At 65.6% G+C, this 54,708-nt stretch carries 59 protein-coding genes and 1 tRNA gene (1 of these 60 only partly in view); 27 read left to right on the top strand and 33 right to left on the bottom strand.

Annotated features, from left to right (window positions below; genetic code table 11):
* Nucleotides 1-107, bottom strand: the 5' portion of a protein-coding gene (locus RN01_RS06775) for an NYN domain-containing protein (RefSeq protein WP_017512168.1). Its footprint begins 1,198 nt before the window's first position; the window shows 107 of its 1,305 coding nt (coding positions 1-107); the start codon lies at nt 105-107; the stop codon falls past the left edge of the window.
* Between the two features lie 307 nt (nt 108-414).
* Here RN01_RS06775 and RN01_RS06770 point away from each other — a divergent pair, with 307 nt between their 5' ends.
* The 5 genes from RN01_RS06770 (at nt 415) to RN01_RS06750 (ending at nt 7,653) form a co-directional block, all read left to right on the top strand.
* The gene (locus RN01_RS06770; RefSeq protein WP_017512167.1) at nt 415-4,008 is read left to right on the top strand and encodes an indolepyruvate ferredoxin oxidoreductase family protein; all 3,594 of its coding nucleotides are present in this window, start codon (nt 415-417) and stop codon (nt 4,006-4,008) included.
* A gap of 125 nt (nt 4,009-4,133) precedes the next feature.
* A complete protein-coding gene (locus tag RN01_RS06765; protein WP_017512166.1) occupies nt 4,134-4,553 on the top strand; it encodes a GNAT family acetyltransferase in 420 nt (139 codons plus the stop codon).
* Nucleotides 4,554-4,586: 33 nt separating this feature from the next.
* A complete protein-coding gene (locus RN01_RS06760; RefSeq protein WP_017512165.1) occupies nt 4,587-4,997 on the top strand; it encodes a VOC family protein in 411 nt (136 codons plus the stop codon).
* Between the two features lie 111 nt (nt 4,998-5,108).
* Nucleotides 5,109-6,362, top strand: a complete 1,254-nt coding sequence (locus RN01_RS06755; RefSeq protein WP_011517834.1) for an MFS transporter — start codon at nt 5,109-5,111, stop codon at nt 6,360-6,362.
* Between the two features lie 76 nt (nt 6,363-6,438).
* Nucleotides 6,439-7,653 carry an MFS transporter gene (locus tag RN01_RS06750; protein ID WP_369799828.1) on the top strand — a complete coding sequence of 405 codons (1,215 nt, stop codon included), beginning with the start codon at nt 6,439-6,441 and terminating at the stop codon, nt 7,651-7,653.
* A 17-nt stretch (nt 7,654-7,670) separates the two neighbouring features.
* On the opposite strand, the gene RN01_RS06745 is transcribed toward RN01_RS06750, so the two are convergent.
* On the bottom strand, nt 7,671-8,552 hold the full coding sequence (locus tag RN01_RS06745; RefSeq protein ID WP_024569534.1) for a class III extradiol ring-cleavage dioxygenase: 882 nt from the start codon (nt 8,550-8,552) through the stop codon (nt 7,671-7,673).
* A 322-nt stretch (nt 8,553-8,874) separates the two neighbouring features.
* On the opposite strand from RN01_RS06745, the gene RN01_RS06740 reads away from it, so the two are divergent.
* The 4 genes from RN01_RS06740 to RN01_RS06725 all read left to right on the top strand — a co-directional run bounded on the left by RN01_RS06740 (nt 8,875) and on the right by RN01_RS06725 (nt 12,393).
* Entirely contained in the window at nt 8,875-9,162 is a 288-nt protein-coding gene (locus RN01_RS06740) for a hypothetical protein (RefSeq protein WP_369799829.1), read from the top strand.
* Nucleotides 9,163-9,267: 105 nt separating this feature from the next.
* Nucleotides 9,268-10,578, top strand: a complete 1,311-nt coding sequence (locus RN01_RS06735; RefSeq protein ID WP_024569536.1) for an MFS transporter — start codon at nt 9,268-9,270, stop codon at nt 10,576-10,578.
* 195 nt (nt 10,579-10,773) lie between these two features.
* Complete coding sequence (locus RN01_RS06730; RefSeq protein ID WP_024569537.1) at nt 10,774-11,400, top strand: DNA-3-methyladenine glycosylase I; 627 nt, start codon at nt 10,774-10,776, stop codon at nt 11,398-11,400.
* 363 nt (nt 11,401-11,763) lie between these two features.
* Nucleotides 11,764-12,393 carry a LysE family translocator gene (locus RN01_RS06725; RefSeq protein WP_017516035.1) on the top strand — a complete coding sequence of 210 codons (630 nt, stop codon included), beginning with the start codon at nt 11,764-11,766 and terminating at the stop codon, nt 12,391-12,393.
* Here RN01_RS06725 and RN01_RS06720 read toward each other — a convergent pair.
* On the bottom strand, nt 12,385-13,350 hold the full coding sequence (locus tag RN01_RS06720) for a cation diffusion facilitator family transporter (RefSeq protein WP_024569538.1): 966 nt from the start codon (nt 13,348-13,350) through the stop codon (nt 12,385-12,387). The genes RN01_RS06725 and RN01_RS06720 overlap by 9 nt on opposite strands.
* A 302-nt stretch (nt 13,351-13,652) precedes the next feature.
* On the opposite strand from RN01_RS06720, the gene hpnI reads away from it, so the two are divergent.
* The 4 genes from hpnI to RN01_RS06700 are packed head-to-tail and all read left to right on the top strand — an operon-like array spanning nt 13,653 to nt 18,068.
* Nucleotides 13,653-14,831, top strand: a complete 1,179-nt coding sequence (gene hpnI / locus RN01_RS06715) for a bacteriohopanetetrol glucosamine biosynthesis glycosyltransferase HpnI (RefSeq protein WP_017513198.1) — start codon at nt 13,653-13,655, stop codon at nt 14,829-14,831.
* The gene (hpnJ, locus tag RN01_RS06710; protein WP_017513197.1) at nt 14,828-16,249 is read left to right on the top strand and encodes a hopanoid biosynthesis associated radical SAM protein HpnJ; all 1,422 of its coding nucleotides are present in this window, start codon (nt 14,828-14,830) and stop codon (nt 16,247-16,249) included. The genes hpnI and hpnJ overlap by 4 nt, the downstream gene beginning before the upstream one ends.
* Nucleotides 16,250-16,254: 5 nt before the next feature.
* Nucleotides 16,255-17,082 carry a hopanoid biosynthesis-associated protein HpnK gene (gene hpnK, locus RN01_RS06705; protein WP_017513196.1) on the top strand — a complete coding sequence of 276 codons (828 nt, stop codon included), beginning with the start codon at nt 16,255-16,257 and terminating at the stop codon, nt 17,080-17,082.
* Nucleotides 17,079-18,068: a lysylphosphatidylglycerol synthase domain-containing protein gene (locus RN01_RS06700; protein ID WP_017513195.1), complete on the top strand. Its 990-nt coding sequence runs from the start codon at nt 17,079-17,081 to the stop codon at nt 18,066-18,068. Before hpnK ends, RN01_RS06700 begins: the two co-directional genes overlap by 4 nt.
* A 174-nt stretch (nt 18,069-18,242) precedes the next feature.
* On the opposite strand, the gene RN01_RS06695 is transcribed toward RN01_RS06700, so the two are convergent.
* From RN01_RS06695 to RN01_RS06625, 15 genes are all read right to left on the bottom strand, one after another.
* A tRNA-Ala gene (locus RN01_RS06695) sits at nt 18,243-18,318 on the bottom strand.
* Nucleotides 18,319-18,385: 67 nt separating this feature from the next.
* Nucleotides 18,386-20,110 (bottom strand): thiosulfohydrolase SoxB, encoded by a 1,725-nt coding sequence (soxB, locus tag RN01_RS06690; RefSeq protein ID WP_017513194.1) that lies wholly within the window; start codon nt 20,108-20,110, stop codon nt 18,386-18,388.
* A gap of 27 nt (nt 20,111-20,137) precedes the next feature.
* The gene (locus RN01_RS06685) at nt 20,138-20,638 is read right to left on the bottom strand and encodes a TlpA disulfide reductase family protein (protein ID WP_024569540.1); all 501 of its coding nucleotides are present in this window, start codon (nt 20,636-20,638) and stop codon (nt 20,138-20,140) included.
* A gap of 10 nt (nt 20,639-20,648) precedes the next feature.
* The gene (gene soxX, locus RN01_RS06680; protein ID WP_008646446.1) at nt 20,649-21,311 is read right to left on the bottom strand and encodes a sulfur oxidation c-type cytochrome SoxX; all 663 of its coding nucleotides are present in this window, start codon (nt 21,309-21,311) and stop codon (nt 20,649-20,651) included.
* 11 nt (nt 21,312-21,322) lie between these two features.
* Entirely contained in the window at nt 21,323-22,147 is an 825-nt protein-coding gene (gene soxA / locus RN01_RS06675; protein ID WP_029700064.1) for a sulfur oxidation c-type cytochrome SoxA, read from the bottom strand.
* A gap of 193 nt (nt 22,148-22,340) precedes the next feature.
* Complete coding sequence (locus tag RN01_RS06670; protein WP_017510800.1) at nt 22,341-22,799, bottom strand: DsrE family protein; 459 nt, start codon at nt 22,797-22,799, stop codon at nt 22,341-22,343.
* Nucleotides 22,800-22,822: 23 nt separating this feature from the next.
* The gene (soxZ, locus tag RN01_RS06665) at nt 22,823-23,134 is read right to left on the bottom strand and encodes a thiosulfate oxidation carrier complex protein SoxZ (protein ID WP_008646443.1); all 312 of its coding nucleotides are present in this window, start codon (nt 23,132-23,134) and stop codon (nt 22,823-22,825) included.
* Between the two features lie 63 nt (nt 23,135-23,197).
* Complete coding sequence (soxY, locus tag RN01_RS06660; RefSeq protein WP_011517858.1) at nt 23,198-23,653, bottom strand: thiosulfate oxidation carrier protein SoxY; 456 nt, start codon at nt 23,651-23,653, stop codon at nt 23,198-23,200.
* 254 nt (nt 23,654-23,907) lie between these two features.
* Nucleotides 23,908-24,234, bottom strand: coding sequence for a c-type cytochrome (locus RN01_RS06655; protein WP_008646439.1), 327 nt, complete (start codon nt 24,232-24,234; stop codon nt 23,908-23,910).
* Nucleotides 24,235-24,511: 277 nt separating this feature from the next.
* Nucleotides 24,512-25,405 (bottom strand): EamA family transporter, encoded by an 894-nt coding sequence (locus RN01_RS06650; RefSeq protein WP_017510799.1) that lies wholly within the window; start codon nt 25,403-25,405, stop codon nt 24,512-24,514.
* A gap of 150 nt (nt 25,406-25,555) precedes the next feature.
* Complete coding sequence (locus tag RN01_RS06645) at nt 25,556-26,836, bottom strand: NAD(P)/FAD-dependent oxidoreductase (protein ID WP_017510798.1); 1,281 nt, start codon at nt 26,834-26,836, stop codon at nt 25,556-25,558.
* A gap of 3 nt (nt 26,837-26,839) precedes the next feature.
* The gene (locus RN01_RS06640; protein ID WP_024569542.1) at nt 26,840-27,217 is read right to left on the bottom strand and encodes a c-type cytochrome; all 378 of its coding nucleotides are present in this window, start codon (nt 27,215-27,217) and stop codon (nt 26,840-26,842) included.
* 5 nt (nt 27,218-27,222) lie between these two features.
* Complete coding sequence (locus RN01_RS06635; RefSeq protein WP_024569543.1) at nt 27,223-28,077, bottom strand: BON domain-containing protein; 855 nt, start codon at nt 28,075-28,077, stop codon at nt 27,223-27,225.
* Between the two features lie 154 nt (nt 28,078-28,231).
* Nucleotides 28,232-28,819 carry a phosphoheptose isomerase gene (locus tag RN01_RS06630; RefSeq protein WP_008646124.1) on the bottom strand — a complete coding sequence of 196 codons (588 nt, stop codon included), beginning with the start codon at nt 28,817-28,819 and terminating at the stop codon, nt 28,232-28,234.
* Between the two features lie 30 nt (nt 28,820-28,849).
* A complete protein-coding gene (locus RN01_RS06625) occupies nt 28,850-29,290 on the bottom strand; it encodes a YraN family protein (RefSeq protein ID WP_017510797.1) in 441 nt (146 codons plus the stop codon).
* 16 nt (nt 29,291-29,306) lie between these two features.
* Between RN01_RS06625 and rsmI the strand changes: the two genes are divergently transcribed.
* On the top strand, nt 29,307-30,206 hold the full coding sequence (gene rsmI, locus RN01_RS06620; RefSeq protein WP_017510796.1) for a 16S rRNA (cytidine(1402)-2'-O)-methyltransferase: 900 nt from the start codon (nt 29,307-29,309) through the stop codon (nt 30,204-30,206).
* An 84-nt stretch (nt 30,207-30,290) separates the two neighbouring features.
* Here the strand turns inward: rsmI and RN01_RS06615 are convergent, their stop codons facing one another.
* Nucleotides 30,291-31,046: a septal ring lytic transglycosylase RlpA family protein gene (locus tag RN01_RS06615; protein WP_197067572.1), complete on the bottom strand. Its 756-nt coding sequence runs from the start codon at nt 31,044-31,046 to the stop codon at nt 30,291-30,293.
* A gap of 296 nt (nt 31,047-31,342) precedes the next feature.
* Here RN01_RS06615 and RN01_RS06610 point away from each other — a divergent pair, with 296 nt between their 5' ends.
* The 3 genes from RN01_RS06610 (at nt 31,343) to RN01_RS06600 (ending at nt 33,082) form a co-directional block, all read left to right on the top strand.
* Nucleotides 31,343-31,993, top strand: coding sequence for an MBL fold metallo-hydrolase (locus tag RN01_RS06610; protein ID WP_017510795.1), 651 nt, complete (start codon nt 31,343-31,345; stop codon nt 31,991-31,993).
* Between the two features lie 3 nt (nt 31,994-31,996).
* Complete coding sequence (locus tag RN01_RS06605; RefSeq protein WP_017510794.1) at nt 31,997-32,644, top strand: exonuclease; 648 nt, start codon at nt 31,997-31,999, stop codon at nt 32,642-32,644.
* 207 nt (nt 32,645-32,851) lie between these two features.
* Nucleotides 32,852-33,082, top strand: a complete 231-nt coding sequence (locus RN01_RS06600; protein ID WP_008646132.1) for a hypothetical protein — start codon at nt 32,852-32,854, stop codon at nt 33,080-33,082.
* Nucleotides 33,083-33,173: 91 nt separating this feature from the next.
* Here RN01_RS06600 and arsC read toward each other — a convergent pair whose 3' ends face one another.
* Nucleotides 33,174-33,533 (bottom strand): arsenate reductase (glutaredoxin), encoded by a 360-nt coding sequence (arsC, locus tag RN01_RS06595; RefSeq protein ID WP_017510793.1) that lies wholly within the window; start codon nt 33,531-33,533, stop codon nt 33,174-33,176.
* 142 nt (nt 33,534-33,675) lie between these two features.
* Between arsC and RN01_RS06590 the strand changes: the two genes are divergently transcribed.
* A complete protein-coding gene (locus RN01_RS06590) occupies nt 33,676-34,296 on the top strand; it encodes a GNAT family N-acetyltransferase (RefSeq protein ID WP_017510792.1) in 621 nt (206 codons plus the stop codon).
* A 36-nt stretch (nt 34,297-34,332) separates the two neighbouring features.
* Here the strand turns inward: RN01_RS06590 and RN01_RS06585 are convergent, their stop codons facing one another.
* The 3 genes from RN01_RS06585 to RN01_RS06575 form a co-directional block, all read right to left on the bottom strand.
* Nucleotides 34,333-34,953: an FMN-dependent NADH-azoreductase gene (locus tag RN01_RS06585; RefSeq protein ID WP_024569545.1), complete on the bottom strand. Its 621-nt coding sequence runs from the start codon at nt 34,951-34,953 to the stop codon at nt 34,333-34,335.
* Between the two features lie 72 nt (nt 34,954-35,025).
* On the bottom strand, nt 35,026-35,475 hold the full coding sequence (locus RN01_RS06580) for a GNAT family N-acetyltransferase (protein WP_024569546.1): 450 nt from the start codon (nt 35,473-35,475) through the stop codon (nt 35,026-35,028).
* The gene (locus RN01_RS06575) at nt 35,472-35,930 is read right to left on the bottom strand and encodes a carboxymuconolactone decarboxylase family protein (protein WP_024569547.1); all 459 of its coding nucleotides are present in this window, start codon (nt 35,928-35,930) and stop codon (nt 35,472-35,474) included. The genes RN01_RS06580 and RN01_RS06575 overlap by 4 nt, the downstream gene beginning before the upstream one ends.
* A gap of 59 nt (nt 35,931-35,989) precedes the next feature.
* Between RN01_RS06575 and RN01_RS06570 the strand changes: the two genes are divergently transcribed.
* Complete coding sequence (locus RN01_RS06570; protein ID WP_017510788.1) at nt 35,990-36,514, top strand: MarR family winged helix-turn-helix transcriptional regulator; 525 nt, start codon at nt 35,990-35,992, stop codon at nt 36,512-36,514.
* 78 nt (nt 36,515-36,592) lie between these two features.
* On the opposite strand, the gene RN01_RS06565 is transcribed toward RN01_RS06570, so the two are convergent.
* Together RN01_RS06565 and RN01_RS06560 are read right to left on the bottom strand one after the other, a co-directional pair.
* Nucleotides 36,593-37,843, bottom strand: a complete 1,251-nt coding sequence (locus tag RN01_RS06565) for a M20/M25/M40 family metallo-hydrolase (RefSeq protein ID WP_017510787.1) — start codon at nt 37,841-37,843, stop codon at nt 36,593-36,595.
* 62 nt (nt 37,844-37,905) lie between these two features.
* The gene (locus RN01_RS06560; RefSeq protein WP_008646144.1) at nt 37,906-39,162 is read right to left on the bottom strand and encodes an allantoate amidohydrolase; all 1,257 of its coding nucleotides are present in this window, start codon (nt 39,160-39,162) and stop codon (nt 37,906-37,908) included.
* A gap of 406 nt (nt 39,163-39,568) precedes the next feature.
* Between RN01_RS06560 and RN01_RS06555 the strand changes: the two genes are divergently transcribed.
* A complete protein-coding gene (locus tag RN01_RS06555) occupies nt 39,569-40,972 on the top strand; it encodes a C4-dicarboxylate transporter DctA (protein ID WP_017510786.1) in 1,404 nt (467 codons plus the stop codon).
* A gap of 52 nt (nt 40,973-41,024) precedes the next feature.
* Nucleotides 41,025-41,717, top strand: coding sequence for a GntR family transcriptional regulator (locus tag RN01_RS06550; protein ID WP_008646146.1), 693 nt, complete (start codon nt 41,025-41,027; stop codon nt 41,715-41,717).
* Nucleotides 41,718-41,956: 239 nt separating this feature from the next.
* Here RN01_RS06550 and RN01_RS06545 read toward each other — a convergent pair whose 3' ends face one another.
* Both RN01_RS06545 and RN01_RS06540 read right to left on the bottom strand, forming a co-directional pair.
* Complete coding sequence (locus RN01_RS06545) at nt 41,957-42,868, bottom strand: LysR family transcriptional regulator (RefSeq protein WP_008646147.1); 912 nt, start codon at nt 42,866-42,868, stop codon at nt 41,957-41,959.
* Nucleotides 42,869-42,999: 131 nt separating this feature from the next.
* Nucleotides 43,000-43,683, bottom strand: a complete 684-nt coding sequence (locus RN01_RS06540; RefSeq protein ID WP_017510785.1) for a hypothetical protein — start codon at nt 43,681-43,683, stop codon at nt 43,000-43,002.
* 284 nt (nt 43,684-43,967) lie between these two features.
* Here RN01_RS06540 and gcl point away from each other — a divergent pair, with 284 nt between their 5' ends.
* The 6 genes from gcl to RN01_RS06510 all read left to right on the top strand — a co-directional run bounded on the left by gcl (nt 43,968) and on the right by RN01_RS06510 (nt 51,725).
* The gene (gene gcl / locus RN01_RS06535) at nt 43,968-45,758 is read left to right on the top strand and encodes a glyoxylate carboligase (protein WP_008646149.1); all 1,791 of its coding nucleotides are present in this window, start codon (nt 43,968-43,970) and stop codon (nt 45,756-45,758) included.
* Between the two features lie 93 nt (nt 45,759-45,851).
* Nucleotides 45,852-46,631, top strand: a complete 780-nt coding sequence (gene hyi / locus RN01_RS06530) for a hydroxypyruvate isomerase (RefSeq protein WP_008646150.1) — start codon at nt 45,852-45,854, stop codon at nt 46,629-46,631.
* Between the two features lie 54 nt (nt 46,632-46,685).
* Complete coding sequence (gene glxR, locus RN01_RS06525; RefSeq protein WP_011517881.1) at nt 46,686-47,609, top strand: 2-hydroxy-3-oxopropionate reductase; 924 nt, start codon at nt 46,686-46,688, stop codon at nt 47,607-47,609.
* 88 nt (nt 47,610-47,697) lie between these two features.
* Nucleotides 47,698-49,029 carry a glycerate kinase gene (locus RN01_RS06520; protein WP_017510784.1) on the top strand — a complete coding sequence of 444 codons (1,332 nt, stop codon included), beginning with the start codon at nt 47,698-47,700 and terminating at the stop codon, nt 49,027-49,029.
* 38 nt (nt 49,030-49,067) lie between these two features.
* Nucleotides 49,068-50,534, top strand: a complete 1,467-nt coding sequence (pyk, locus tag RN01_RS06515) for a pyruvate kinase (RefSeq protein ID WP_008646154.1) — start codon at nt 49,068-49,070, stop codon at nt 50,532-50,534.
* A 297-nt stretch (nt 50,535-50,831) separates the two neighbouring features.
* Nucleotides 50,832-51,725: a neutral zinc metallopeptidase gene (locus tag RN01_RS06510; protein ID WP_024569550.1), complete on the top strand. Its 894-nt coding sequence runs from the start codon at nt 50,832-50,834 to the stop codon at nt 51,723-51,725.
* Nucleotides 51,726-51,877: 152 nt separating this feature from the next.
* Here the strand turns inward: RN01_RS06510 and RN01_RS06505 are convergent, their stop codons facing one another.
* The 6 genes from RN01_RS06505 to RN01_RS34260 form a co-directional block, all read right to left on the bottom strand.
* Nucleotides 51,878-52,225 carry a hypothetical protein gene (locus RN01_RS06505; protein ID WP_017513171.1) on the bottom strand — a complete coding sequence of 116 codons (348 nt, stop codon included), beginning with the start codon at nt 52,223-52,225 and terminating at the stop codon, nt 51,878-51,880.
* A 288-nt stretch (nt 52,226-52,513) separates the two neighbouring features.
* A complete protein-coding gene (gene rnk, locus RN01_RS06500; protein WP_011517885.1) occupies nt 52,514-52,951 on the bottom strand; it encodes a nucleoside diphosphate kinase regulator in 438 nt (145 codons plus the stop codon).
* A 222-nt stretch (nt 52,952-53,173) separates the two neighbouring features.
* Complete coding sequence (locus RN01_RS34265) at nt 53,174-53,311, bottom strand: hypothetical protein (RefSeq protein WP_008646160.1); 138 nt, start codon at nt 53,309-53,311, stop codon at nt 53,174-53,176.
* 178 nt (nt 53,312-53,489) lie between these two features.
* Nucleotides 53,490-53,924, bottom strand: a complete 435-nt coding sequence (locus RN01_RS06495; RefSeq protein ID WP_008646161.1) for a Cd(II)/Pb(II)-responsive transcriptional regulator — start codon at nt 53,922-53,924, stop codon at nt 53,490-53,492.
* 66 nt (nt 53,925-53,990) lie between these two features.
* Entirely contained in the window at nt 53,991-54,377 is a 387-nt protein-coding gene (gene speD, locus RN01_RS06490; RefSeq protein ID WP_011517887.1) for an adenosylmethionine decarboxylase, read from the bottom strand.
* Between the two features lie 18 nt (nt 54,378-54,395).
* On the bottom strand, nt 54,396-54,569 hold the full coding sequence (locus tag RN01_RS34260; protein ID WP_017513169.1) for a hypothetical protein: 174 nt from the start codon (nt 54,567-54,569) through the stop codon (nt 54,396-54,398).
* Between the last annotated feature and the right edge of the window lie 139 nt (nt 54,570-54,708).

Raw genomic sequence — 54,708 nt, 5'->3', positions numbered from 1 at the left:
CCGTACTTGGCCACTTCGGCCAGCAGGCCTTCGACGATGGCAGGCGCCGCGTTGTCGGCATCGATCAGCACGGCCAGGGTCGCGCCCTGGCGAGGAGTATTGGTCATGGTCGGAGTTGGATGGGGCGGGTTGCACCACGACAGGATACGCCGTGGTGGCGCGCGGTCTACATCGTGGCTCGCGCGTGCGCCGTTTGGATGCACCGCAGTGTACACGTGTGGCGTATGCGTATACGGGAAATCACGGGGGTCCCGGGCGCGATTTATGCTGCATCGCACGGTACCGCGGCCTGCACGCCGGTGCTACCATGCCGCGCAGAGACACGGCCGTCCAATGGCTCCAAAAGAGACTGCGAACGGCTGCCCACAACTGATGTGTCGGTGATCCCGACAGCATGCCCCTAGAGGAGCACAAATGAATGCCCCACTGACCCCTCCGGTCAGCGACGCCATCCGTCGCGCGCTCGAAAACGTTTCCCTCGAAGACAAGTACACGCTGGAACGCGGCCGCATCTACATCAGCGGCACGCAGGCACTAGTACGTCTTCCGATGCTGCAGCAGGAACGCGACCGCGCCTCCGGCCTGAATACCGCAGGCTTCATCTCCGGCTACCGCGGCTCCCCGCTCGGCGCGCTCGACCAGTCGCTCTGGAAAGCCAAGAAGCACCTTGCGGCGCACAACGTCGTGTTCCAGGCCGGCCTGAACGAAGACCTTGCCGCCACCTCCGTCTGGGGATCGCAGCAGGTCAACATGTATCCGGACGCCAAGTTCGATGGCGTGTTCGGCATGTGGTACGGCAAGGGTCCGGGTGTCGACCGCACCGGCGACGTCTTCAAGCACGCCAACTCGGCCGGCTCCAGCCGGCATGGCGGCGTGCTGGTGCTGGCCGGTGACGATCACTCGGCCAAGTCCTCCACGCTGGCGCACCAGTCCGAACACATCTTCAAGGCCTGCGGCCTGCCCGTGCTCTACCCGTCGAATGTGCAGGAGTACCTGGATTACGGCCTGCATGGCTGGGCGATGAGCCGCTACTCGGGTCTGTGGGTGGCCATGAAGTGCGTGACCGATGTGGTGGAATCTTCGGCATCGGTTGAACTCGACCCGCACCGCGTGCGGATCGTTCTGCCCGATGACTTCGCGCTGCCCCAGGGCGGCCTGAATATCCGCTGGCCAGACCCGCCGCTGGAACAGGAAGCCCGCCTGCTCGACTACAAGTGGTACGCGGGGCTGGCCTATGTGCGCGCCAACAAGATCGACCGCATCGAGATCGATTCGCCGCACGCGCGCTTCGGCATCATGACCGCTGGCAAGGCCTATCTCGACACGCGCCAGGCACTGTCCGACCTGGGGCTGGACGACGAGACCTGCGCCCGCATCGGCATCCGGCTCTACAAGGTGGGCTGCGTGTGGCCGCTCGAAGCGCATGGCGCGCGTGCGTTCGCCGAGGGCCTGCATGAAATCCTGGTCGTCGAAGAAAAGCGCCAGATCATGGAGTACGCGCTCAAGGAAGAGCTGTACAACTGGCGCGACGACGTGCGTCCCAAGGTCTACGGCAAGTTCGACGAAAAGGACAACGCGGGCGGCGAATGGTCGATCCCGCAGAACAACTGGCTGCTGCCGGCGCACTACGAGTTGTCCCCGGCGATCATCGCCAAGGCCATCGCCACGCGACTCGAGAAGTTCGACCTGCCCAGCGACATCCGTGCGCGCATCGAGGCGCGGCTGGCCCTGATCCAGGCGAAGGAAAAAGCGCTGGCCACGCCGCGCGTCACCGCCGAGCGCAAGCCGTGGTTCTGCTCGGGCTGTCCGCACAACACGTCGACCAACGTGCCCGAGGGTTCGCGCGCGCTGGCCGGCATCGGCTGCCACTACATGACGGTCTGGATGGACCGCAATACCAGCACGTTCAGCCAGATGGGCGGCGAAGGCGTGGCGTGGATCGGCCAGGCGCCGTTTGCCGGCGATAACCACGTGTTCGCCAATCTGGGCGACGGCACGTACTTCCACTCCGGCCTGCTGGCGATCCGCGCGTCGATCTCGGCCGGCGTGAACATCACCTACAAGATCCTCTACAACGACGCGGTGGCGATGACCGGCGGCCAACCCGTCGACGGTCAGCTTTCGGTGCAGGACATCGCTTTCCAGGTGGCCGCCGAGGGCGCGAAGAAGATCGTCATCGTCACGGACCAGCCCGAGAAGTACAACAGCGCGATCAAGCTGCCCGAGGGGCTGACCGTGCATCCACGCGAGGAACTCGACAACATCCAGCGCGAACTGCGCGAGGTGCCTGGCTGCACGATCCTGATCTACGACCAGACCTGCGCCACGGAGAAGCGTCGCCGCCGCAAGCGCGGCACGTTCCCTGATCCGGCACGCCGCGCGTTCATCAACGACGCCGTGTGCGAAGGCTGCGGCGACTGCTCGGTCAAGTCGAACTGCCTCTCGGTGGAACCGCTGGAGACCGAACTCGGCACCAAGCGCCAGATCAACCAGTCGTCGTGCAACAAGGACTTCTCGTGCGTGAACGGCTTCTGCCCGAGCTTTGTCACGGCCGAAGGCGCGCAGGTGCGCAAGCCTCAGGCCACTGGCATGTCGATGGGAGGACTGCCCGCGCTGCCCGAACCCGTGCTGCCGACGATGCGCCGTTCGTACGGCATCCTCGTGACCGGCGTGGGCGGTACCGGCGTGGTGACGATCGGCGGCCTGCTCGGCATGGCGGCGCACCTGGAGAACAAGGGAGTGACGGTGCTCGACATGGCCGGCCTGGCGCAGAAAGGTGGCGCCGTGCTGTCGCATGTGCAGATCGCGGCCAAGCCGGATGACCTGCACGCCACGCGCATCGCGATGGGCGAGGCCGATCTCGTGATCGGTTGCGACGCCATCGTGTCGGCCACCGACGAGGTCATCTCGAAGACGCAGACGGGCCGCACGCGTGCCGTGGTCAACACGGCGCAAACCCCGACCGCCGCGTTCATCAAGGACCCGAAGTGGCAGTTCCCGGGCCTGTCCGCCGAGCAGGACATCCGCAATGCGGTCGGCGAGGCCTGCGACTTCATCAATGCCAGCGCGCTGGCCGTGGCGCTGCTTGGTGACGCGATCTACACGAACCCGCTGGTGCTGGGCTACGCGTGGCAGAAGGGCTGGATTCCGCTGTCGCTCGAAGCGCTGGTGCGTGCGATCGAACTGAACGGTGTCTCGATCGACAAGAACAAGGCCGCATTCGACTGGGGCCGCCACATGGCGCACGACCCCGATCACGTGCTGTCGCTTACCGGCAAGCTCAAGACGCAGACGGAAGGCGCGGATGTGGTGAAGCTGCCGACGTCGTCGGGCGCGCTGCTGGAGAAGCTGATCGCCAATCGCGTCGACCTGCTGACGAAGTACCAGAACGCGGCCTACGCCGAGCAGTATCGCGACGCGGTGAATCGCGTGCGCGCGGCGGAAAGCGCGCTGGTGGGCGCAGGCAAGCCGCTGCCGCTGACGGAAGCCGCGGCACGCAACCTGGCCAAGCTGATGGCGTACAAGGACGAGTATGAAGTGGCGCGCCTGTACACCGACCCCATCTTCCTGGACAAGCTGCGCGCGCAGTTCGAAGGCGAGCCGGGCCGTGACTATCAGCTGAACTTCTGGCTCGCGCCGCCGACCACGGCCAAGCGCGATGACAAGGGTCATCTGGTCAAGCGCCGCTTCGGCCCGTCGACCATGACGCTGTTCCGTATGTTGGCCAAGCTCAAGGGCCTGCGCGGCGGACCGCTCGACATCTTCGGCAAGACCGAGGAGCGTCGCACGGAACGCGCGCTGATCGGCGAGTATCGTTCGCTGCTCGACGAGCTGTCGAAGGGTCTGAGCGCGGCCAACCACGATACGGCGGTGGCGCTGGCGAACGTGCCCGACGATATTCGCGGGTTCGGTCATGTGAAGGAAAACAACCTCAAGGCGGCGCGCGGCCGGTGGGAAAAGCTGCTCGCCCAGTTCCGCAATCCGCAGGCGGGGCAGCAGGCAGCCTGATCGCGGCGAAGCAGAACGGCGGCGCGGGAGTGAATCCCGCGCCGTTTTTACTTCTGGGGCGTGTCTTGGCGTGTCATAGCGTGGCCGGCGCTACACTGGCAGGCCGACACACGCCCGACGTTCCCATGCAAATCCGCCCCTACAACCCGACCGACGAAGCCGATGTCATCGCCCTGTGGAAAGCCTGCGGGCTGACACGCCCGTGGAACGATCCGCATCGCGACATCGCCCGCAAGATGACCGAGCAGCCGGAGATGTTCCTGATCGGCGATGTGGACGGACATGTGCGTGCGTCGGCCATGGTTGGGTTCGACGGGCATCGCGGTTGGGTCTACTACCTGGCCGTGGACCCCGCCCATCAGGGCCGTGGCTATGGGCGTATGCTGATGGCACACGCCGAGGCGCTGCTGGTCGAGCGCGGCTGCCCGAAGATCAACCTGCTGGTGCGCGAAGGCAACGACGCCGTGCTGGCGTTCTACAACGAGCTTGGCTACACCCGTGACGCCGCGGTCAGCTTGGGCAAGCGGCTGATCCCCGATCAATGATTCCCGGTGACCCTCCGGTCAGCGCAACCCGCCATGCTGAAGATCCGCGGTATCGACCATCTGGTGCTGCGCACCGCCGACGTCCCCCGCCTCGTGCGCTTCTACGTTGACGTGCTTGGCTGCACCATCGAGCGCGAGCAGCCCGCCTTCGGCCTGACCCAGTTGCGCGCCGGCGGCGGACTGATCGATCTGATTTCGCTCGATGGCCCGCTCGGGCAGGCTGGCGGGGCCGGACCCGGCCCGGAGGGCCGCAACCTCGATCACTTCTGCCTTCGCATCGATCCGTTCGATGAACAGGCCATTTTTATGCATCTGAATATTCATCATATTGATGCCAGCCCGGTCGAACAGCGGTTTGGCGCAGAGGGCCGCGGGCCGTCGATCTACGTGAAGGACCCGGACGGCAATACCGTCGAGCTGAAAGGTCCGGCGACGCCGGACTAAGGGATCCCCACGGAAAGTGGCTTCCCGCTGGCACGGGCGGACCGATACAATCTTCGCTTCATCGATCAAGCTTCGCCACCGGCGCGCCCCCAAATCTGCGTCGGGCGCGCCATGAACGCTCCTTCCGTCCCCCATCCTGCCGGTGGCCCGGCACTGCCACCCCGCCAGATCGTCTGGACGCTCGGCATCACCGAGATCATCAGTTGGGGGACGCTGTATTTCGCGTTCACCGTGTTCATCGAACCGATGCGCCAGTCCCTCGGGTACGGCAAACCGTTCCTTGCGGGCGGATTCTCGCTGGGGCTGCTGGTCTGGGCGATGTGCTCGTTCGCAGTGGGCCGGCTGCTGGACCGCGTGCCGGCACGCAAGGTCATGGGCACGGGCTCGGTGCTGGCCGCCATCGGACTGCTGCTCTGGGCGTGGTGCCCGTCGCCGGCGGTATTCCTGCTGATGTGGATTCCGCTCGGGCTGGCCATGGCATCGACGCTGTATGAGCCGGCTTTCGTGGTCCTGCGTCAGGCCTGGGGGGACGGCTACCAGAAGCCGATCGTCCATGTGACGCTGCTTGCGGGCTTCGCCAGCACGATCTTCATCCCGCTGGCGCAGTGGCTGGTGCTCCATCTGGGCTGGCGCGAGACGCTGGTCGTCTTTGCCGCGCTGAACCTGTTCGTCTGCGCACCCTTGCACGCGCGGCTGCGCTACGCCGTGCATCCCAGCTACGCCCATGCCGCCACCCACAGCGGCACCCCGCTGGCTGGCGCGGCGTCCTCCGGCATCGCCCGCGCAACGCTGCGCCAGCCGGTATTCTGGTGTGTTGTGCTGGCATTCACAGCCACGGCGGTGATCGCCTCGCTACTCGGCGCCCACCTGATTCCGATGCTGACGGAGAAGGGGATGCCCGTCGCGCAGCAATTGATCGTGGCCGCGCTGATCGGGCCCGCGCAGGTGGCCGGACGGCTCGCCATGGCGCGGCTGCCGATCGATCACCCGGTGCGGCTGTCGATGCCGGTCTACATCGTGATGACCATCGGGCTGGCCTGTCTGGCGCTGGGCAACGGCTACTGGCTGATGTTCGCGGCGATCTGCTATGGCTGCGCCAACGGCGTCAACACGATGCTGCGCGCGATGGCCATGCCCGAACTGATCTCGCGTCATCACTATGCAACGCTGAATGGGTTAATGATGACCCCTGTGTTGCTGATGCAGGCCGCCGCGCCGTGGTTCGGCGCCCTGCTCTGGCGTGCCGCCGGCGGCTACTGGCTGATGCTGTGGGTCATGGTGGCGCTATCCATCGGCGCGCTGGCCGCCTTTGCGTTCGCGCTGCATCAGCGTGGCCTGCTGCGTGCCGGCGCGGCCCCCGCGTAGCGACGTCGCAGCGTTATTGCCTCATGTCATGGCTTTGTTGTCGCTTTGTTGTCTCCTTGCTGTCTGGTAGTACCTGATGTCCGACCTGATGTCCGAATACTCGATCGAATCACCCGCCCGTACCGAAACCGCTCCGCCCCCGTCGCCCTCGGCAGTCTCCCGTGCCACACGCGGCACCATGGCGCTGTTCTTTGCCAACGGCGCCACATTTGCCACCTGGGGCGTCCACATCCCTACGATCAAGGCACGCTTCGGCCTGTCCGATGCCATGCTGTCGTTCGCCATGCTGGCCGTGGCCGCTGGCGCCATCGTCGCCATGGGCCCGGTGGGCCGCTGGGTGGCCCGGCTCGGCAGCGCGCGCGCCTCGATGATCGGCGGCGTCGCCTTCGCGCTGCTCACGCTGGCGATCATCGCCATGCCGAGCTTTGCCCTGCTGCTGCCCACGTTGCTGATATTCGGCATGGCCAACGCCGCGTTTGACGTCGGTATGAACGCGCAGGCCGCGATTGTGGAGGCCAGCCGCACACGTCCGGTGATGTCCGCGCTGCACGGCATGTTCAGCCTGGGTGGGATGATCGGCGCGGCGTTCGGCGGGCTCATGCTGTCGCTTGGCGTGCCACCGCTGGTGCACGCGGCGCTGATCGCCTCACTGACGGCGGGCGTGGCAATCGGCATGACGCCGGGGCTGCTGGCCGATCATCCGGTGCTGCCCACCGCCGACCATCACCGCGAACACGCGTCGCGCGCGTTATGGCTGCTGGGCCTGATGGCGTTCCTGGGGCTGGTAGGCGAAGGGGCGATGTACGACTGGACCAGCGTCTACATGCGCGACGTGGTCGTGGCACCGCTGGGCTGGATCAGCTTCGGGTATGCGGCGTTCTCGGGAGGCATGGCCTGCGGCCGCTTCGGCGGTGACCGCCTGCGTGCCCGTTTCGGCGACGCGCGGACGCTGACCGGCAGCGCCTGGCTTGGCTTTGCCGGCATCGTGCTGGCCATCGCCGTGCCGTTGCCGCTGGCCGCGTTGATCGGCTTCGGGCTGATGGGGCTCGGCGCCGCGAACATGGTGCCGATCTTCTTCGCCGCCGCGTCGCGCCTGCCCGGCGTGGCCGCGGCGGAGGCAATCGCGCGCGTAGCGCGCTTCGCCTATGTGGGCCTGCTGCTCGGGCCCGTGCTGATCGGCGGCGTCGCGCACCTCTCGGACCTGCGTATCGGCATCACCGTGGTGGCGCTAACGATGGGCTACATCGCCCTGTTCGGCGCGAAGGCGGCACGCCGCTATCTCATCACCTGATTCGACACCCGGCAGGCTCAGGCCGCCTTCGACAACGGCGCATGACCTGTGCCGATGCCATCGAAGACGAACGTGTCCATCGCCAGCACGCCATAGGTGACCTCATCGGCCACGCGGTCCACCCGCGCCGGCCCTGCGGCCACGGAGGCTGGACCGATCGCGGCGCCCAGCGCCACGTAGAACGGCAACAGGTGCTCGTCCGTCGGATGCGCGCGACGGGCGAACGGTGCCTGGGCACGATAGTCCGCGATGCGGCTGACGTCGCCGGTGGCCAGCGCCTCGTCCAGCGCGCCGCTCATCCAGTCGCGGAAGGCATCGACGTACGGCTCGGTCTCCGGGCCGTGCTGCGCCTTGCGTTCGCCCGCCCCAAACACTTCGCGCAGGTTGTGCGTGAAGCTGCCCGAACCGATCACGAGCACGCCTTCCTCGCGCAGCGGCGCCAGCGCGCGGCCGATCTCGATCTGTGTGGCCGGCGGCAGGTACGGGTTGAACGCGAGCTGGACCACGGGGACGTCGGCATCCGGGAAGAAGTGACGCAGCGGCATCCAGGCGCCGTGATCGAGCGGACGCTCTTCATCCTCGCAGACAAACCCGGCACCCGGGATCTGAGCCGCTTCGACCAGCGCCTTCACGCGGCCGGCAAGCTCGGGCGAACCCTGCGCGTCATAACGCAGCGTGTAGAGCTCGCGCGGAAAGCCGCCGAAGTCGTGCCATGCCTCCTGCTGGCTGCGCGTGCTGACTGCCAGCGTGCTGTAGATCCAGTGCGCGGAAATCACCAGCACGGCCTTGGGCTTGAGCGCGCGCAGGCGGACGCCGAGCGCGTCGAAGGCGGCGCCGGTCGGACCTGGGTCGATCGCGAGCATGGGGGATCCGTGGGACACGTAGAGGACGGGAAGCATGGTGTTCATGGCGAGTCGCCGTTCAGCGAATTTGTGCGATGCCTCAAGTCTGGCAAAGAAAGCTGGCGCTGACGCAGGCCAATTACGGACACCTCGTGCAAAAAACTTCAACAAGACCTGCGCCGACCATCCGCACGCCGCGCGCGAGCGTTGGATAACGCACACAGCACATAGGGGATCCGGCCGCACCGCCGACAGGCGCAAGCCGAATCGGCCTATGATGGGGAACACGATGCCCCTGCGCCCCAGACAACGTGCCGGGCATCGGTTGGAGAACCCCGTGGCCAAGCATTTCGATCCCCTGCACGCCCTGCCCCATGCCTTGTGGTGGCAGCCCGGCGTTTACGGCAGCGTCCCCGCCGTACTGCTCTGGATCGTCGCACGATTGCCCGCCGAAGCGCTCGCCAGTGTCTTCAGCACCCCCTACGCCAGCGCGCTGTTCAACCATGCGGGCGATACGGTATTCGTCACAGGCTGGCTCGCGAGCGCCGTCTGGCTCTGGTTCACACGCAAGAAACCCAACCTTCCGGACCGCAAGGTCGCCCCGGCAGGGGACGAGCGCCCCGCCGCCGGGCAACACACGCCCCATCACGGCCACCGCCCGGGCTGACGGCTTCGCTGATGTAAGGAATCGCTTAAGATGACGCCTTCGCCACTGCCAGCGCACGCGCTTGCAGTGGCATCCAAAGGTTCTCTCAACATCATCATTTGCGCCATGTCCGTCACCGCTACATCCGCCAATGAGCTGTCCAAGGCCACCCGACGCCGCGCGATCATCGCCGCGACCATCGGCAACGGCCTGGAATGGTTCGACTTCACCGTCTACAGCTTCTTCGCAGTCATCATCGCCAAGCTGTTCTTCCCCACCGGCAATGACATGACGTCGTTCCTGCTGACGGTGGCCACGTTCGGCGTGGGCTTCTTCATGCGTCCGGTGGGCGCAATCGTGCTGGGCGTCTACGCCGACCGCGTGGGCCGCAAGGCGGCGCTGACCCTGACCATCCTGATGATGGCGCTGGGCACGGCGATCATCGGCCTGGCGCCAACCTACGACTCGATCGGCCTGTGGGCTCCGGCGCTGATCGTGCTGGCGCGCCTGATCCAGGGCTTCTCGGCCGGCGGCGAAGTCGGCGGCGCCACGGCGTTCCTGATCGAGCACGCCCCCGACGAGGAACGTGGCATGTACGCCAGCTGGCAGCAAGCCAGCCAGGGCATCTCGTTCATGCTCGGTGCGGCCATGGGCGCGCTGGTGACCAACGGCCTGGACCAGGCCCAGATCGATGCCTGGGGCTGGCGCATCCCGTTCCTGTTCGGTCTGCTGATCGGCCCGGTGGGCATGTATATCCGCTCGCACCTGGAAGAGCCGCCCGAGTTCGAGGCGCGACAAGCCGAGCGCCGCGCGAGCAACGTGAAGTTCTCGCCGCTGTCGCAGGTGCTGCGCGATCATCCGCGCGAAGTGCTGGCCGGTCTGGGCGTGACGATCCTCTGGACCGTCTGCACCTACGTGCTGGTGTTCTACATGCCGTCCTACGCCAAGCAGCAACTTGGTCTGCCGCTGGGCGCCACGTTCCAGTCCACCGCGATCTGCGGCGCGATCATCCTGGTGCTGTGCCCGCTGATGGGCATGCTGTCCGACCGCGTGGGCCGCAAGCGGATGCTTGGCGTCGTGGCGCTGGCTATCGGCGTGCTGGCCTACCCGCTGTTCCACTGGCTCAACGTTTCGCCGACCACGGCCACCCTGCTCCAGGTGCAGATCGTGCTGGGCATCCTGCTGGCCGCCTTCACGGGCCCGGCGCCCGCCGTGCTGGCCGAGCAGTTCCCGACCGAGGTCCGCTCCACGGGCCTATCGCTGGCCTATAACTTCGCCGTGACGATCTTCGGCGGCTTCGCGCCGCTGATCGTCACCTGGCTGATCGAATCGACGCACAACAAGCTGGCGCCCGCTTACTACGTGATCGCCGCTGCGGCCATCAGCTTCGTCGCACTCGTGTTCATGCACGACCGTACCGGCAAGAAGCTCGCCTGACCGCTTACGCTTACGCTTGCGCAAGCAGAAGAAAGCCAACCTCCGGGTTGGCTTTTTTTTCGCCAGCCGGATTCGTCAGGCAGTGATGCAAATCGCATGTCCGAATCCAGCCATGCCGCGCCTTTACCGCGTCGGGTAACAGGCGCAAGATCGCGTGGACGCACGTCCAACCTGCCCGCCAAGGAGCCCCATAGCATGACCAGATCGACATCCGCGCCACAGCCCCGCGAACGCTGCGGCTGGTGCGGCACGCTCGAGGATTACTGCCACTACCACGATCACGAATGGGGCTTCCCTGTCGACGACGACCGGCGGCTGTTCGAGAAGCTCTGCCTGGAAGGCTTCCAGTCGGGCCTGAGCTGGCTGACGATCCTCCGCAAGCGCGAGGCGTTCCGCAGCGCATTTGCCAATTTCGAGATCAACAAGGTGGCGCGGTTCACCGAGCACGACGTGGAAAGGCTGCTGGGCGACGCAAGTATCGTCCGCCATCGCGGCAAGATCGAAGCCGCGATTAACAACGCCCAGTGCGCGAAGGAACTGCTGAAGACCGAATCGTCGCTGGCTGCGTACTTCTGGAAGTTCGAGCCCGACCCGAAGAGCCGGCCCAAGACGCTCACGCCTGAGGTGCTGCAAGGCATGACCACCTGCCCGGAGGCGGTGGCGTTGTCGAAGGACCTGAAGAAGCGTGGCTGGAAGTTCGTGGGCCCGACCACGATGTACGCGCTGATGCAGGCAATGGGGCTGGTCAACGACCATCGCGAAGGCTGCTGGACCCGCGCCGAAGTACAGCGCGCGCGCAAAGCGTTCAAGGTGCCAAAATAATAGGCAGGTCACGTATACGGGTGTTTACGTATACATGTCTGTTTACATTGTTGTTTACGTATACATAGATAGTAGTAATAGATAAGACTGACCCGTCAGCGTGGATAACCGGCTTATCTCTTGCCGCATCAATGGTTTACGTTTGCCAGAACCCTTAGGGCAAGCGGGTTATGTATACGTGGATACGGGTGGACAAGTTTTCCTTCCGCCGGCGGAAAGCGGTAAGCTTGCCAAGTTGTTCGTATACGCCCCACATGCGACCCCCAGCCGGACCACAGGCTGTTCACCCGGTTGTCCCCAGGTCAACCGCCAATTTGTCCACAGGCCGCGCATGGTGAGGGACCACCGCCAAGGATGCTGCCGATGGATGCCACTACCCTGTTCCTGTACATGATTGCCGTTGGCGCCGTGGTGGTGACGCCCGGCCCGACGATGCTGCTGGCCCTGAGCAACGGGGCCACGCGCGGCATGCGGGTGGCAGCCTGTGGCATCGCCGGCGCGGCGCTGGCGGACCTGATCCTGATCGGTGCGGTGGGTTGCGGGCTTGGCGCCGTGCTGCTGGCGTCCGAGCAGATGTTCGCGGTGATCAAGTGGATCGGTGCCGCGTACCTGCTCTATCTGGCGTGGGGGCTGTGGCGGGCGCCGGTGCAGGCGCTGACGGTCTCGTCCGGCGAGGCGTCGGTCAATGGCTGGGCGGCCTTCCTGCGCGCATTGTTCGTGGCGCTGTCCAATCCGAAGACGCTGCTGTTCACGTCGGCCTTCGTGCCGCAGTTCATCCACCCGGACAAGCCGGTGGCGCTGCAATACACGATCCTGGCCGTGGTGGCCGCCATCCTGGACATCCTGATGATGATGATCTACGCCTTTGGCGGGCAGCACGCCATGCGGACGATGTCGGCGCGCGCCGTGCGCTGGGTCAACCGGGGCTGCGCCGGGATACTGGCGTTCCTGGCCGTGGGTCTGAGCCTGTACCGCCGCAGCGAGCTACGCTGAGCGGCGGCTCTCGCCGCTCACTCCGGTCACCTTTACCGGGTCCACATGGGTCATCACGTTGAGGACGTCGTTGCGCGCCATGGCACGACGCGCGGCCTCCGTGGCAATCGCGTGGCCCTGCTCGACGGTCAGGTCGGCCTGGATCTCCAGATGGACATCCACCAGGATCATGTCGCCCATCTTGCGCGTCTTCAGGTCATGCAATCCGAGCACGCCCGGCGTTTCGAGCATGGCTGCGCGTAGCGCTGCCACGGTGTCTTCGTCCGCGGCGCGGTCCATCAGGTCGCTCAGCGCGTCCCAGCCGAACTTCAGGCCCGTTCGCGACACCATCAAGCCGACCACGATCGCCGCCACGGGGTCGAGCACGTGATAGCCAAGCAGGTTGCCACCAACACCCAGCGCCACCACCAGTGACGATGCGGCATCGGATCGTGCGTGCCACGCGTTGGCCACGAGCATGCTCGACCGGATCCGTTCGGCCACGCGCAGCATGTAGCGGAACAGCAACTCCTTGGCCACCAGCGCGCCAAGCGCCATCCAGATGGCAATGGTCTGCACCGGTTGTACGCCGTTCGGGTGTTGGATCTTGCCGACGGCCGCCCACAGCATCCCGACACCCACCGCCAGCAGCAACGCGCCGATCGCCAGTGAGGCAGCAGTCTCGAAACGCTGGTGCCCATACGGGTGATCGGTATCGGCATCCTTGCGGCTATGGTGTCCTGCAAACAACACCACGAAATCGGATATCAGATCGGAAAGCGAATGGAGTGCATCCGCAACTAGCGCCTGTGACCCCGCAATGATCCCGATCACGGCTTGCGCAATGCTCAGTGCGATATTGACGTAGACACTGACCATCGTGCTGCGTCGGCCTGCCAGATGGCGCGCCCGCGCGGCTTCGTCGTGCTGGGCGACTTCAGGGGCCAGGGAATCGTCAGCGATGGAACTATCGCGCATGGTGTTCAGGGAAATCGGGATCGAAATGGCAGGTGAGCAATACGTGCATACGGTAGCACTTTTACATCACGGTGACAGTGGTCTGAAATGGTAAGCCATTAATCCAGGATTAATCCCGAAGATGCAAAGTGGATGCAGGTAAACCGCGTCGGGGTGAACGATGACAGCCAGTTGTGGCGCAACGCGCGTATGACGGCAATAATACGTCCACGCCTTTGTTTCAGGCCTGATGCAGTTCACGGTGTGCTCACAAGAATTTCGGTGATGCAGTGATGCTTGGTCGCGTGCGATAAGGGGCAGACATGAGTGCCATCTGGACCGCTGCAGTGGGACAGTTGATGGTGGAGGCCGCCACGGTCTACGCCGTTGTGGCCGCGTGTGTCAGCCGTAAACGCCCTGCACAGACCGCAACGCCATCACACCTGGCACCGGTCAGCGTGCTCAAGCCGCTATGCGGCGCCGAACCTCATCTCTACGAAAACCTGGCCGGCCTGTGCCGGCAGGACTATCCCGACTACCAGCTTGTTTTCGGCGTTTGCGCCTATGACGATCCGGCGATCACCGTCGTGAACCGTCTGCGCAAGGCATTCCCGGAACGCGACATCGTGTTGATCGTCGATGCGCGCACGCATGGGCGCAATCCGAAGGTCAGCAACCTGATCAATCTGTACCGCGCGGCGCGTCACGCCCATCTGGTGATCGCGGATAGCGACATCGCCGTGCCGCCCGACTACCTGCGCCGACTGGCGGGACCGCTCAGCGATCCGCATGTCGGCGTCGTCACATGCCTGTATCGGGGCCGTCCCGTCGACGGCATCTGGTCGCGGCTGGGTGCCGCCTTCATCAACGAATGGTTCGCGCCGTCGGTCCGCGTGGCCCACGCGGGCGGGTCGCGGCGCTTTGCCTTTGGCGCGACGATCGCGTTGCGCCGCGACACCCTCAACGCGATCGGCGGGTTTCGGGCGCTGGCGAACCGGCTGGCGGACGACTACTGGCTGGGCGAGCTGACCCGGCAATCGGGATGGAAGACCGTGCTGTCGGATGTCGTGGTGGAAACCGACGTCACCGAGACCAGCCTGCGCGCCTTGTGGCGCCATGAGCTGCGCTGGCTTCGCACGATCCGGTCCCTGAACGCGTCCGGCTTCTTCTTCACGTTCCTGACCTGCACCTGGCCGATGCTGGTGCTCGGCTGCCTGCTCGCGCCGCACCTTCCGGTGCTGGCCATCGCGCTCGTCGGCGCGCTCGCGCGCAGCGTGACCGCCGGCAGCATCGGCGCCGCGCTACGCGCGCCACTGCGCGATGCATTGTTGCTGGTGGAATGGGCTGCCGCACTCGGCGGTGGCCGTGTGCACTGGCGCGGCCATGTGATGACGACTACCGACGCGCCACCCACCCATTCCACACCGCAGCCGGGCAGCCGGCCCGCGTTGCCCAAGCCTCTTTATTCGACCACGCCTCACGCTCAGGATAGCCCCCGATGAAAACGCTCTTTCTTCAGGCCCCTTCGTACGACGGCTTTGACGGTGGCGCAGGATCACGCTACCAGGCCAAACGCGAGATCAAGTCGTTCTGGTATCCGACCTGGCTCGCACAGCCTGCCGCGCTGGTGCCGGACAGCCGTGTGCTCGATGCGCCGGCGGATGGACTCGGCGTGGAACAGACGCTCAATATCGCGGTGGACTACGACCTTGTCATCATCCACACGAGCACGCCGTCCTTCCCGACCGATGCGCGCTTTGCCGAGCAGCTCAAGGAGCGGCGCCCGGACATCATGATCGGCATGGTCGGCGCCAAGGCGGCGGTGGATCCGGGCGGCACGCTCAGCGCCACCGAGGTGATTGATTTCGTCTGCCGCGAGGAATTCGACTACACGTGCCAGGACGTTGCCGCCGGCAAGCCCCTGGCAGGCATTGCCGGGCTCAGCTATCGCCTGCCCGATGGCACGATCGAACACAACCCGGCGCGTCCGATGATCGAGAACATGGACGAGTTGCCGTTCGTCGCCCCGGTCTACAAGCGCGACCTGAAGATCCAGAATTACTTCATCGGCTACCTGATGCACCCGTACGTGTCGATCTACACGGGGCGCGGATGCCGCTCTCGCTGCACGTTCTGCCTGTGGCCGCAGACGGTCGGCGGTCATCGCTATCGCACGCGGTCTGCGCAGAGCGTGATCGACGAGGTGAAATGGATCAAGGAGAACATGCCTGAAGTGCGCGAAATCATGTTCGACGACGACACGTTCACCGACTTCAAGCCGCGTGTGGAAGAGATCGCGCGCGGGCTGGGCGAGATCGGCCTGCCCTGGTCGTGCAACGCCAAGGCCAACGTGCCGTACAACACGCTCAAGATAATGAAGGAGAACGGGCTGCGCCTGCTGCTGGTGGGCTACGAGTCGGGCGACGACCAGATTCTGCTCAACATCAAGAAAGGCCTGCGCACCGACATCGCGCGCCGCTTCACCGAGGATTGCCGCAAGCTCGGCATCCAGATCCACGGTACGTTCATCCTGGGCCTGCCCGGCGAGACGCGCGACACGATCGAGAAGACGATCGAGTACGCCAAGGAAATCAATCCGCACACGATTCAGGTCTCGCTGGCCGCGCCGTATCCCGGCACCACGCTCTACAAGCAGGCCGTGGACAACGGCTGGCTGGAGGAGAACAAGGTCATCCACCTGGTCAACGACAGCGGCGTGCAACTGGCCGCGATCAGCTATCCGCACCTGAGCCGCGAGGAGATCTATCACGGCGTGGAAACGTTCTACAAACGCTTCTATTTCCGGCCCAGCAAGATCTGGGAGATCGTGCGGGAAATGGCAGGTAGCTGGAACATGACCAAGCGCCGGCTGCGCGAAGGTGTGGAGTTCTTCCGCTTCCTCCGCTCGCACGAGGCCTGACCCGCATGACCCACGGCCAGTTGCTGATCGTCACCGCCGATGACTTCGGCCTTCACCACGACATCAACGAAGCCGTGGAGCGCGCGCACTGCCAGGGCATCCTGAACGCCGCCAGCCTGATGGTCAGCGCGCCGGCCGCCGCCGACGCGGTGGAACGCGCGCGCCGGCTACCCGGGCTGCGCGTCGGCCTGCATCTGGTGCTGGCCGATGGCGTTGCCACGCTGCCGTGCGATCAGATCCCGGATCTGGTTGACGCCAGCGGCGGCTTTGGCAGCGCGATGGTGCGGGACGGCTTCCGCTTCTTCTTCCTGCCGCGTGTGCGCGCGCAACTGGCTGCCGAGATCCGCGCGCAGTTCGAGGCTTTCGCCGCCACCGGCCTGCCGCTCGATCACGTCAACGCGCACAAGCATTTCCATCTGCATCCGACCGTGCTGTCGTTGATCCTGAGCATCGGACGCAGCTACGGCATGCGCGCCGTGCGACTACCGCGCGAGGCCGGCGGACCGCTGCTGCTGCGCCCCTGGCTCGCGCTGCTGCGCGCACGCCTGCAACGCGCGGGCATTGCTTACAACGACTATGTGCTTGGGCTGTCCGGCACCGGCGCAATGGACGAAGCCACGTTGCTGGCGGCGTTCGAGCAACTGCCGCGCGGCGTGGTCGAGATGTATCTGCATCCCGCCGTGACATCGGGTGCCGAAGTGGGCGCATCGATGACCGGCTACCGGCACGCGGATGAACTCGCCGCGCTGCTCTCCCCGCGCGTGCGCGCCGCTGCGGACCGCTTCGCCCCGCGTCGCGGTGGCTTCACTGATCTTCACGCTGGACTTCGATGAAACGCTTCGCCCTGCTGGGTGCACTGGCTGGTTTGCTGATCCTGACGGCCGTCGTGGCCATGGAAGGCATTGCCGATGTGGCACACATCCTCGAGCAGGCCGGATGGCCGCTGCTGTGGCTGGTGCCGATCCACCTCATCGCGCTCTGGTTCGACGCCTACGGCTGGCGTGTGCTGCTGGCGCCCGCCGATCCCGAGAAACACGCCGGCACGGGCTTCCTGCTCTGGGTGGCGACGGTGCGCGAAGCCGTGACCCGGCTGCTGCCCACGGCCGGCATCGGCGGCGAACTCGTCGGCATCCGCCTCGCGTGGCGGCGCGTGCCCGACAGTACGGCGGTCTCGGCAAGCATCGTCATCGAGGTGATGGTGACGATGTTCTCGCACTACCTGTTCGCACTGGCCGGGGTGCTGCTGCTGATATCGATCACGCAGGCCAGCGACCACGGCCTGCTGGTGGCCATCGGCCTGCTGCTGTCACTGCCGATCCCCGCGCTATTCGCCTACGCGCTGCGCCACGGCGCATGGTTCACCCGGCTCGAATCGTTCGCGCAGCGGATGCTCGGCGACGACCACAAGCTCGCCGCGCTGATCGACGGCGCCCGCCTCGATGCGCAGATTCGCGCGCTGTGCCGCCACTACGGCGTGCTGGTGCGCACGCTGATCTGGCAGATGACCGGGCTGGTCGTCGGCACGCTCGAAGTCTGGTGGGGACTATCGCTGCTCGGCCACCCGGTGAGCTTCGGCGAGGCATTGGCCATCGAGGCCCTGACGCTCGCCGCACGCCAGGTGGCGTTCTTCATCCCGGCGGGGCTGGGAGTGCAGGAGGCGGTGATCGTGCTGCTGGGCACCAGCTTCGGCATCGACCCGCAGACCTCGCTCGCGCTCGCGCTGGTCAAGCGCGCGCGCGAAGTCCTGTTCGGGGTGCCGGCGCTGCTGTCGTGGCAGTGGGTGGAGTGGCGGCAGATGCGGCGGCGGGTCGCCGGTTGAATCGCCCGGCTAGCCGATGCACTGGGATCGTCCTTGACGATGGCAGCTGGCCGGCACGTATCGGGGAGATTGCAGATTGACTTGGTACTGCCTGGCAGGGTGAGCCGTATTTTGTTTTTTCGATGCCGGAAATAGAAAAAGGGGCTTGGCAATTTGCCAAGCCCCTTTTGCATTTGGTGGACCGAAGGAGGATCGAACTCCCGACCTCTGCATTGCGAACGCAGCGCTCTCCCAGCTGAGCTATCGGCCCGTAGCGGATGATTGTAGCTGCCTTCAGGCGGCCTTTCAATCGCATTGGCGCAACCGTTGCGTCGATGTCAGGCGGTCGTTATTCCCGGGTTGCCGCTCATGCCGCGCACGGTCGGCAGGTTCAGTGGGCGAGCGCTGACTTCCTTGTTTGTCCGCAGCCACTGGGCCATCACATCCCAAATTGGCGCCCCACCCGCCTGGCGGGCTTCTTCTGATACCGGGGCCCAGCCGGCCACCTTGTAGGTCTTGCCGGTTTCCAGCGGCTTGCCGCCCAGCCGCATGTCGTTGATCCGCTTGCCGATCGGCTGGTTGGGGTCGATCGTGTATTGCAGCCCGCCCACGCGCACCATGTCGCCGCCCTGCTGGTAGTAGGGATCGGGGTTGAACAGGTTATCGGCCACGTCCTCGAGGATGGTCTTGATGGTTTCGGCGGTCATCGGCGTCACCGTCGTGTACGGGTACGTAACGGCCGTCTGGTCCATCAGGGCTTCCATCGTGATGTTCTCGCCGGGCAGCAGCGTGGTGCCCCAGCGGAAACCGGGCGAGAACGCGATCTCGGCGTCCTGGACGGCCATCAGGCCGTCCAGGATGAGCTGGTCGAAGGTGCCGTTGAAGTTGCCGCGGCGGTACAGCAGGCCGCGGTTGATCGCCAGTACCTCGCTGAGCCTGGACTCGTACGGGGCACGCACCTTGGTAATCAGTGCCTCCATCGCGGGGTCGGCCGGCAGGTAGTCCGCGAAGACCGGCAGCAGTCTGTAGCGGAAGTCGGCCACCTTGCCGTTGCGGACGTCGAAGTCGAGCACGCCGAGGAACTTGCCGTTGGAGCCCGCGTTGGTCACGAGCGTCACACCGCCCGAATTCCTGACTTGCACTGGCTTGGGCACGCCGTCATGCGTGTGGCCGCCGAGGATCGCGTCGAGGCCGCGCACGCGCGAGGCGAGTTTGAGGTCGACGTCCATGCCGTTGTGGGACAGCAGAACCACTACCTCCGCGCCCTTGGCGCGCGCATCGTCGATCACCTGCTGGAGGTTTTCTTCCTGGATGCCGAAGGTCCAGTCCGGCACGAAGTAGCGCGGATTGGCGATCGGCGTGTACGGGAAGGCCTGCCCGATGATCGCCACGGCCACGCCGTTCATGTCGCGGATCACGTACGGGTCGAAGACCGGATCGCCGAAGTCGTTGGTCTTGATGTTCTGCGCCAGGAACGAGACGCGGCCCTTGAAGTCGTTGTCGACGATCTGCTTCACGCGCTCGGCGCCGAGCGTCATTTCCCAGTGCGGCGTCATCACGTCGACGCCCAGTTGCAGCGCCGCGTCGACCATGTCCTGGCCCTTGGTCCACAGCGCCGTGGCCGAGCCCTGCCAGGTATCGCCGCCATCGAGCAGCAACGCGCCGGGCCGGCTGGCCTTCATGCGCTGGATCAGCGTAGAGAGATGGGCAAACCCGCCCACCTTGCCGTAGCGGCGCGCGGCTTCGGTGAAATCGAGGCAGGTGAACGCGTGCGCTTCAGGGGTGCCGGGGCGGATGCCGTACTCGCGCAGGAAGGCCTGACCCACCAGATGCGGCGGCTTGCCTGCCCACTCCGCCACGCCCAGGTTCACACTGGGTTCGCGAAAATGCACCGGGCGCAGTTGCGCGTGGCAATCGGTGAAGTGCAGCAGGTGGACGTTGCCGAAGCGCGGCACGTCGTAGAACTGTTGCGCGGCGCGCGCAGCCTGTGCGTCGCCGCCCGGGAAAGCCATGCCGCCGGCGCCGGCCACCGCCAGCACCTGCAGGAACTCGCGTCGATTCATACTGATTTCCGTCCGAGTCGTGCGCGCTCAGCGTTTGCCATAGCGCGCCAGGGCGGCGACGTCGTCGTCGAGCATCTCGCCCACTTCCTTCTGCACCACGCGGCCCTGCCCGTCCAGCACGTACAGTTCCGGCAGCCCCTTGCGCTTGCCGAAGGCGTGGCGCAAGGCATCGGAATCCATCGTCGCGGGGAAGGTGTAGCCGCGCTGTTTCAGGTACGCCACTGCTTCATGCGGGTGCTTGTCGATGCTGATCGTCAGCACCTGCAGCGGCGTGCCGCGCGTCTTGTCGTACAGGGCCTGCAGGCGCGGGTTCTGCAGCGCGCAGAACGGACACCACGATGCCCAGATCTCGACGACCAGTGGCTTGCCGGCCCACTGCGAGGCAGGTACGGTGCGGCCGTCGAGCAGCTTCACGTCGGGCAGGTGGATCACGTCGCCGACTTCCGCGGCCTGAGCCAACTGCGCTGCCGCGCCAAACGCCGCGGCCAGCGCGAGCATCCATGCGACCACGACGCGCCGAGCCCGCATCATGCGCCCCTTACTGATTGACCGGCGATGCCGGATCGAGCAGCAGCGCCATCACGTCGCGGATCTGCTGCTCGGTCAGGATGCCCTTGTGGCCGAAGCGCGGCATGTTGGAACAGGCGCTGAACGCGTTCGAATCCCAGATCTTGCCCCACGTGTAGCGAACCACTTCCTGCGAGTTGCCGCGCAGCTTTCCGTACTGGTAAAGCGACGGCCCGATATTGCCGAACGAAATCTCGGCCTTGGTCAGCTGGTGGCAGGCGTAGCAGTTGCCGCCGTTGGTGCCGCCCACCGCGTCGGTGAACTGCATGCCCCGGCCGTTCTGCGCGATCTTCTCGCCTTCCTTCCAGTCGCCAATCCAGTTGTTGTCGGCGGGATACTTCACCTGCTTCAGCTCGGCGGCTTCGACCTTCTTCGCCACGGCGGCCGGCACCTTGCTGCGATCAGGGTACTGGCTGCATGCCTTCTGCGTGGCATCCTGGTTCAACACACCCTCGACCGTGGCGGGTCCCTTGGACGTGAAGGACGATTCGATCATCTGGCGCACGTCGGCGTCAGTGACCTTTGCGTTCGCGCCCTTCGTCGTACCTTTTGCCGCCGTCTGCGCCAGCGCCTGCGTGCCGGCAGCCGAGAGCGCCACCATGGCGACCAGCGCCATCGTATGGAGTTTGTTCATGTCGTGGTCTCCTAGCGCTTCATGTTCGGGCCGTCGTACGTGCCGCCGTTGGCGTTCTTCGCCAGGAACATCGTCAGGGCGGTAATCACGTCGGAACCATAGGCCGGTTCGGGGAAGCGCTGCTGGCGCAGGCAGTCGTAAAGCCGGTGCTGCATCGTGCGGACCTCGCCCTGCGAGACGCGGTAGGCGGGCCACGTGGTGTACGCGGCCTCGGCGCCCTTCGACGTCAGCAGGTTCGGGAGGTCCTGCAGGCGGATGCGCTGGCCATCCACGGCATGGCAGGTGGCGCAGGCGAAGTCATACGCGCCGCCACGATAGAAGAACATCTTCTGGCCCAGCGCGTAGACCCGCTTTTCCTCGGGGTGCGTGAGCTGGACGTTCATCTTCACGCCGCGCGATTCGCCGGTCAGGTAGGCAGCCAGGCGTTCGATGTCGGACGGCTTGCCCTGCGACGAGAACGGGTTCTTCGTCGCCTCTTCCTGTGTCAGGCCCTGCAGCGTCACGCGGCAGTAAGCCAGGCGCTGCTCCAGGTCCATGACCTTGTTGGTGTCCTTGAAGTAGCGCGGCAGTTCGGCGTAAGCGCCCTTGGTCACGCCCGGGCCCTTGCCCAGGTCGCACTGTTCGAGCGAGACGTTCTTCGGGCCGGCCGGCTTTTTCCACAGTTCCTCGCCGGCGGCTTCCCATAGTTCTGCGGGATTGCCTTCGGCCAGCATCTGACGGTACTTGGCGAGTTCTTCGGCGGTGCTGCCCTGCGCCAGCGCGGGCGCGGAGAGCGTGGTGGCGATCGCCGTGACGGCGGCGGCCACGGCCAGAATGGCAGGAGCGGCGCGGTACATGCGGCGGGGACTGCAGCGGGTATTGCGGCGGGTATTGCGCGGGGAAACCATCGGGGCGTTCTCCTCGCCATCTCGCCACATGGTCGGGCGGCGGACGGCTTGCTATGCGGGTCCGGCCCAGGGGCTCATGGCCGGACTTCCGGAAATCGCGCTCGGCGCTCGCGCTTGCAGCGGAGAACGCCTCGCGGACACATCAGGGCTTGAGGTAAGCGTAGCCTTCGTCGAACTGCAGGCGTGCCACTTCCACCACACCGGCGGGCACCACCTTGGCATCCATCAGCAGGTTCTGCTCGGAAATGTGGCGGGCAGCAAGCGTGTTGTGGCAAACGCGAAACTCCACGCCCGACGACGCCAGCGCGGCCACCGGGGCTTCGAACGTGTTGCCGCGCGAATCCTTGGCGCCTTCCACCAGGAAGTCGATGCCGTAGCCGAACGCCACGACAACGATCTTCGTATCCGGCGCGGCGTTCAGGTGATTGCGCAGATTGGCCATGGCACGCACGGCCTGATCGATGCCCTCTGACAACTGATAGACGACCTTGACGCGGCCCTTGCCCAGGATAGGCATGGAAGCCTTCTCCTGTGCCGCTGCCTTGGCGGTGAGGCCGATGGCGGCCAGCGCCGCCGTGGCCCGAAAGAATGCTCGCCGCATGGTGCTTCCTCGCTTCGCCCTGGTCAGGCGATGGTGGCTTCGTCGGTACGCTTGTCGCCGCGGTTGTCGACCCAGGTCACGGTGACCTTGTCGCCCTTGGCACCGCCCTTGAACTTGAAGTTCAGGAACGGATCCTTCGATACGGCCGGGCCGAACTGGGCGTGGAACACTTCCTTGCCCTTGCACGTGGCGATCACGGTCTGGATATGCCAGGCCGGAATCGTCTTGCCGGAAGCGTCTTTGCGCTGGCCGGTCTCCATGTCGTGCTTCATCAGAATCTTGACGTCAACCACGCCGCCGTTTTCGGTGGCGCGAACGCGCATCGGGTCTGCCATGTGCTTCTCCTGTCAGCAGTAATCTGGAAATCTGGTCCGTGTTCTCGTCTGAACGATCGGGCGTCAGCCGCCGCAGCCGCCCAGCGTGACCTTGATTTCCTTCGATGCCACGTACCACTTGCCGCCAGCCTTGACCGCGGCGTGGACGACCGAGGTCTGGCCCATCTTCACGCGCGTGGAGACGAACGGCTCGGTGCCGGCCGGAATCGTGAAATCGGCGGCCAGCGTGTTCGGGTTCTTTTCCACCAGGATAGCGATCTGCTCGGTATCGGGGATGTTGCTGGTCACGGCCACCGGCACCACGGCGCCGTTCTCGGCGATGTCCGGTGCGATGAAGGTGATGGCCGAGCTCTTCTCGGTACCGCTGCCGCCCAGTGCCTTGATCACGTCGGCCACGCTCTTGCCGTCGAAGGCCGTCTTGTTCCACTCCGCGGCCTGCGCCTCGCTGATCAGGCCGGTGGCGGCCATCAGCGACAGCACAGCGGTCATCCGCAGCACGTCTCGTCGTTTCGCATTCATGTTGCTGTATTTCCTGTACTTGCCTTGCTTACCCGGTTTCCCTGGAAGCCGTTTCAAAATGATTCTGGCGCTCGTTCCACTGTCTGCAGCCGCGTGGCTGGCCAGAACTGCTTCGCTTCATTCTGAAACGACTTCTTGCGAACAGTGCGCCGGCATTGCTTTGGTATTTCGCCGGTCATCACGATGGATGTCCTACCGCCGGAAATGGCACGGGCCGCCGGAACATCGGACGGCCCGCGCGGACGTCGCGGCGCTTACTTGGCCGGGGCGCCAGCCAGCACCCACTCCACGACCGTCTTCAGGTCGGCATCGCTGACAGCGGCGTTAGCCGGCATCGGCACCGGACCCCAGACGCCCGAACCACCGTTCTTGACCTTCGCGGTCAGCTTCGCCAGGGCGGTCTTGTCGCCCTTGTACTTGGCGGCCACGTCCTTGTACGCCGGGCCGACCAGCTTCTTGTCGACCTGGTGGCAGCCCATGCAGGCGTTCTTGTTGGCGATTTCCTGGGCCTTGGCGGCGTCCACGGCGTGCGCGGATGCGGCGGCGGCCAGGAGAGCGGCGGCGATGACAAACTGCTTCATGTTGTTGTGCTCCAAACTGATTGAGCCGTGGGGACGGCAAGGACGCGCTTGGGGGGGCGATCCCGCGGCGCGGCACGCGCTGGCCGCCGTTGGGCGGGCCTTCTTTTGGGCCTCTGGGCCTCCGGGCCTCTCGGGTGATCGGTGAGAGCGTCTCGGGCGGGTTGCGGCCAGTCCGCTATTTTGCCTCAAGATGCGGCAACGATACGGATTCGCACGTGATATCCATATGCGCAAAAATGCGGGAACGGCGGCTAAATATACGGGTTAACCCTCGAAATCACCGCCCTGCGAGCATCCGACCGGCCCACAGCCGCCCGCCGAACACGTTGAGCAGCAGTCCGGCCATTACCACCAGTGCGCCAGCCCATTGCGTCAGCGCCAATGCTTCGCCCAGCAGCAGGTGTGCGGAGATCAGGCCGACCACCGGCACCAGCAGCGTCAGCGGCGCCACCTTGCTGGCCGCGTAGCGCGTCAGCAGGCGGCCCCACATCGTGTAGCCAAACAGCGTGGCGCAAAACGCCAGGTAGCAGACCGCGAACACGCCCATGCCGGAGATATGGGTCAGCGCCTGCGTCATCCGGGCCGGGCCCTCGAACCAGAGCGACAGCAGCGCGAACGGCACGATCGGGATCAGCGCGCCCCATACCACCAGGCCCAGCAGATCCACCGGCCCAATCTTCTTGCTGACGATATTGCCCGTGGCCCAGCACAGGGCGGCGCACAGCGTCAGCAGGAAGCCGGCCAGCGTCATGCCGCCCGGGCCGTGGGCGGCGCCGCTGCCGATCAGGGCGAGCCCGCAGGCGGCGATGGCCATGCCAGCGATGTTGTGCCAGCGCACCGGCTCGCCAAGCCAGAACCCGGCGATGGCCACGGTGAAGAACACCTGCGACTGCAGCACCAGCGAGGCCAGCCCCGCCGGCATCCCGACGGCCATCGCGTAGAACAGGAACACGAACTGCCCAAGGCTGATGGTGGCGCCGTAGGCCACCAGCATCCGCAGCGGAATGCGTGGCCGAGGGATAAAGAAAACAGCCGGAAACGCCACCAGGCAGAAGCGCAGCGCGCCCAGCAGCATTGGCGGCACGCCGACAAGGCCGACCTTGATGACGACGAAATTGACGCCCCAGACCACGATGATGGCCAGGGCAAGCAGACGGTCTTTGGCTTGCATGATCGAAAAAGGATCGCCGCATCCCTGGGGGCGGGATGACCGGCACGGCTAGCGTATCAGCCCGTGGCGGCGCGGCGTTGCACGATCCTGCGGTTTTGCGGCGTGTGGGGTGAGCGGGGCGTGTGGGGCAGCCCGCACTCCGTCAGTGGGTCAGGCGCCCAGCATGTCGGCCCAGATGCTGTGGGCCCAGGCAAGTCCGTACTCACCTTCCCGCCTGCTTGGCGCGACGGACAGCCCGCCGGACCCCGGCACGGTCAGCATGGTTTTCTCGCCGGCATCGTAGCGATGCACGCTAGCCACGTGGATGGCCTCGTTCGACGACGTGAAGCTGTAGCAGGTGTTGGTGTAGACCGGCTCTGGGTCCGGATCCTGGCCTGCCAGCAGCCGCAGGATCGCGGCGGCGGCCACCTTGCCGTGCTGATTGGCCATCGTGCCGGACTTGGGCATCAGCGGCGCGATCTGGACGGCGTCGCCAAGAACGTGGATGTCGGGCGCCACGGTCGACGCCATGGTCAGGAAGTCGACCTCGCACCAGCGGCCGTTGGCCGTCGCCAGACCGCTGGCCACGGCAATGGCGCCGGCGCGCTGCGGGGGCAGCAGGTTGATCACGTCGGCCCGCTCGTCGTCCTGCACGTCGAAGCGGATCGTGCGCGTGGCCGGATCGACGTCGACGGTCTCGAACTGCGGCCGGTACTCGATCATCCCCTTGTAGCGTGTCTCCCATACCTTGCGGAACAACGCGCCCTTCGACGTGATGTCCGGGTTCGCGTCGAGCACGAGCACCTTGCTGCGCGGCTTGTGTTGCTTGAGATAGTCGGCAACCAGGCAGGCCCGCTCGTACGGCCCGGGCGGGCAACGGTATGGCGCCAGCGGGATCGTGATCGCGAACGTACCGCCATCGGGCATCGCCGCAAGCTGGCGGCGCAGCACGTCGGTCTGCGGACCGGCCTTCCAGGCGTGCACGATCTGATCCCCGCCAGGACGCGCCAGACCCGGGATCGCGCTGGACTGCATCTCCACGCCGGGGGACAGGATCAGGCGGTCATACGGCAGCGTCCCGCCGCCCGCCAGCCGGACAGTGCGTGCCGCCGGGTCGATCGCCCTGACCGTGTCGCGCACGTGCTTCACCCCGTGACGACTCACCAGCGTGTCGTAGGGCAGCGTGATGTCGGCCATCTGGCGATAGCCGGCGACAACGAGATTCGACAGCGGGCAGGACACAAACGCCTCGTCGGGTTCGATCAGCGTGACGTCGACAGCACCGCGACTCCAGGTGCGCAGGTAGCGTGCGGCCGTGGCACCGCCAAAGCCGCCGCCGACCACCACGACCTTCGCTGCGGTTGCTGCGCGCGCCTGACGCGGCGTCAACATGCCGAGCGTGGTGGCCGCGACACCGGCCAGGGCGGCCTGTAGGACAGAGCGTCTTTGCATGGGCTATTTCTGGTCGGCGAACCAGGCGGCCATCGCGAGGATCTGCGCGTCGCTATAGCCCTTGGCGATTTGCGGCATTACGGTCCCGGAGCGCTTGCCGTTCTTGAAATTGAACATCAGCTCGACGAGCTCGGCCTGCTGCCGGCCCGCCAGTCGCGGAATCGGACTGTCCGCGGGCGGCTTGCCGTCCGTGCCATGGCAGACCGCGCAGGACGCGGCGAGATTGCGCCCCTGCATCGTGCGGGCCGCCTGCGCCTCCACGGTCAGCTTGCCGGCTTCGGCCGGCCCGGCGGGTGCCGAAGCCGGCTGCGCGAGCGCCAGCGCCGGCGCCACGCAGAAACCCGCCACGACGCCCCTCAGGTACCGCGGCGCGAGCGTCATGTCGCTTACGGCAGGTTGCGGCCCGGCGGCAGCGCCACCGGCGACGAGACCGGCGCGGCCACGGGGTTCGTGGTCGCGCCACCGGAGGTGCCCATCGACGCGGGCGCGTCGGAGTTCACGGGTGCATTAGGTGCGCTACCCGGCACCGACTGGACCGGCGCCGGCGTACCCACCGCTTCGCTGCCGGTGTTGCCGTTCTGCGAGCTGCCCAATGCATCCAGACGGGCACGCTCGGATTCGCTGATGTAGTCGAACGCCTTGACCACCTTCTGCACGCCGCTGGAGTTGCGGGCCACGTCCGTGGCCTTGTCGCCTTCGGCATTGGTCACGATGCCCAGCAGATAGACCACGCTCTTGTCCGTCGTGACCTTGATCGAATTGGCAGGCACGCCCTCGGCGGTCACCATCAGCGTCTTGACCTTGCTGGTCAGGTACGCGTCATTGCTGCGCGTCATGAAGCCCGGCGAGGCCGTGACCTGGAGTTCATTCACTACGTCACGCGTGTTCTGCAGGCCGCGCACATACTGTTCGACCTGCTGCTTGACGTCCGCATTGCTGACTTCGCCCACCAGCAGCACCTTGCGGTTGAACACCGCCGCCTCCACGCGGGCCTTGTCGCCGCTGAAGCGCGAGCTCAGCGTGCTGTCGATTTCCATCTGCAGGCCACGGTCGATCGTCTGCGTGCCCGTGGGCCGACGGTCGGTGGCCATCACCACGCCGGTGCCGACCGCGCCGGCCAGCACGGGGAAGCAGCCGGCGAGCTGCGTGGCCGACACGATCAGTGCGGCCACGGTGACGGCCGTGCGTGCGATACGGGCCGGGGAAGTCTTCTTCTGGTTGGTCTTGGTCACGTTCGTCATGCGGTCCTTTGCAGGAAATCAGGTTGCAGCGGTTTGCGGGGCGGTTGCGCGGCTGTGGATATCACTGTGGATGACGCCGCAAAACCTGTGGATACGTTGTGGGCAGGCCTGTGAATAACCCGGGATAACTCGCGGGCGTCCACTGGCGTGGTCCTTATGCCTCACCCAGCAGTGCCTCGTCGATACCGTCGCAGAGGCAATGCAGTGTCAGCAGATGCACTTCCTGGATCCGCGCGGTCCGATCGCTCGGCACGCACAGGTCAATGTCGAATTCGTCCAGCACCGTGGCGATCTTGCCGCCACCCTTGCCGGTCAGCGCCACCACGCTCATGTCGCGCTGGTGCGCGGCATGGATGGCCGCGATCACGTTGGCCGAATTGCCCGAAGTGGAGAGCGCCAGCAGGATGTCGCCGGGCTGGCCCAGGGCTTCCACCTGCTTGGAGAACACCACCGAAAAATCGTAGTCGTTGCCGATCGCCGTCAGGATCGAACTGTCCGTGGTCAGGGCGATGGCTGCCAGGCCCGGGCGCTCGCGCTCGAACCGGCCGACCAGTTCGGCCGCGAAATGCTGGGCGTCCGCGGCCGAGCCGCCGTTGCCGCAGGCCAGGATCTTGTTGCCGCTGGTCAGGGCCGCGACCATCCGCTCCACGGCGGCGTCAATGTGAGGCGCCATCAGCGTGGCGGCCATCCGCTTGGTCTCGGCACTGTCCAGGAATTGCTGCTCGATACTTTCAATACTCATGGCTTGATGACTTCTGCACAATCCCGCGCATTATGACGCACGCCCCTCGCCGCCGCCCTCGGAATCCAGCGCCCTGAGGTCGAACGCGTTCCGCAGCCATTCGAGCCGGCCCGGGTCCAGCGCCACCACGTCCACCCGGCATGGCGGCAGCCGGTCCAGCGTGGCAAGGTAATGACTGGCCGCGCGCAGCACGCGCCGCTGCTTGGTCAGCGTGATGCTTGCCGCCGCGCCGCCAAACCCGCGTCCGCCGCGCTTGCGCACCTCGACGAAAACCAGCGTATCGTCAGCGGCGCGCATGATCAGGTCGATCTCGCCGCCTTTGCAGCGATAATTGCGTTCGACGGCCACCAGACCCTGCCGCTGCAGGTAGGCAAGCGCGCGATCCTCGGCCAGCGCGCCTTGCCGCGTCGTGGACGATGCCGGCAACGCCGGCAACGCGGATGGCGTGGTGGTTTTGAATGAGCGAATCAACGGAAGTTCTCCAAGCATGAGTGACTGGACCCTGCTGGCAAGCGGTCAGACCTACCCACCGGGCACGCTGTACGTGGTGGCCACGCCGATCGGCAACGTCGCCGACCTGTCCCTGCGCGCGCTGCACGTGCTCGGCCTTGCCGACGCAATCGCCTGTGAAGACACGCGCAACACCGGGCAACTGCTGACCCGCGTGGGGCTGCAGCGGCCGCTGGTCGCCGTTCACGAGCACAACGAGCGCGAGGCCGCCGTCCGTATCGTGGAACGCCTGCGGGCCGGGGAGCGGATCGCCTATGTGTCCGATGCCGGCACGCCGGGTATTTCTGACCCGGGCGCTCGGCTGGTGGAAGCCGTGCGCGCGGCCGGACTCGGCGTGGTGCCGTTGCCGGGGCCGAGCGCCGCGGTCACGGCGCTGTCCGTGGCAGGCGACATGCTCGAGGCTGGCGAAGGCCGTTTCACGTTCGTCGGATTCCTGCCGGGCAAGCCCAAGGCCCGCGCGGACGAGATCGCCCGGCTGGCTGCGCTTGACCACGCCTGGGTCCTCTACGAAGCACCGCACCGCATTGCCGACACGCTGGCCGCGCTGGCGGCCGCCCTGCCCGGCACGCGCCGCCTGCTGATCGGGCGCGAACTGACCAAGCTGTTCGAGGAGACGCCCGTCCTGACCGTGGCGGAAGCCCCGGCCTGGCTTGCGAGCGAAGCTGCGCGCGGCAAGGGCGAGTTCGTGCTGGTCGTGGAAGGTGTGCGTCGGGCGGAAGCGGGCGATGAAGATGCGCCCGATGCCGAGGCCGTGCGTGTGCTGAAGCTGCTGCTGGCCGAGCTGCCAGCCAAGCGCGCCGCAAAACTGGCGGCCGCGATCACCGGCGCGAAGACGGATGCGCTCTACCAGCTCGCGCTCGCGCAGCGTGCTGAGTGAGAAAAATCTGAATTGGGAGGGGGGCTGCAGGCGGGCGGTTGAGCGGGGAGCGAGAGGATCGATCCGGCCGGCCTGCATCGCGGATCAGGGGCGCTTGCGCTTGACCGTGGACTTCTTGGCCTTCGACTTCGCCGGCACCAGCGCATTGGCGGTATCTGGCATCTCGTCGGCGCCGCTGCCGTCGCCGGCCTCGGTGCCACCCGCCTCGATCTCTGGGCCCAGGGCCGCCACTTCGGTGCGGGACAGCCGGCGGATTTCCACCTTGGTCGAGCCACTATTGACGAAGCTCAGACGCTTGGCTGCCGCGTACGACAGGTCGAGGATCCGGTTGCCATGATAGGGGCCACGGTCGTTGATCCGCACCACGGCCACCTTGTTGTTGCTGAGATTGCGCACCAGCACCCAGCTGTCTAGCGGCAGGGTCGGGTGAGCCGCCGTCATGGCGCGCATGTCGAAGCGTTCGCCATTGGCGGTCTTGCGGCCGTGAAAGCCCTTGCCGTACCAGGATGCCGTGCCACGCTGCTCGAACGTACCCATGTCCGCGCGCAGGCCGTCGATCGACGATTGCGCCGGCGCGCCTTCATCGAGGCCGAACAGGTTCCAGCTACCGCGATCGTCGGACTTGGCCGTCGCCGGCGCGTTCGTGCCGGACTTCGACCGTGCGGACTTGGTCGGGATCGCGCCTTGCGTCGATGCGTTCTCGGTGTCGCCGCCCGGCGGCGTCGCGCACGCGGCCATCACCAACGCCGATACGATGATCGCGCATTGACGAAGGAAGCGTGTGGAGCCGGGCGCTATCGTGCGCACGGACTCCGGGCGGAGTGCGGGCTGGCTAAACATAGGCGCGCAGTCTAACAGAGTCGTATTGAAGCTAGTGCCTTGATTTTGTTACGAAACTTAATCAAAAGGTGCTTAAACTGATGTCAATTCCCCGCAATCCACGGCGTGGCAAGGGATTGCGCCGGATACCCCGGGACGGGTTTTCGATGGAGCGTGCACGGCTTATGCTGCACTTTCTGTGTGGCATCGCACGTATCGGGGTCGATGACCGAGCGATGACGCACGCATGACGCGGCTACAATGACCCACCTGCCGAGGCGGGTGTCCAGCCTCAAAATATGCCGCAACAAGCACAAATGAAAGCCCTCCTGATCCCCGTCACGCCCTTCCAGCAAAACTGTTCGCTACTGATCGACGAGACCACGCAGCGCGCGGCCGTTTGCGATCCCGGTGGCGATCTCGACCGCATCCTCTCGGCGGTCAAGGAGCAAGGCGTCACGCTGGAGAAGATCTTTCTGACGCACGGGCACGTCGATCACTGCGCCGGCGCCGCGACGCTATCGCGCCAGCTCGGCATTCCGATCGAGGGGCCGCAGCAGGAGGAACGCTTCTGGATCGAGCAACTGCCCGAGCAGACGCGGCGATTCGGCTTTGGGCATCCCGAGGCGTTCGAGCCGGACCGCTGGCTCGAGAACGGCGACACGGTCACGTTCGGCAACGAGACGCTAGAGGTCTATCACTGCCCGGGCCATACGCCGGGCCACGTCGTGTTTTTCTCGCGCCCCAACAAGCTCGCCATCGTCGGCGATGTGTTGTTCGCCGGCTCGATCGGGCGCACCGACTTCCCGCGCGGCAACCACGCGGATCTGATCCGCTCGATCCGCACCCGGCTCTGGCCGTTGGGTGACGACGTGACGTTCGTGCCGGGTCACGGCCCGGTCTCCACGTTCGGCGAGGAGCGTCGCAACAATCCGTTCGTGGCCGATCACCTGATCGACGTGGCCTGACCCATGGCGAAAAAACAGGCGCCGGACACGCGTCCCGAGATCTACGTCAGTACCGACGTGGAGGCCGACGGCCCGATCCCGGGCCCACACTCGATGCTGTCTTTCGCATCGGTGGCGATGCTGGCAGACAAGACTGTTGTCGGCACGTTCTCCGCGAACCTGGAGACCTTGCCCGGCGCGGCCGGTCATCCTGTACAGATGCAATGGTGGAAGACGCAGCCCGAAGCCTGGGCGGCGTGCCGGCGTGACCTGCAACGCCCCGAGGACGCCATGCCGCATTACGTCGAATGGGTCGAAAGCCTGCCCGGCAAGCCGGTGTTCGTCGCGTTCCCAGCCGGCTTCGATTTCACATGGGTGTTCTGGTACATGATGCGGTTCGTAGGCCGGTCACCCTTCGGCTGGGCCGCGCTCGACATCAAGACCGTCGGCTTCGCGCTGACCGGGCTGCCCTACCGTAAAGCGGTCAAGGCGGCCTTTCCCGCCCATTGGCACGATCCGCTGCCCCATACGCACGTGGCGCTCGACGACGCGCTCGAGCAAGGGGCGCTGTTCTGCAACATGCTGACCGAACTGCGCGCGCGGGAAGCCGCCCTGGCTGCCCTGCCCCCGGCGGCGGACACATCGGAAAGCGATCCCAAACCCGCAGTGTGAATGTTGGATCGCTTTCGGTGCATTTGAGGCCAAACAGGCGCACCGCCTTGGTGCGGCAACCAACACCTGTTTGATCCGTGCCGCATCGATAGCATGGCAAACGTCACCTATAGTAGAAGCGTGCAATTGGTGGCGTGAGGTGGCGTGAGCGTTCGCGGCGCCTGTGTCCGCCAGCGATCCCTGACGGTGCGCCGAGGAGGTGTGGCCATGCGATTCCATCCCGATCTTCATCTCAAGGATCTTTCCGGCCGGTTGCACTGGCCGCACCGTCCTGGTGCGCATACCGATATCGTCACGCACTACCATTCCGTCACGGAAGATGCGGAAGTCGCCCAGGCGACGATCTACGTGAGCGCGGTCACGGCGGTCGTGCTGTTGGTCGTCCTGGCAGGAATCTCTTTCGGTCAGGAGGTCATGCACTGGCTGGGCGTCAATTGAACGGCCCCGTCTGAAGCACAATCCCTGTCTGACCGGCCGGCCTCCACCTCTGGTGGGGGCCGGTTCTATTTCAGGGGTGGAAAACTGGCGCTCAACCCAGCAGTTGGGCCACGTTCTCGGGCGGACGCCCGATCGCCGCGCGGCGGTTGCGGACCACCACCGGTCGCTGCAACAGAATCGGGTTGTCGGCCACGGCGGCCAGCAGTTCGGCGTCGGTCAGGCCGGGATCGGCAAGATCCAGCTCCTTGTAGGCGCTTTCGCCATCGCGGATCATGGCGCGCACCGGCAGGCCCAGCATCGTGTGGAGCTGGCGCAGCGTGGCGAGCGACGGCGGTGTCTTGAGGTATTCCACGATCTCCACCGGTTCGCCCAGGCGCTGCGCTGCCGATTCGACCAGCGCGAGCGTTTCGCGCGACTTCGAGCAGCGGGGGTTATGGTAGATCGTGATCATGACGGCTTCCTTCGGCCTGTTCCGGCAGTCTGTGTTGAACTACCCGCACTATATACAACCGCACGCGGCAACGGCCAGGCAACGGCCAGGCAACGATTGCTGGCTGGCACGCATCATGCGAGACCCGGCCTATCGCTGAACCATGGCCAGCGACGACGTGCCATGGCAGATTGACCCCTCAGAGTCTCCTTCGGAATCCAACGTGTCCGCCCTCCCCACCATCGCGCGCAAGCCTTACCGGCTGCGCGACGCCACCACTGACGACGTCCCGGCGATCCACGCCATCTACGCCCACCACGTGCAACACGGCCGCGCCTCGTTCGAGGAAGTGGCGCCGACCGTCGACGAGATGCGGCACCGGTTCGGCGAGGTCCTCAAGAAGGGCCTGCCGTATATCGTCGCCGAACGCGATGGCGAGATCCTTGGCTATGCCTATGCGTCGAGTTATCGCGCTCGCAGCGCCTACCGCTACGCCATCGAGGATTCGATCTATATCGACCATCGCCATACCGGCGAAGGGCTGGGCCGCGCGCTGCTGGCCGAACTGATCACGCGCTGCGAGACCGGGCCGTGGCGTCAGATGGTGGCCGTGGTGGCGCTGACCGCATCCGGCGAGGGCGCCGGTTCCGTGGCCGTGCACGAGCGGCTGGGATTCCGTACCGTCGGGCGGCTGGAATCGGTCGGTCTCAAGCACGGTCAGTGGATCGACACCCTGCTGATGCAGCGCCCGCTTGGCGTCGGAGACGCGACGATCCCCAACTGATTGACTGACCGGTCGCCTTTGCGGCGTCAGTCCACATCAGTCCACCATCGCGGGCACGGCGGCTTCGCACCAGGCGCGAAGGTGGTCAAAGCTGCGCGCCACCGGGTCGGAGCCGCGATTCATGTTCTCCATGCGCAGAACCTCGACGCGCGACAGGCCAATCGTCCCCAGCACGTACTTCAGGTACGGCGTGAAGAAATCCTGCTGACTGCCGGGTCTGTCATGGAACGCGCCACCGCAGGCCACCAGGGCCAGCACCGGACGGTCTCGCAGCAGGCCCTGCTTGCCTTGCGGCGTGCTCCGGAAGGTCCGCCCCGGCCGCACGACCAGGTCGATCCACGTCTTGAGCGTGGCCGGCACCGTGAAATTGTGGATCGGCGTGGTGATCAGCACCATGTCCGCAGACTCGAGCTCCGCAATCAGGCGCTCGGAGAGCTTCAGCGCTGGGGCCTGCTCGTCACCGCCGGCCGCCACGGCAAGATTCGCGTCGGTGAACGCCGCGTCGATGGGCGGCAGCGGCTCGGCACCGAGATCGCGTTCGATTACGATCAGCGGTCCGCGACGCGCCGCCAGCCGTTCGCGTACGACGGACCCAGCCCGCCGGCTGTGTGATCGTTCGCCGCGCGGGCTGACGTTCAGGTGTAGCAATGTGGTCATGTCTGGGAGGTATGGTCGGCCGATGAACTCGGCCCAGTTCGCCCATGAATTCGGCGCCGGTGATCGACTCACTCAGTCGAACACGTAGTTGAACCGTAGCGCCCGGGCCAGCAGGCCGTTGCGGTAGTAGAAGCGGTGGCCGAGCACATTGTCGAGCGGCGTGTCCAGCACCAGCCGCGCGCATCCCTGCGCGTGCGCTTCTGTCTTCAGCCAGTCCATCAGCATCTGGCCGTACCCACCGCTGCGCGTGGCGACGTCAGTGACCAGATCGTCGACATAGCAGTACGACCCGTAGACGAGGTTTTCCGCGTACCGGTAGCCAGCCAGCGCCACCAACTGGCCGTCGTCCCACAGGCCGACCAGACGGTAGCCGTCGCCGGTCTGCCGCTGCCAACGCGTGACCAGCTCGTTCGCGTCCTGCAGATGCGGGCGCAACTGGCGCATCAAGGGAAACGCCGCAGCCACGTCGTCGGGCGTATCGATGCCGCGGATCTCGATCCGCTCCACGGTGCCGCCGTTCATGGCCGGCCCCCGGGCGCGGCCGGCGGCGGCGCGAAATGCAGGCCGACCGCAATGCGGTTCCAGGCATTGATCGACGCAATCGCGGCCGCCAGCAGCATCAGTTCCTGCTCGCTGAACACCGTCCGCGCGGTGGCGAAGGCCGCATCTCGCGCGGCGGGATCGTTCATGGACGTCAGCGCCTCGGCCCAGCCCAGCGCCGCGGCTTCACGCGCTGTGTAGATGCCCGCGTCGCGCCAGCCCGCCAGCAGGTCGAACTTGCGCGGGTCGATATCGAGTTTGCGCGCAATGTTCAGATGGAACTGCAGGCAGAACGCGCAGCCGTTGATCTGCGAGACGCGCAGCTTGAGCAGCTCCGTCAGCGCTTTGTCCATCCCTGCCGCTTCCACCGCCTTGCTCACACCGCTCAGCGCCGCGTAGACGTCGGGCGCCGATTTCGTGAAGGTCTGGAAATCCATGACTGGTTCCTTGCGATAAGATGTCAGAGTTCGAAGATTAATGTAAGAGCTCTGACATTATGGGAAAGACCCTGTCATCCAAAGGGAAAAACAAAGGGAAGAAGGCGGACGCGGAGGAAGCGGCGCGGATTCCCGCACCCGGTGAAGGCAAGCGCGGCGAGAGCGGCTATCTGGCGTACCTGCTGCGGCAGGCCAGCGCGGCCAATCGCCTGAACATGGAACGCCTGCTGGCCGATCTTGGCGTGACCCTGCCGCAGTTCTTCGTACTGACGATGCTCGGCGCCTACCCCGGCATTTCCGGTGCCGACGTCGCGCGGCTGGCGATGCTGACCCCGCAGACGGTCAGCGTGATCATGAACAACCTGGAGAAGATGGGCGCGATCGTGCGTCAGCCTCATCCGGTGCACGGCCGCATCCAGACGATCGCGCTGACGGAGAGCGGGCAGACGTTGCTGGCCGAGTGCAAGGTACGCGCGCGGGAAGCCGACAAGCGACTGCGCGCCGGGCTCACCGCCGAGGAAGAGCAGATCGTGCGGCGATGGCTGGTAAGCCTGGCCGTGCCGGACGACGCCGCCGCCGAATGAAAAAAGGCCCGCGGACGAGTGTCTCGCGGGCCATCATCACAACCAAGGGGTACTACAGTTCGCGGGGGCGCGTCTTGTTCAGGCCATCAGGTCCGACAGTGCCAGCGCCACGACCTTGGTGGCACGGTTCAGGTCGTTCAGACGCAGGTTCTCGTCCGAGTTGTGGCCGCGGGCTTCCATCAGCGTGCGCGGGCCGGCGCCGTACAGCACGGTCGGGATGCCACGGCTAGTGTAGTGGCGCGCGTCGGTGTAGAGCGGCACGCCCTGCACCGGGATCTCCACGCCGAAGACCGACTCGGCGCGTTGCTTCAGGGCACCGATCAGCTTCTCCACGCCCGGCAGTTCCGACAGCGGTTCGGCCAGGATGATGCGCTCTACCTTCACCTCGATGCCCGGACGCTCCTTGGCGGCCTTCTCCACGACGGCGCGGAGCTCGCCTTCGGCGTCGAAACCGATCTCTTCCGGAATCATGCGGCGGTCAACGCGGAACGTGACCAGGTCAGGCACCACGTTGGTGTTGATGCCACCCTTGATCAGGCCGACGTTCAGCGTGGCGGTGTCGATGCCGAGCACCTTGCTCTTGCGCGTGGCCAGTTCGGCCCGCAGGCCGTAGATCGCCTGCAGGATGTGCGTGGCAGCCTCAATCGCGTCCACGCCAGTGTGCGGCATGGCGGCGTGGCCCTGCTTGCCCTTGACCGTGACTTCCACGTGCAGGCAGCCGTTGTGGGCCGACGTAATGCCGTACGAGAAGCCGGCCGAGATTGCGTAGTCGGGCTTGGTCAGGCCTTCGTCGAGCAGGAACTTCGGACCGATGTCGCCACCGGTTTCCTCGTCATAGGTGAACTGCAGTTCGACGGTGCCGTTCAGCTTCGCGCCCTGCTTCTCGGCTTCCTGAAGCGCCAGCACAGCGTAGGCGTAGGTGGCGAAGTCCGACTTCGACACGGCCACGCCACGGCCGAACATCACCGGGCCATGTTCGCTGTCTGCGATCTCGCCGCCGTACGGGTCCTTGGTCCAGCCCAGGCCCGGAGGCACCACGTCACCGTGGGCGTTCATCGCGATGGTCGGTCCACCGTTGCCGAACGTCTTGCGCACCAACAGGTTGGTCGCGCTGATCATGCCGGCTGCACGGACCTTGTCTTCGGGCACCTTGTGGGCCTCGACCTTGAATCCCAGCCCTTCGAGCAGTTCCTTGGCGCGCTTGCCATGGGCGTCGCAATCGCCGGGGGGGTTGTCCGACGGCACCTTGACCAGCCCGGCCAGGAACGCTTCCTGTTGCGGGCGGTGTTGGTCGATATATTGCGTCAGCGTGGTTTCAACGGGATTCATGTTGTCTCGTGCGGTCATCTTCGTTATCTCTGGAGTTTTCGGGGCGACGCCGATGGCGGCGCTTATTGGGGGCGATGGAAGTGCTCGACGAAATCGGCGAACACACGCGCGGCCGTCTGGGCGTCTTCCGACGTCATGGTTTCGGTGGGGTGATGGCTGATGCCGCCGTTGCCGCAGCGAACGAACAGCATGGCCACATCGGCGATGGCGGCAATGGCCATGGCGTCATGGCCCGCGCCGGAGGGCAGGTGACGCACGGGCACGCCCTGGCGCTCCACTGCCGCGGCCCATTGGGACTGCAGCCACGGCGCGCACGGAACGCTGGCGGCTTCGTGCGTCTTGCGGATCTGCGAGCGCACGTTGCGGCGCGCGCAAACACGTTCGATTTCGGCCAGCACGTCGTTGACGGCGGCCTCGCGCTCGGCGTCATCGCCAGCGCGGATATCGATGGAAAACACCGCGCGACCCGGAACCACGTTGGTGGCACCGTTCGGCACGTTGAACTGGCCGACCGTGCCAACCAGGCCCGGCTTGCCGCCGCAGCGCTTCTCGATGAATAGGCCGATCTCCGCGCCGGCCATCGCGGCGTCGCGGCGCATATCCATCGGCACCGTGCCGGCATGGCCGGCCAGGCCTTCCAGTTCGACGATGAAGCGCGTGGCGCCGGAGATGGCGGTAACCACGCCCACGGGCAGGCCTTCGTTCAGCAGCACCGGACCTTGCTCGATGTGAACCTCGATGAAGGCCAGCACCTGGCTGCGATCGTGCTTCGCGGCGGGCAGTTGCCCGGCATCGAACCCGGCCGCGCGCATCACTTCGCGCATGGTCTTGCCCGAGTCATCGACGTTGTCGAGCACATTGGTATCGAACGTGCCCGCGATGGCGCGGCTGCCCAACAGCGTGGCCTTGAAGCGCACGCCCTCTTCCTCGGCAAACCCGACCACTTCGAGCGCAAACGGAAAGCGCTTGCCCTGGCGGTTCCACTCGGCCACACAGGCGATCGGCAGGATCACGCCGAGGTTGCCGTCGTAGCGACCGGCGTCGCGCACGGTGTCGAAGTGGGAACCCGTCAGCAACGCCGGAGCGTTTGGCGTCGTGCCTTCATAGCGGCCGATCACGTTGCCGGCTGCGTCGCGGCGCACGGTCATGCCCGCGGCTTCCATCCATTCGGTCAGCAGCGCGGCGGCGCCGTGATGGGCCTCGGTCAGATAGGTGCGGGTAAGGATGCCGGGCTGATCGGTATGAACGGCCAGGGCGTCGGCCCAGGTCATGATGCGCGTGCCGGTTTCAGCGGACAACGGCGTAGGGGTTGCTGCCATGTGTGTGTCTCTCCTGCTGGTGGTGCGTGAGCTCGGTCGAGGAAATCCTGGCGGGAGGGCCAGTCAAGGCGGGCGCCCGGTGCCGTAGCTCTATTCTGTGCGATTCATGTTAGCACAGTGAATTCAAAAATTGCATACAAAAATGATATGCACTATATTGGCCTCCACGCACCAACAATCCGCTGCGGACAATCCGGTCCGGACAAGTGGATTGCGTGGATTCCGCCTCAACAGGGGGGCTTTCCGCGCGGGATATGGCTCTCGGGCCGATTTCCCGTGGTGATGCCAGGCCCGCCGCGCATCCGCTCTCCCGCGCCATGTGACGGCAGGTAGTCCTGAATCAGATCAGGGCCGGCCAGCGACGCAAAGACGTCTCATCTGGACCGCGCCCGGCACGGAGACAACAATGCAGCAAGCCGTACCCTCGCAGCGCGCCGCTGGTGCACGCCTGCACACCCGATTCACCCGCTCCCTGTTCGGTCAGGTGCTGATCGCGCTGGTGATCGGCACCCTGCTCGGGCTGTTCTTTCCCGAGTTCGCCGCCAAGCTCAAGCCGCTGGGCGATGCCTTCATCAAGCTGATCAAGATGCTGATCGGCCCCATCGTGTTCTGCGTGGTCGTGGCTGGCATCTGCGGCGCCGGTGAGCTGAAGAAGGTCGGGCGCGTCGGCATCAAGGCCGTGGTCTATTTCGAGGTGGTCACGACCATCGCGCTGGCGCTGGGCGTGGTGCTGGCCTACGTGTTCCATCCGGGCACCGGCATGAATGTGAATCCGCGTTCGCTGGATATCTCAGCCATGTCGGCCTACATCGAATCCGCCGACAAGGTGAAGAGCGCGGGCATGGTCGATTTCCTGCTCAAGCTGATTCCGAACACGATCATGGGCGCGTTCTCCAGTGGAGACGTACTACAGGTGCTGCTGGTCTCGATCCTGTTCGGCTGCGCGCTGTCCGTCGTGGGCGAATCCGGCCGGCCGCTGGTCAGGCTGATCGACACGTTCTCGCACACGCTGTTCAAGATGATGGGCTTCATCATCAAGCTGGCGCCGCTGGGCGTGCTGGGCGCGGTGGCGTTCACCGTGGGCAAGTACGGCATCGGCTCGCTCAAGCAACTCGGGTTCCTGGTGATCCTGTTCTACGGCGCGGTGGTGATCTTCGTGGTCGGCGTGCTGGGGCTGATCATGCGGCTGTGCGGCTTCTCGGTGCTGAAGCTGATTCGCTACCTGCGTGCCGAGTTGCTGGTGGTGCTGGGCACAGCGTCGTCCGACAGCGTGCTGCCGCAGGTGATGAAGAAGCTCGAGTACATGGGCATCCGCAAGTCGGTGGTCGGCCTGGTGATTCCCACCGGCTACTCATTCAACCTCGATGCATTCTCGATCTACCTGACGCTTGCCGCGGTGTTCATCGCGCAGGCCACCAACACGCCGCTGGCGCTGGGCGACCTGCTCGGCATCCTGGCCGTGGCACTGGTCACGTCGAAGGGCGCGCACGGCATTCCCGGTTCAGCGATCGTGATCCTGGCCGCGACACTCTCCGCCCATCCGGCGATCCCCGCCATCGGCCTGGTGCTGGTGCTGTCGGTGGACTGGTTTATCGGCATCGCCCGCGCGGTGGGCAACCTGATTGGCAACTGCGTAGCCACGGTGGTGGTGGCCGCCTGGGAGCGCGACATCGACCGCGAACGGGCCCACGGCGTGCTCAATGGCACGATCCCGGCAGGTGAGCTGGAGGAAGGGCTGACGGTGCATGAGCATGGCTCCGGGGAAGTCCCGGTACCGACGCCGCTGCCGGGGGTGGCCTCGGGGCGCTAGAATCACGCACATCCCACTCTCCGCGCTGGCCTGCCAGGCGACGCGCGACACCATGCCCGAGCATATCGATCCAGACATGACCGCCGAGGCGATTGCCGACGATATCGTCGCCGCCATCGTCTCGCACCGCCTGCCGCCCGGCACCAAGCTGCGCGAGGAGGCGCTGGCCAGCGTCTATCGTGTCAGCCGCACCAAGGTTCGCGCCGCGCTGCTGATGCTGTCCAAGGACAAGGTCATCCAGATCGTGCCGGACAAGGGCGCGTTCGTGGCCAAGCCCAGCGCGGAAGAAGCACGCGAGGTGTTCACGGTGCGGCGCATCCTGGAGGCGGCACTGGCGCGCGAGTTCGTCGCCAAGGCCACGCCTGCCGACTACAAGCGCATCGAGAAACACCTGACCGCCGAACGCAAGTCGCTGGGCGGCAATGATGCCCAGACGCGTACCCGGCTGCTGGGCGATTTCCATATCGTGCTGGCCGAGGTGGTGGGCAACAGCGTGATGACCGGCATCATGCGCGAACTGTCGATGCGCAGCGCCGTGATCACGATGCTCTACCAGAGCCGCCGCGATGCGACGTGTTCATCGGACGAGCACCGCGCCTTTATCGACGCCGCGCGCGCGGGCGATGCCGAACTTGCCGTGAAGCTGATGGTCGAGCATCTGGCGCATGTGGAGGCCGCTCTGCACTTCGAGGAAGTACCGGCGGCAGCACGTGGCAAGGACCTGGTGGCCGCGTTGCTGGCCTGACGTTCGGAGCGAATGCGATAGGCTTGATCGGAGTCAAGGACGAAGAAGCGGGAGAGGCGCAATATTCACCTCGCCATGGAGTTGCGGGGGCGCACTTCATGAGCTCTCCCCGTCCTTCGCAAGAAGGACCGCCCGCAGACCGCAATGGCTGCGGGCTTTTTCTTTTGGGGATCCAGTTTTGCGGACCTGGTTCCGCGCTGACGGCGCCAGAGCGCCGGAGCGCCAACGCTTCAAACCCCTCAGACCCTGCCGCTCCAATACCCCGGCTTTGCAAACGCCTGTTTCAAGTGCTCGATGAAGAAGCGGATCTTGGCCGGCACCGGCCGCTGCTGAGGGTACACCGCGAGGATGTCGTAATCCGGCAGCGCGTACTCGTCGAGTACCGTGATCAACTCCCCACTTTCCAGTTGCGGCAGGATCTCCCACGTCGAACGCCAGCCCAGTCCCAGGCTCTCGCCAGTCCAGCGATGCAATAGCTCGCCGTCGTTGCAGTCGAGATTGCCGTTCACGCGCACCGTCACGGTCTTACCGTTTTGCTGGAAGTACCAGCCACGCTGCTGCCCGCCTTGCAGGTTGAACGCGAGGCAGTTGTGCTTCTCCAGATCCTCGAGCGTGTGCGGCACGCCGTGCCTGGCAAAGTACGCGGGCGTGCCGCATACAACGCGCTTGTTGGTCGCCAGCTTGATCGCCACGAAGTTCGGGTCGATCGCGCCCCCGATGCGGATGCCGACGTCATAGCCCTCGCGCACCAGATCCACCACGCGGTCGGTCAGGTTGAATGAAATCTGCACCTCGGGATTGGCGGCGAGAAAGGCCGGCGCGTGCGGCGCCACGTGCTTGCGCCCGAATGCGGCCGGTGCCGACACGATCAGGTGACCGGTGGCCTTGTGCTTGCCTTCGGCAATCAGCATCTCGGCGCGGTCCAGGTCGGCCAGCGCCTTCTTGCACTGCTCCATGAACGCGGCGCCCTGCTCGGTCACCACAATGCGGCGCGTGGAGCGATGCAGCAGCTTGACGCCGATGCGTGCCTCCAGCGCGTTGATGCGCCGGCCGATCATGACCGGCGTGACGTTCTGCGTCAGCGCGGCGGCGGCCATGCTGCCGTGTTCGACCACGGCGATGAATGCTTCGATCTGTTTGAGTTTGTCCATGCCAGCCCAGCTAAATGTCTCCTGCCGGCACATTGTGAGGCATTGGAGCCATATCGCGCATCCCCGGGGCGCTATGACGCCCATCCGGCCCACCGATCGTCACGCCCCGGAAGCCCGGCACTGGACGACCGCTACGGCTGACGCTGCCGGTTCACGGCCTCGTTGATTTCCGCCGCTTCACCCAGCACGTGGGCCAGCCGGCGCAGCGGGGCGCTGCATTGCAACTGGGCGAACAACGCCAGGGCGCATCCAGCCACCAACACTGCGCCGTAGATCGCCACGAGCGCCGGGACGCCGCCGGGTGCCATGACCGCCACACCGTCGGCCAGGATCACTGCGGCGGGCCCGATGGCCAGGACCAGCGCCATGGTGCGGGCGCTGGCGTCCCAGAGCCGTGCCTGCAGCACCACGCGACGCTGGCGGGCGCGGAGCTGGAGCGCAGGAATGCGGCCAAGGCGTAACAGCAGCGCGTTCTCGACCTCGCTTTGGGTATCGAGCCGACGCGTCAGCCAGCGAAGCGGATGCTGCAACGCAGCACGGCGATCAAGCAGCCTGATCACCCATGCGCCGACGTAGAACACCCCGCAAACGGCCAGCAGCACGTGAAAAGCCTGCGGAAGCCACGCCGGCGGCACCTGCGCAAGCACCCGGTGCCACCACACCAGCGCGCCGCCGGCGACCAGCATCGGTACCAGCGCCAGGACAAAGCCGGCCCACAACACCGTGGCCAGACGGCTCTCGGCGGCCGGTCCGGCCTGCGGAGAGGCCTGGAGCGCTTCAATCAATTCGTAGGTGGTCGGCAGCCGCGAGTACATGACAGAGCAAGGGCGATTCCAAACCTGTCATTTTGGCCCGATGGCGGCGCGACCGAAAGCCCGCGACGGCACCAGATTGCGCCGAACCCCTCGCCATGGGGGATCCGGCGAAGGTCTCGAACACATACTGCATCGCTCACATTCGACGCTCGATGCTGCGGCATTACTAACCGCAAGTATCGAATCAACTGATCTCCCTTCTGTTTATCCACAGGCCGGTGCGGGCATAGCATCAGACCCAGAACAAATCCCACCCATTGTTTTGAATCGTATTGGAGACAGACATGCCGAAGATGAGAGCAGTCGACGCGGCCATCGCCGTACTGGAAAAGGAAGGCATCACCACCGCGTTCGGCGTGCCCGGCGCCGCCATCAACCCGTTCTACTCGGCCATGCGCCGTGCCGGCTCGATCCGCCACCTGCTGGCGCGCCACGTGGAAGGCGCCTCGCACATGGCCGAGGGCTACACCCGTGCCGAGCCGGGCAACATCGGCCTCTGCATCGGCACGTCGGGCCCCGCCGGCACGGACATGATCACGGGCCTGTACTCGGCCTGGGCGGATTCGATCCCCATTCTCTGCATCACCGGCCAGGCGCCGCGCGCCCGTCTGTACAAGGAAGATTTCCAGGCCGTCGATATCGAGTCGATCGCCAAGCCGGTGACCAAGTGGGCCGTGACCGTGCGTGAGCCGGCGCTGGTGCCGCAGGTGTTCCAGCAGGCGTTCCACCTGATGCGTTCGGGCCGCCCGGGTCCGGTGCTGATCGACCTGCCGTTCGACGTGCAGGTGGCCGAGATCGAATTCGATCCCGAAACGTACCAACCGCTGCAACCGTACAAGCCGGCCGCCTCGCGCGCCCAGATCGAGAAGGCCATCTCGATGCTGAACCAGGCCGAGCGTCCGCTGATCGTCTGCGGCGGCGGCGTGATCAACGCCAACGCGTCGGAACTGCTGGTCGAGTTCGCCGAGCTGGTCAATGTGCCCGTGGTGCCCACGCTGATGGGCTGGGGCGTGCTGGCCGACGACCACCCGCTGCAAGCCGGCATGGTGGGCCTGCAGACCTCGCACCGTTACGGCAACGCCACGCTGCTCGCCTCGGACTTCGTGATGGGCATCGGCAACCGCTGGGCCAACCGTCACACCGGCAGCGTCGACGTCTACACCAAGGGCCGCAAGTTCGTGCACGTCGACATCGAGCCCACGCAGATCGGTCGCGTGTTCGGCCCTGACCTCGGCATCGTCTCGGACGCCAAGGCCGCACTGGAACAGTTCGTCGAAGTGGCCCGCGAAATGAAGATGGCCGGCCGCCTGCCGTGCCGCAAGGCGTGGGTGGCCGACGTGCAGAAGCGCCGCCGCACGATGAAGCGCAAGAGCGACTTCGACAACGTGCCGGTCAAGCCGCAGCGCGTGTACCGCGAGATGAACCAGTACTTCCCGCGCGACGTGCGCTACGTGACGACGATCGGCCTGTCGCAGATCGCCGCCGCGCAGTTCCTGTCCGTGAACCAGCCGCGCCACTGGATCAACTGCGGCCAGGCAGGCCCGCTGGGCTGGACCATTCCCGCCGCCATCGGCGTGAAGACCGCCTCGCCGAACTCGGACATCGTGGCGATCTCGGGTGACTACGACTTCCAGTTCATGATCGAGGAACTGGCCGTGGCCGCGCAATTCAAGGTGCCGTACATCCACGTGGTGGTGAACAACTCGTACCTGGGCCTGATCCGTCAGGCGCAGCGCAACTTCGAGATGGACTACTGCGTGCAGCTCGCGTTCGACAACATCAACGCGCCCGAGCTGGAAGGCTATGGCGTGGACCACGTGAAGGTCGTGGAAGGTCTCGGCTGCAAGGCAATCCGCGTGTTCAAGCCCGAAGACATCGCACCGGCCTTTGCCGAAGCGCGCGACCTGATGGCCGAGTTCTCGGTACCGGTAGTGGTCGAGGTGATCCTCGAGCGCGTCACCAACATCGCGATGGGTACCGAGATCGACAACATCAACGAGTTCGAGCCGATCGAGGACCTCGAGGATGCCGTGGACGCCGATTCGGCGATCCTGGTCGAAGAGACCACGGCCTGAGTACTGAGTACCGCTTCCCCGTAGTACGCCACCCTGCCCCGCTCCACCGGGGTGGGTGTGGCGGTTTTTCCCAGACACCGAGAGAGACAAACAATGCCAAAGCTCGCAGCAAACCTGACGATGCTGTTTAATGAAGTCGGCTTCCTGGACCGCTTCGAGGCCGCCGCCCGCGCCGGATTCCGTGGCGTGGAGTTCCTGTTTCCGTACGCGTTTCACGCCGACCAGATCGCCGATCGCCTGAACCGCTTCCAGCTCGACCTCGTGCTGCACAACCTGCCCGCCGGAAAGTGGGAAGCGGGTGAACGCGGTATCGCCTGCCACCCGGACCGCGTGGGCGAATTCCAGGACGGCGTGGGCGAAGCCATCAAGTACGCGAAGGTACTGGGCGTGCGCCAGTTGAACTGCCTGGTCGGCATCCTGCCGCAGAACGTGAAGCGCGAACAGGCGCAGGAAACGCTGGTGGAAAACCTGCGTTTCGCGGCCAATGCGCTGGCGCAGGAACATATCGATCTGCTGGTCGAACCGATCAACACGTTCGACATCCCCGGCTTCTTCCTGTCGCGCACGCAGCAGGCGATCGACCTGATTGGTCAGGTCAACGCGCCCAACCTCTACGTGCAGTACGACATCTATCACATGCAGCGCATGGAGGGCGAGATCGCCAATACGATCCGCGCCAACCTGCCGAAGATCAAGCACGTGCAGCTTGCCGACAACCCCGGCCGCAACGAGCCCGGCACCGGCGAGATCAATTACCAGTACCTATTCCGCTTCCTCGACGAGATCGGCTACCAGGGCTGGATCGGCTGCGAATACAAGCCGAAGACCACCACCGAAGCCGGCCTGGGCTGGCGCGCGGCGCACGGCGTTTGAGCCGGCGTTCCGCTGAAATCCGAATCGAATTCTTTCTACTGACTGGAGACAAACATGGCAAACCAACGCAACGTCGGCTTTATCGGCCTGGGCATCATGGGCGCGCCGATGGCGGGTCACCTGCGCGCCGCTGGCCACACGCTGTTCGTGCATGACGTGAACCCGGCACCGCAGTTCCTGGTGGACGCAGGCGTCACCGTCTGCACCAGCGCCGAGGAAGTGGCCAAGCGTGCCGACATCGTGATCGTGATGGTGCCGGACACCCCGCACGTCGAAGCCGTGCTGTTCGGCGAAAAGGGTGTTGCCGCCGCCTTCAAGGCAGCCGGCAAGGAAGCCAGCTACAGCAAGATCGTCGTGGACATGAGCTCGATCTCGCCGATCGCCACGAAGGACTTCGCCGCGCGCATCAACAAGCTCGGCGCCTCGTACCTTGACGCACCGGTGTCGGGTGGTGAAGTGGGCGCCAAGGCCGCAACGCTGACGATCATGGTCGGTGGCCCGGCGGAAGCGTTCGATCAGGTCAAGCCGCTGTTCGAACTGATGGGCAAGAACATCACGCTGGTGGGCGGCAACGGCGACGGCCAAACCACCAAGGTGGCCAACCAGATCATCGTGGCGTTGAACATCCAGGCCGTGTCCGAAGCGCTGCTGTTCGCGTCGAAGGCTGGTGCCGATCCGGCAAAGGTGCGTCAGGCGCTGATGGGTGGCTTCGCGGCTTCGCGCATCCTGGAAGTGCATGGCGAGCGCATGGTCAAGCGCACCTTCGATCCGGGCTTCCGCATCGAACTGCACCAGAAGGACCTGAACCTGGCGCTGCAAGGCGCCAAGGCGCTGGGCGTATCGCTGCCGAACACGTCGACCGCTCAGGAGCTGTTCAACGCGTGCGCCGCGAACGGCTTCGGCAAGCTCGATCACTCGGCACTGTGCCGCGCGATCGAAATCATGTCGAACCACGAGATCGCCAAGGGCGCGAAGTAAGCCCTCCCGCGGCCGCCCTGCCTGACGGCGGGCGGCCGCGTCGATTGTTGTCCTTGTTTTTCTGCTTGCGTTTCATTTCAGGACCCACATGTTTGCCACCGACGCCACCGCCGCCCTGCTGTCGCCGCAGCGCCAGGCCGGCACGCCCGACTATCGCGACGCTTCTCAAGCCCGCGCGCTGCTGCGCGATCTGTTCGATACGGCCGTCTCGGCCGTGAGCGCGACGCATTGCCTGCCGCCGCATTTGCCACAACCGCCGAAGGGACGCACCGTTGTGATCGGCGCGGGCAAGGCCGCCGCCGCGATGGCGCAGGCAGTAGAGGCGAACTGGAAGGGCGAACTGTCGGGGCTGGTGGTCACGCGCTATGGCCATGGCGCCGATTGCCAGCGCATCGAAGTCGTCGAGGCCGCGCACCCGGTGCCTGACGCCGCGGGCCAGCAGGCCGCGCAGCGCATGGTGGAACTGGTGCAGGGACTGACCGCCGACGACCTCGTGCTGTGCCTGATCTCCGGTGGCGGCTCCGCCCTGCTCGCGGCACCCGCGCCGGGCATCACGCTGGCGGACAAGCAGGCCGTGAACAAGGCGCTGCTGCGCAGCGGCGCGAGCATCGGCGAGATGAACTGCGTGCGCAAGCACCTGTCCGCGCTCAAGGGTGGCCGCCTGGCTCTGGCCTGCGCACCCGCGCGTGTCGAGACGTTGCTGATTTCCGATATTCCGGGCGATGACCCCACCCTGATCGCCAGCGGCCCAACGCTGCCGGACGCCACCACTTGCGCGGATGCGCTCGCGGTCATCGCCAAGTACAACATCGATGTGCCCGCCAACGTGCGCGCGCATCTGGAGAGCGGCGCGGGTGAAACGCCGAAGCCCGGCGACGCCCGTTTCGAAGGTCATCGCAACGTGACGCTGGCAAGCGCCCAACAGTCGCTCGAAGCGGCCGCCGCACGCGCACGCGAACTCGGCCTGACCGCGCACATCCTGTCCGACAGCATCGAAGGCGAAGCACGCGACGTGGCCGAAGTCCACGCGGCGATCGCGCGCCAGATCGTCGCGCATGGCCAGCCGTTCGAGAAGCCGTGCGTGATCCTGTCCGGCGGCGAGACGACGGTGACGGTGCGAGGCAATGGCCGTGGCGGTCGCAATGCCGAGTTCCTGCTGTCGCTGGCGGTGTCGCTCGACGGCCTGCCCGGCGTGCACGCGATCGCTTGTGACACGGATGGCATCGACGGCTCCGAAGACAATGCCGGCGCGCTGCTTGGCCCCGATTCGCTGACGCGCGCCGTGGCACGCGGCCTGTCTGCCCGCGCGCATCTGGACAACAACGACGGGTATGGATTCTTCGCCGGCATCGACGACCTGATTGTCACCGGCCCGACCCGTACCAACGTGAACGATTTCCGCGCGATCCTGATCATCTGATCGCGCCCTGCAAGGAACGAGGAAGAGAGGAGACACTCATGAGACGCCAGCGCAAAGCCAAGATCGTGGCCACACTGGGCCCGGCCAGCACGGACATCGCGGTCATCCGCCAACTGTTCGATGCCGGGGCCGACGTGTTCCGGCTGAACTTCAGCCACGGCACGCACGAGGACCACCGCGCGCGCTATGACGCCGTGCGTCAGGTGGAAGCTGAGACCGGCCGTCCGATCGCGATCCTGGCCGACCTGCAGGGCCCGAAACTGCGCATCGGCACGTTCGCGGCCGGCAAGGTGGCCGTGAGCGCCGGCGACACGTTCGTCCTCGACAGCGACCCGACGCCGGGCGATGCGAAGCGCGTCTACCTGCCCCACCCCGAACTGTTCAAGGCCGCCAACGCGGGCCAGTCGCTGCTGATCGACGACGGCAAGGTACGCCTGAACATCGAATCGGTGGCCAGCGGCAGCATCACCACGCGCGTGGCCAACAATGGCACGCTGTCCGACCGCAAGGGCGTGAACGTGCCCGACGCAGTGATCCCGATCCCCGCGCTGACCGAAAAGGATCGCAAGGACCTGGCCTTCGCACTGGAACTTGGCGCCGACTGGATTGCGCTGTCGTTCGTGCAGCGCCCGTCGGACATCCTCGAAGCGCGCGAACTGATCGGCACGCGTGCCGGCGTGCTGTCGAAGATCGAGAAGCCAGCCGCGTTGCAGCAGCTTGAGGAAATCGTACGGGTGTCGGATGCAGTGATGGTCGCGCGTGGTGACCTCGGCGTGGAACTGCCGCCCGAGCGCGTGCCGGGTGTGCAGAAGCGCATCCTGCGCATCTGCCGCCAGCTCGGCAAGCCGATCGTGATCGCCACGCAGATGCTCGAGTCGATGATCGACTCGCCAGTGCCGACGCGCGCCGAAGCGTCAGACGTGGCGAGTGCGATCTATGACGGCGCCGATGCCGTGATGCTGTCGGCCGAATCGGCCAATGGCCGTCATCCGGTGGCCGCTGTCTCGATCATGAATCGCATCATCACCGAGGTCGAGAACGATCCGCTCTACCGCAACATGATCGACGCCCAGCACGAGGCACCGCTCTCCACGCGCCAGGACGCAATCTGCGCCGCGCTGCGCGAGGTCACGCAGATCATCGGCGCGAAGGCCACGGTGACGTACACGTCGTCCGGCGCCACCGCGCTGCGCGCGGCACGTGAGCGGCCATGCGCGCCGATCGTCAGCATCACGCCGAACCTGGAGATCGCGCGTCGGCTGGCCATCACCTGGGGGGTGCATTCGACTGTCAGCCCGGACGTGCAGAGCGTCGACGAAATGGTCGAGGCTGCCGCGCGCGCCGCGCTGGTGGAAGGCTATGCCGCACCGGGCGACCAGATCACCATCGCGGCCGGGATGCCATTTGGCCAGGGCGGCACGACCAACCTGCTGCGCGTGGCAGAGGTGGGTACGGAAGTGGCCGGGCTGGACATCGGCAAGGTGCCGGCTGCCGAGGCGGTTTGATGCGCTGAATCGCTCCCCCATCCCGCTTACGTCACGTGGGAAAGGGGTCGGGGGAGCAGGCGGGCGAAGCACATTGCCGGCTACGCAGGATTTCCCTTTGGCTACCAGGCTGACCCCCTGCTCGCCGGCCGCCCACGCCCTTATCAGCCCGCTTGTCGCCTGGTGCGCGGGCGGCTTCCCTTTTTCGAGGTAACGAATTCTGAACGGTGCGCTGGGCGTCAGGTGCCGTTGCTATACTCCACCGGCATCGGGCAGCCGAAGCGCGGCTGCCGCCATACATGACCCGACGGAGCCCCCATGCGTCTCGATGACGAAGCCGAAAGCCAGAACGTAGAAGATCGCCGCGGCGGTGGCTACGGCGGAGGCGGAGGGTTCGGACTGCCGATCGGCGGCAAGTCGATCGGTATCGGCACGATCGTCATTGCGCTGGCCGCTTCATATTTCTTCGGCATCGACCCCTCGCTGATTTTCCAGGGCGCATCGGTCGTCCAGAACCAGCAGCAACAGGCACCGCAGTCCCAGGCACATCGCCCGCCCGCCAACGACCAGCTGACGGTTTTCACCCGCAAGGTGCTCGGCAACACCGAGCGCACGTGGGAACACATCTTCGAAACCGACCTGAACCGCCGTTACGCGCCACCGAAACTGGTGCTGTTCTCCGGCGCCACGCAAACCGCCTGCGGTACTGGCCAGTCCGCCATGGGTCCGTTCTATTGCCCGGGTGACCAGAAGGTCTATATCGACCTGTCCTTCTATGACGAACTGCGTCAGCGCTTCGGCGCCGGTGGTGATTTCGCGCAGGCATATGTGATCGCGCATGAGATCGGCCACCATGTGCAGAATCTGCTCGGCGTCTCGGAAAAGGTGGATGCGGCACGTCGCCGCATGAACGAGGCGCAGGCCAACCAGCTTTCGGTACGCATGGAATTGCAGGCCGATTGCCTGGCAGGCGTGTGGGCTGCCAACGCGCAGAAGCTGAACCAGCAGTTGCTGGAACCCGGCGATATCGAGCAAGGCCTGAAGGCTGCCGCCGCAATCGGCGACGACCGGCTGCAGCGTCAGTCACAGGGCTACGTGGTGCCTGAAGCCTTCACGCATGGCACGAGCGAGCAGCGTGTGCGCTGGCTGCGTCAGGGACTGACGACCGGCGATATCCGCAAGTGCGACACATTTGCCGCGCGGCAACTCTAGATCACTTCGGGAAGGACTGCAGACACTGCCGAGGGGGAAAAATCACCTGCGCGACGGAGAGAGATGGAGGAGGTCGGTCGCGCAGGTGGGAGAGAAACCTTTGAGCTGGCGGCCACCGGAGTGGCCGCCACGGTCCATGAGGACCGGATGCGTCAGACGCTGTAGCCGTAGAGCTCGCCGCCGTTGCGCGAGTTGTCGAGCGACGAAGCGGAGATCTCGCCGCTGAATGCGTGGGCGCCTTCGCTGAAGCTATCGAACTTGCCCTGGCGGGTGCCTTCGCTATACGGGTCGAACTTGCTGGCGCGTTGTCCGTCGGTATAGAAGTCGTACTTGCCGATCTTCGCGCCGTCGGAATACACATCGAACTTGCCCACTCGGGCGGCGTCCGCATAGACATCGAATTTGCCGGCCTTCTTGGTGGCGGCGGGAGCGGCTATCGCGGCCGAGGCGGCAAATGCAGCCAGCACGAATGCGCCGCCAAGGATACGTTTGGCGTTCATCTGGGACTCCTTCAACTGATTCACAACTTTCTTATGGATACAGCTGACTTCTGCCCGGATACGCCATCTCTGTGGCGATCGAGCACGGACTGAAGGTTAGTGGCTCAACGAACCAGGAGAAATAGCGCTGCGACGAATGGTGCGTTGCACGCCGTGAAACGCTGAAGATCTGGATGAACGGAAGGGATTGCCTGACCGAACGGTGCATACCGTTCGGTACTGCCAGGCGGCGCGGCTACCCGCGCGCGCCGCTTCGGGCGCACGGTGGGTAGCTGGCCGGGGGAAGGATCAAAGCGTGAACTGGCCGCTGGCCTCGGGCTGGAACGCGATCTCCACGATGGTCACGCGTTGCGCGCGGCCGTCGGGCAGGCGGTAGTCGACCGTGTCCCCGGAGCGGGCGCCCAGCAGTGCCTGGCCAATCGGCGACAGCACCGATAACCGGCCAGTGGCCAGATCGGCATCGTCCGGGTACACCAGGGTCCAGTCACGCGGCTTGGCCTCGCCTTCGAGCGCACAAACCACACGTGAATTCATCGTCACGACGTCCTTCGGGATCGCGTCGGGCGACACAATGGCCGCGCGCTCCAGTAGTGCATCCAGCATCTCGTCGAGTTCGGCGGTGCCGGCACGGCTGGCGATTCCCTCGAGGCGCGTGACGTCGAGTTCGGTCAGGTAAAGGGTTGCCGGGCGCGACGGCGCGGCGGTCGTGTTTTTGGTCTTGGCCATGGCAATGCCTCTCACGGAAGTGAAATCCAGAATCGATTGGCCGGCGCAACTTCACGCGCGCCGGACGGACACAGCTTGGTAATGCAGCGAATGCAGCAACTAGTTCGGCACCGGATCACGCGGCAACTGGCGAGGCCTGGTGCTGCGTGTGAATGCGGGGGTACGTGCTGGCTCGGGCCCGGTTCGGCGCCGGGCCTTCTGCTGGTTCAGGAAGGGGATCGGTTAGGCCGGGAACCGGGCTGGATCAAGCGGGGCGTTGATCCAGCGGCTGGCGTCGATGGGCGCCGGCATCACGCGCGCGCGCGCCGGTCGCTGGAAGCGAACCATGACGGAGACGGCGAGCAGTAGATGACGGGACATCGTTGGGAAATCTCTGAGTTACAGGTAAGTCACCGAAGCGACCAGCGGCCATCGTAGCACAGCCAGCGGGCAACGGTCCGAATCGAAGCGTGGGGGCGGAATGCCCATGTTTCGGCTTGCCACCCGCCTTATTGCGAGATGTTGCGAGATCGGCGTGACGATGCCGTCCCGCTGCACCCTAGTGTCGTGGGTGGCACTCGCAGGCCGCGCCCTCGGCTGCCTGCTGCAGGTTCTGCAGGATGCCGCACTCGCTGGCCGGATGCGGATTTGGGTTCTCGCAGGTATGGCGCAGCGTGCGCAACTGACCTTCCAGCGCTTCCAGCGAAACACGCTGGGCGTGGATCTGCTCGATCTGGCGGTCCAACAGCGTATTGATGTCGTCGCACGCGAGTGACGGATTGCGCTGGAAGTCGCGCAGCTTGCGCACGTCGGCCAGGCTCATGCCCAGCGAGCGGCAGTGGCGCACGAAGTTGAGCTGGACGAGGTGCCCGTCGCCATAGCGGCGATAGCCGTTGTCCTCGCGCTGCGGTGCGTCCAGCAGCCCTTCACGTTCGTAATAGCGGATGGTCTCGATGTCGCAGCCACTGTGGCGGGACAGTTCGCCGATACGCATGGTCAGTGCCTCCACGATGCCAGATCCCTGTAGTAATTACAGGGTTACCGCAGAAGTGTAGCCCAATCAGGCTGAACCTGCAGAGGCGGGGCCACGCGCTGCATCGCGCACATGCCATTGCGCCGGCGCCAGTTCGGCCACGATGGCTTCGATACCCCGGTGGGGCTGCGCCGCACCGCACATGAAGATATCCACAGCCGCGAAACCATATTCCGGCCAGGTATGGATGCTGATGTGCGACTCCTTGAGCAGCAGCACGCCCGTGACACCGAGGCCGGGGCCGAAATGCTGGAACCGCGCATCGACCGGCGTGGCGCCAGACACCCGGGCGGCATCGTAAAGCACGCGCTCGATCAGCACGGCATCGGTGAGCCGCGCAGCGGTCACGCCCTGCATGTCGAGCAGCAGGTGGCGGCCGAGAACCGGTGGGCAGGCAAGCGTCGGTGCATTCATGGCGATCGTCTCACCGGACTACTTGTGACCGGCGCCCGAAGACCAGCCGCCGCCCGAGCCGCCGTATCCGCCGGAGCCACTCCAGCCGCGAGCCGACGACGATCCACCGGACGTACTGCCCGCCGACCCCAGCGTGTAGAACGTGACACCGAACAGCACGATCAATCCGTAGACAAGAAACAAAAAGCGCACAGCTCAGTCCCCTCCCCCGATATGCCCCGAAAACGCCTGCACGGTCCAGATCGGCAGCCAGAGCAACACCGTGCCCAGCAGAAGCCCGGCCATTCCGGCACCGCCGAAGAACGAGATCGGCAGGGTCAGCAGCCCCAAC

This window comes from Cupriavidus sp. SHE, from assembly GCF_000812445.1.
GTDB lineage: Bacteria > Pseudomonadota > Gammaproteobacteria > Burkholderiales > Burkholderiaceae > Cupriavidus > Cupriavidus metallidurans.
The sequence above is the reverse complement of the archived record's forward strand: the minus strand, read 5'-3'. Positions and strand labels throughout refer to the sequence as shown.

Excerpts from the sequence above, each read along its gene's own strand:
- RN01_RS06770 (WP_017512167.1), top strand. The coding sequence starts at position 415 with ATGAATGCCCCACTGACCCCTCCGGTCAGCGACGCCATCCGTCGCGCG.
- RN01_RS06765 (WP_017512166.1), top strand. The coding sequence starts at position 4,134 with ATGCAAATCCGCCCCTACAACCCGACCGACGAAGCCGATGTCATCGCC.
- RN01_RS06760 (WP_017512165.1), top strand. The coding sequence starts at position 4,587 with ATGCTGAAGATCCGCGGTATCGACCATCTGGTGCTGCGCACCGCCGAC.
- RN01_RS06755 (WP_011517834.1), top strand. The coding sequence starts at position 5,109 with ATGAACGCTCCTTCCGTCCCCCATCCTGCCGGTGGCCCGGCACTGCCA.
- RN01_RS06750 (WP_369799828.1), top strand. The coding sequence starts at position 6,439 with ATGTCCGACCTGATGTCCGAATACTCGATCGAATCACCCGCCCGTACC.
- RN01_RS06745 (WP_024569534.1), bottom strand. The coding sequence starts at position 8,552 with ATGCTTCCCGTCCTCTACGTGTCCCACGGATCCCCCATGCTCGCGATC.
- RN01_RS06735 (WP_024569536.1), top strand. The coding sequence starts at position 9,268 with ATGTCCGTCACCGCTACATCCGCCAATGAGCTGTCCAAGGCCACCCGA.
- RN01_RS06730 (WP_024569537.1), top strand. The coding sequence starts at position 10,774 with ATGACCAGATCGACATCCGCGCCACAGCCCCGCGAACGCTGCGGCTGG.
- RN01_RS06725 (WP_017516035.1), top strand. The coding sequence starts at position 11,764 with ATGGATGCCACTACCCTGTTCCTGTACATGATTGCCGTTGGCGCCGTG.
- RN01_RS06720 (WP_024569538.1), bottom strand. The coding sequence starts at position 13,350 with ATGCGCGATAGTTCCATCGCTGACGATTCCCTGGCCCCTGAAGTCGCC.
- hpnI (WP_017513198.1), top strand. The coding sequence starts at position 13,653 with ATGAGTGCCATCTGGACCGCTGCAGTGGGACAGTTGATGGTGGAGGCC.
- hpnJ (WP_017513197.1), top strand. The coding sequence starts at position 14,828 with ATGAAAACGCTCTTTCTTCAGGCCCCTTCGTACGACGGCTTTGACGGT.
- hpnK (WP_017513196.1), top strand. The coding sequence starts at position 16,255 with ATGACCCACGGCCAGTTGCTGATCGTCACCGCCGATGACTTCGGCCTT.
- RN01_RS06700 (WP_017513195.1), top strand. The coding sequence starts at position 17,079 with ATGAAACGCTTCGCCCTGCTGGGTGCACTGGCTGGTTTGCTGATCCTG.
- soxB (WP_017513194.1), bottom strand. The coding sequence starts at position 20,110 with ATGAATCGACGCGAGTTCCTGCAGGTGCTGGCGGTGGCCGGCGCCGGC.
- RN01_RS06685 (WP_024569540.1), bottom strand. The coding sequence starts at position 20,638 with ATGCGGGCTCGGCGCGTCGTGGTCGCATGGATGCTCGCGCTGGCCGCG.
- soxX (WP_008646446.1), bottom strand. The coding sequence starts at position 21,311 with ATGAACAAACTCCATACGATGGCGCTGGTCGCCATGGTGGCGCTCTCG.
- soxA (WP_029700064.1), bottom strand. The coding sequence starts at position 22,147 with ATGTACCGCGCCGCTCCTGCCATTCTGGCCGTGGCCGCCGCCGTCACG.
- RN01_RS06670 (WP_017510800.1), bottom strand. The coding sequence starts at position 22,799 with ATGCGGCGAGCATTCTTTCGGGCCACGGCGGCGCTGGCCGCCATCGGC.
- soxZ (WP_008646443.1), bottom strand. The coding sequence starts at position 23,134 with ATGGCAGACCCGATGCGCGTTCGCGCCACCGAAAACGGCGGCGTGGTT.
- soxY (WP_011517858.1), bottom strand. The coding sequence starts at position 23,653 with ATGAATGCGAAACGACGAGACGTGCTGCGGATGACCGCTGTGCTGTCG.
- RN01_RS06655 (WP_008646439.1), bottom strand. The coding sequence starts at position 24,234 with ATGAAGCAGTTTGTCATCGCCGCCGCTCTCCTGGCCGCCGCCGCATCC.
- RN01_RS06650 (WP_017510799.1), bottom strand. The coding sequence starts at position 25,405 with ATGCAAGCCAAAGACCGTCTGCTTGCCCTGGCCATCATCGTGGTCTGG.
- RN01_RS06645 (WP_017510798.1), bottom strand. The coding sequence starts at position 26,836 with ATGCAAAGACGCTCTGTCCTACAGGCCGCCCTGGCCGGTGTCGCGGCC.
- RN01_RS06640 (WP_024569542.1), bottom strand. The coding sequence starts at position 27,217 with ATGACGCTCGCGCCGCGGTACCTGAGGGGCGTCGTGGCGGGTTTCTGC.
- RN01_RS06635 (WP_024569543.1), bottom strand. The coding sequence starts at position 28,077 with ATGACGAACGTGACCAAGACCAACCAGAAGAAGACTTCCCCGGCCCGT.
- RN01_RS06630 (WP_008646124.1), bottom strand. The coding sequence starts at position 28,819 with ATGAGTATTGAAAGTATCGAGCAGCAATTCCTGGACAGTGCCGAGACC.
- rsmI (WP_017510796.1), top strand. The coding sequence starts at position 29,307 with ATGAGTGACTGGACCCTGCTGGCAAGCGGTCAGACCTACCCACCGGGC.
- RN01_RS06615 (WP_197067572.1), bottom strand. The coding sequence starts at position 31,046 with ATGTTTAGCCAGCCCGCACTCCGCCCGGAGTCCGTGCGCACGATAGCG.
- RN01_RS06610 (WP_017510795.1), top strand. The coding sequence starts at position 31,343 with ATGAAAGCCCTCCTGATCCCCGTCACGCCCTTCCAGCAAAACTGTTCG.
- RN01_RS06605 (WP_017510794.1), top strand. The coding sequence starts at position 31,997 with ATGGCGAAAAAACAGGCGCCGGACACGCGTCCCGAGATCTACGTCAGT.
- RN01_RS06600 (WP_008646132.1), top strand. The coding sequence starts at position 32,852 with ATGCGATTCCATCCCGATCTTCATCTCAAGGATCTTTCCGGCCGGTTG.
- arsC (WP_017510793.1), bottom strand. The coding sequence starts at position 33,533 with ATGATCACGATCTACCATAACCCCCGCTGCTCGAAGTCGCGCGAAACG.
- RN01_RS06590 (WP_017510792.1), top strand. The coding sequence starts at position 33,676 with ATGGCCAGCGACGACGTGCCATGGCAGATTGACCCCTCAGAGTCTCCT.
- RN01_RS06585 (WP_024569545.1), bottom strand. The coding sequence starts at position 34,953 with ATGACCACATTGCTACACCTGAACGTCAGCCCGCGCGGCGAACGATCA.
- RN01_RS06580 (WP_024569546.1), bottom strand. The coding sequence starts at position 35,475 with ATGAACGGCGGCACCGTGGAGCGGATCGAGATCCGCGGCATCGATACG.
- RN01_RS06575 (WP_024569547.1), bottom strand. The coding sequence starts at position 35,930 with ATGGATTTCCAGACCTTCACGAAATCGGCGCCCGACGTCTACGCGGCG.
- RN01_RS06570 (WP_017510788.1), top strand. The coding sequence starts at position 35,990 with ATGGGAAAGACCCTGTCATCCAAAGGGAAAAACAAAGGGAAGAAGGCG.
- RN01_RS06565 (WP_017510787.1), bottom strand. The coding sequence starts at position 37,843 with ATGAATCCCGTTGAAACCACGCTGACGCAATATATCGACCAACACCGC.
- RN01_RS06560 (WP_008646144.1), bottom strand. The coding sequence starts at position 39,162 with ATGGCAGCAACCCCTACGCCGTTGTCCGCTGAAACCGGCACGCGCATC.
- RN01_RS06555 (WP_017510786.1), top strand. The coding sequence starts at position 39,569 with ATGCAGCAAGCCGTACCCTCGCAGCGCGCCGCTGGTGCACGCCTGCAC.
- RN01_RS06550 (WP_008646146.1), top strand. The coding sequence starts at position 41,025 with ATGCCCGAGCATATCGATCCAGACATGACCGCCGAGGCGATTGCCGAC.
- RN01_RS06545 (WP_008646147.1), bottom strand. The coding sequence starts at position 42,868 with ATGGACAAACTCAAACAGATCGAAGCATTCATCGCCGTGGTCGAACAC.
- RN01_RS06540 (WP_017510785.1), bottom strand. The coding sequence starts at position 43,683 with ATGTACTCGCGGCTGCCGACCACCTACGAATTGATTGAAGCGCTCCAG.
- gcl (WP_008646149.1), top strand. The coding sequence starts at position 43,968 with ATGCCGAAGATGAGAGCAGTCGACGCGGCCATCGCCGTACTGGAAAAG.
- hyi (WP_008646150.1), top strand. The coding sequence starts at position 45,852 with ATGCCAAAGCTCGCAGCAAACCTGACGATGCTGTTTAATGAAGTCGGC.
- glxR (WP_011517881.1), top strand. The coding sequence starts at position 46,686 with ATGGCAAACCAACGCAACGTCGGCTTTATCGGCCTGGGCATCATGGGC.
- RN01_RS06520 (WP_017510784.1), top strand. The coding sequence starts at position 47,698 with ATGTTTGCCACCGACGCCACCGCCGCCCTGCTGTCGCCGCAGCGCCAG.
- pyk (WP_008646154.1), top strand. The coding sequence starts at position 49,068 with ATGAGACGCCAGCGCAAAGCCAAGATCGTGGCCACACTGGGCCCGGCC.
- RN01_RS06510 (WP_024569550.1), top strand. The coding sequence starts at position 50,832 with ATGCGTCTCGATGACGAAGCCGAAAGCCAGAACGTAGAAGATCGCCGC.
- RN01_RS06505 (WP_017513171.1), bottom strand. The coding sequence starts at position 52,225 with ATGAACGCCAAACGTATCCTTGGCGGCGCATTCGTGCTGGCTGCATTT.
- rnk (WP_011517885.1), bottom strand. The coding sequence starts at position 52,951 with ATGGCCAAGACCAAAAACACGACCGCCGCGCCGTCGCGCCCGGCAACC.
- RN01_RS34265 (WP_008646160.1), bottom strand. The coding sequence starts at position 53,311 with ATGTCCCGTCATCTACTGCTCGCCGTCTCCGTCATGGTTCGCTTCCAG.
- RN01_RS06495 (WP_008646161.1), bottom strand. The coding sequence starts at position 53,924 with ATGCGTATCGGCGAACTGTCCCGCCACAGTGGCTGCGACATCGAGACC.
- speD (WP_011517887.1), bottom strand. The coding sequence starts at position 54,377 with ATGAATGCACCGACGCTTGCCTGCCCACCGGTTCTCGGCCGCCACCTG.